This is a genomic window from Streptomyces sp. NPDC079167 (genome assembly GCF_040686735.1).
Classification (GTDB): Bacteria; Actinomycetota; Actinomycetes; order Streptomycetales; family Streptomycetaceae; genus Streptomyces.
Genome location: NZ_JBFBLO010000016.1, coordinates 113,633 through 168,330, shown reverse-complemented (window position 1 = coordinate 168,330; position 54,698 = coordinate 113,633). Strand labels below are relative to the sequence as shown.

The following is a 54,698-nucleotide window of genomic DNA, read 5'->3' as shown; positions in this document are numbered from 1 at the left end:
TGCAGGGGGGACCCTGTGGGAGAGTAGGACGCCGCCGAACAATTATTCCGGGAAAGCCCCGTGCCCTTGTGGCACGGGGCTTTTCTGCGTTCACGGTAGGCCGCCCTGCCTGACCGCCGTCCCTGGAGGGAACGGGACGGAAGGGGGCAGGGGTGTCCGAGACGGCGGCTACGCTGCCGTGGGAAACCCCGGGCGGAAACTTCGAACCGATGGTTCTGAGCACCCCCGGGTTCGGGGTATGCTTTATCCCGTTGCCGCAAGGCAGCAGGCCCCAATAGCTCAGTCGGTAGAGCGTCTCCATGGTAAGGAGAAGGTCTGCGGTTCGATTCCGCATTGGGGCTCAGCACAGAGAAAGGCCCCCGCCACCGGCGGGGGCCTTTCTCATGTCCCGAGGAATCCCGGGGGAGCTGAGGAACCAGGTCCTTAGAGGCTCTGCGGTTCCGGGACCCGCATGGCCAGGATGGCCATGTCGTCGGATGCCGGCTCCGCTGCGAAACGCTCGACCGCCCGCAGGATGCGCCCCGCCACCGCGCCGGCCGTCAGGCCCGTACACACGGCGAGGACGTCGGCCAGGCCGTCGTCGCCCAGCATGCGGGTCCCCTCGCGGCGTTCGGTGACTCCGTCCGTCACACACAGGAGTACATCGCCCGGCTCCAGAGTGACCTCCTGCTCGTAGAGCTCGAGGTCCTCGATGACTCCCAGGAGGGGCTGGGGCTCCGCCGCCGCCTCCACGGTGCCGTCCTGACGCAGACGCAGAGGGAGAGGATGGCCGGCGCAGACGACCTTCAGCAGCGCACTCCCGTCCTCCTGGGGCCACAACTCCCCGTAGAGAAGCGTGAGGAAACGGCTGCGCGCGCCTTCGTCCAGGATGGCGGCGTTGAGTCGCTCCAGCACCGCGGGGCCCCCGAACCCCTCGCGGGCCAGCAGGCGCAGGGCGTGACGGGCGAGGCCGGTGACGGCCGCCGCCTCCGGGCCCGTACCGCAGACGTCGCCGATGGCGAAGCCGTAAGCACCGTCGCGGATCGGGAACACGTCGTAGAAATCGCCGCCGACCTCGTTGCCCTCGCCCGCCGCACGGTAGATGACCTCGATCTCGACGTTGGGCACGTCGGGCAGGCCGGGCGGGAGGAGGCTGCGCTGGAGGGACTGGCTGATGGCCATGCGCTCGGAGTACAGGCGGGCGTTGTCGAGGGCCAGAGCGGCCCGCCTGGACAGGTCCTCGGCGAGCTCCAGGATCTCCTGGCGGAAATGCTCGTCGGACGGCTTGCCGAGCGTGAGCATGCCGATCACGCGGTTTCTCGCCACCAGGGGCAGCACCACGGTCTCGCCTCCCACCGCCGCCGCGGTGGCCAGCGTCGTACGGGCGGCGGCGCCCATGCTCAGGGGCGCGTCCCTGCCCAGGGTGCGCTTGGAGGTGCGCAGGGCGGCCTGGTGGCCGGCTTCCGCGGGCGCCGGCCAGAGGCGGGCTCCGGGGGCCGGGACGGGGTCCGGCGGATCGATGGAGGAGAGCAGGGCCTTGAGGCCGTCGATGCGCTCCTCGTCCTCGTGGAGGACATAGGAGAGGTACGGCTCCGACGACTGGTCCGCGATGGTGTAGACGGCGCACCAGGTGGCAAGGGTGGGCACGGTCATCTGCGCCATCAGTGCCAGGGTCTGGTCCCTGTCCAGGGTTCCGGCCAGCAGGTCGGACGCCTCGACGAGGAAGGACAGCGAGCCGCGGCGCAGTCGTTCCAGCTCGCCCAGCCTGGCCGACTCGACGGCCAGCGCGATGCGGTCCGCGGCGAACTGCAGCCGCAGTGCCTCCTCGTTGGAGTACCTGCCCGCCGCTTCGGCGGCGACCCCGAGGGAGCCGGTGAGACGGCCCTCGACCTTGAGCGGGACCGTGACGACCGAGCGCATCCCGGTGTCGCTGAGCAGCGGTACGGCGCCCGGGACCACCGTGAGGTCCTCGTGGACGGCGGGCATGCGGGCGGACCCGTAGCGGCCCGTGCCGGCCTCGACAGGGACCCGTGCGAAGCGCTGACGGGCCGAGGGAAGGCCGGTGGTCGCGCGCACCTCCAGCTCCGTCTCGTCGTCGGTGGCCAGCAGCAGGAAGGCGGCGTCGGCGTCCAGCATGTCGCGCGCCCGCTCGACCGTGCGCTGCAGCAGTCCGTCGAGGTCGTCCGGGGCCGGTGAGCCGATGAAGATCTCGAACGGATCCGTGGTGCGGTTCTCGGCCGAGGTGTCGGACACGGGGGCGCGCACCGGCGTCTGGAGCACGGCACGTTCGTAATCGCGCACGAGGAGGCAGACGGTGGAAGGCTCCCCGCCGGCATCGCGGACTCTGAGGTGCGAGGCGTAGACCGGGATGACACGGCCGTCGGCGCCGCGGAGGCCGTAGCTGCCCTCCCACCGGGAGAGCTGCAGTGCGTCTGCGATGCCGGTGTTGGTCCCCGGCGTGTGCGGCCACGCCACGAAGTCGGTGAACTGCTTTCCGTCCACCTGCTCGGCTCCGTAACCGAAGAGGAAGGACGCGTCGTCGTTCCACGAGGCGATGGACCCGGAACCGTCGATCTGTACGACGGCGACCCGGACCCGCTGCTCCGCCACCGGCAGGAGAGCGGTGGGCAGGACAGGACTGGCCGAGCGGATACCCACAGGGCGTTCGGGAAGGTCGAGCTGGAACCAGACGTGTTTGTGCGTCGGTGTGTACTCGACGCCCCACCGGGAAGCGAGAGCCGCACAGAGGAGCAGGCCACGCCCGCCCTCCCGGTCCGGGCTTCCGAAGTCGAGGCCGGAACTCTGGAGCGGTACCTCCCGCTCCGGGTAGTGGTCGGAGACCTCGACGCGTACGCCGTCCTCGGTGCGCAGACAGAGCACGTCGGCGGCCGTACCCGCGTGCACGACCGCATTGGTCACGAGTTCACTGGTAAGAACGACGGCGTCGTCAACGACGTCCGTATAACCCCACCCCTGCAGGGTGTCGCGGACGAACGCGCGGGCGGTCGCGACCGAGCGTCCGACCGGATCGAAGGTGGCAGCCGCGCGCGCGGTGATCACAGCACTCCCCATATGGTGTCTCGTCGCTTCCCCGAGTCCTGTGCCCGTATGTCGCCGCTTCGATTCGTCTGCCAGGCTAGACGTTCGCCCGGTGTCCCGGGTACACGAGGGCGGACTTGGGTACGCGGTGCTCCCGGTGGTCGTGCGCCCGGCGCACAACTATGGGGCCCCCGGTGAGGAAAATGGGACGACCATGGGACTGTCCTCGCCTTCCCGTTCCGGCCTGGTACGTTTCAACGATTTGACGACCGCATAGTCACCCGTCGACGGTGTGCTGTGGCGGTGAGTCAAAGTGGAAGTGGGCAAGCTTCCGACAACGGCCCGAGCGATACGGTCAACCCCTGCGGGAGGGACACGGTGGAGTCTGGCGTGGCGGCGCGGGGTTCAGGAACGCGCACAAAAGGCGGGCAGTCCGTGAAAAAGCAGCGCAATGGGACCATCGAAGTGGACGCGGCAGCTCTGAACAGACTGCTCGCGGCCCTGGTGGCGATGCGTGACGGCAACTTCCGCAGGAGGCTCACCGTCTCCGGGGACGGCGTCCTCACGGAGATCGCCGCCGTCTTCAACGAGGTGGCCGACCGTAATCTGCACCTGACGGGCGAGCTCGCCCGTGTGAGGCGCGTGGTGGGGCGGGAGGGGAAACTCACCGAGCGCCTGGAGACCGGCGCCTGTGAAGGCTCCTGGGCGGCCGCGATCGACGCCTCGAACGAGCTCGTCGACGACTTGGCGCGACCTGTGTCCGAAGTCGGACGGGTACTCTCCGCGGTCGCCGACGGCGACCTCGAACAGCGGATGGAACTGCGTACCCACGCACCGGACGAGACCGTACGCCCGCTCCGCGGGGAGTTCCTGAAGGTCGCCCGCACGGTCAACAACCTGGTCGACCAACTGTCCGCGTTCACCGAACAGGTGACGCGCGTGGCGGTCGAGGTGGGCACCGAGGGCAAGCTGGGCGGTCAGGCCCAGGTGCGCGGCATGTCCGGGTCCTGGAAGGACCTCACGGACTCCGTCAACACCATGGCCTACCGCCTCACGGCCCAGGTGCGCGACATCGCCCTGGTGACGACCGCCGTGGCCAAGGGAGACCTGTCACGGAAGGTCACCGTCCATGTGGCCGGTGAGATGCTCCAGCTCAAGAACACCGTCAACACGATGGTGGACCAGCTGTCGTCGTTCTCCTCCGAGGTGACCCGGGTCGCCCGCGAGGTGGGCACCGAAGGGGAACTGGGCGGGCAGGCGACCGTGCCGGGGGTGGCCGGAGTCTGGAAGGACCTCACCGACTCCGTCAACACGATGGCCGGCAACCTCACGTCCCAGGTACGCGGTATCGCAGAGGTGACGACGGCGGTCGCCAACGGCGATCTGTCCCAGAAGGTCACGGTGAGCGCCCGCGGCGAGGTCGCGCAACTCGCCGAGACGATCAACCAGATGACCGAGACGCTGCGCACCTTCGCCGACGAGGTGACGCGCGTGGCGAGTGAGGTCGGGGGCGAGGGTCTGCTCGGCGGCCAGGCACAGGTGCCGGGCGCGGCGGGCACCTGGAAGGACCTCACCGACTCGGTGAACACGGTCTTCCGGAACCTGACGACACAGGTGCGTGACATCGCGCAGGTGACCACCGCGGTGGCCAGCGGTGACATGACGCAGAAGGTCACCGTCGATGTGGCCGGCGAGATGCTGGAGCTGAAGAACACCGTCAACACGATGGTGGACCAGCTCCAGGCCTTCGGCTCGGAGGTCACACGGGTCGCCCGGGAGGTCGGGGTCGAGGGCCGTCTCGGCGGCCAGGCGGAGGTGCCGGGGGCGGCAGGGACGTGGAAGGACCTCACCGACTCGGTGAACACCGCCTTCCGTAACCTCACCGGTCAGGTACGTGACATCGCGCAGGTGACCACGGCCGTCGCCAACGGTGACCTGTCGCAGAAGGTCACCGTCGACGTGGCCGGCGAGATGCTGGAGCTGAAGAACACCGTCAACACGATGGTGGCGCAGCTGTCCAACTTCGCCGACCAGGTGACGCGGATGGCACGGGACGTGGGCACGGAGGGCCGCCTGGGCGGTCAGGCGCGTGTCGACGGCGTCTCCGGCACGTGGAAGGAGCTCACCGACTCCGTCAACTTCATGGCGGGGAACCTGACCTCCCAGGTGCGCCAGATCGCCCAGGTGACCACGGCGGTCGCCCGGGGTGACCTGTCGCAGAAGATCGATGTGGACGCCCGGGGCGAGATCCTCGAGCTGAAGAACACCATCAACACCATGGTCGACCAGCTCTCCGCCTTCGCCGACCAGGTGACGCGGGTGGCCCGTGAGGTGGGCACGGACGGCCGCCTCGGCGGCCAGGCCCAGGTGCCCGGTGTGGCAGGCGTGTGGCGCGACCTGACCGACTCGGTGAACGGCATGGCGGGTAACCTCACCGCCCAGGTCCGTAACATCGCGCAGGTCGCCACGGCGGTCGCCCGGGGTGACCTGTCGCAGAAGATCGATGTGGACGCACGGGGCGAGATCCTGGAGCTGAAGAACACCCTCAACACCATGGTCGACCAGCTCTCCAACTTCGCGGAGCAGGTGACCCGGGTCGCCCGCGAGGTGGGCACGGAGGGCATCCTCGGCGGGCAGGCGGAGGTGCAGGGCGTCTCCGGGACGTGGAAGGACCTCACCCAGTCCGTCAACGGCATGGCGAACAACCTGACGCTCCAGGTGCGCAACATCGCAGAGGTGACCACTGCGGTCGCGAAGGGCGATCTCTCCAAGAAGATCACCGTCGACGCCAAGGGCGAGATCCTCGAACTGGTGACGACCGTCAACACGATGGTCGACCAGCTGATGAACTTCGGTGACGAGGTCACGAGGGTCGCCCGTGAGGTGGGCACGGAGGGCATCCTCGGCGGTCAGGCCCGGGTACGCGGTGCCACCGGCATCTGGAAGGACCTCAGCGAGAACGTCAACCTGATGGCCAACAACCTGACCAGCCAGGTGCGGAACATCTCCCGGGTCTCCTCCGCGGTCGCCAACGGTGACCTGACGAAGAAGGTGACGGTCGAGGCGCGGGGCGAGGTCGCCGAACTCGCCGACACCGTCAACACGATGGTGACGACCCTGTCCTCGTTCGCCGACGAGGTGACCCGGGTGGCGCGCGAGGTGGGCACCGAGGGAGAGCTGGGAGGCCAGGCGCGTGTCCCTGGGGTCTCGGGCACCTGGAAGGACCTCACCGAGTCGGTGAACTCGATGGCGTCGAACCTGACCGGTCAGGTGCGCCAGATCGCCACGGTCACCACCGCCATCGCCAAGGGCGATCTCACCAAGAAGATCGACATCGATGCGCGCGGTGAGATCCAGGAGCTGAAGAACACCATCAACACGATGGTCGACCAGCTCTCCTCCTTCGCCGAGCAGGTGACCCGGGTGGCCCGCGAGGTGGGCACCGAGGGACAGCTGGGAGGCCAGGCCAGGGTCAGGGACGTCGACGGGACCTGGCGCGACCTCACCGAGTCGGTGAACGAGATGGCGGGGAACCTGACCCGTCAGGTGCGCGCCATCGCGGCCGTCGCCACCGCGGTGACCCGCGGCGATCTCAACCTCAAGATCGACGTCGACGCGGCCGGCGAGATTCAGGTGCTGCAGGACAACATCAATACGATGATCGCCAATCTGCGCGACACCACGCTGGCTAACAAGGAGCAGGACTGGCTCAAGGGCAACCTCGCCCGCATCTCCGGTCTGATGCAGGGCCGCCGGGATCTGGACGACGTCGCCTCGCTGATCATGAGCGAGCTGACGCCGGTCGTCTCGGCCCAGCACGGTGCGTTCTTCCTGGCGATGACCACCGGGGACGGCGACGAGGTCGGGTCGGACAGCGGCAGGGAGAGCTCGTACGAGCTGCGGATGCGCGGCAGTTACGGCTATTCCGCCGGCTCCATGCCGACCTCCTTCCGGCCCGGTGAGACGCTCATCGGCACGGCGGCCGAGGAGAAGCGGACGATCCAGGTGGACAACGTGCCGCCGGGGTATCTGAAGATCTCCTCCGGACTCGGGGAGGCGCCGCCCGCGCATGTGATCGTGCTGCCGGTGCTCTTCGAGGGCCAGGTGCTCGGCGTCATCGAGCTGGCGTCGTTCCAGCCGTTCACGCACATTCAGCGGGACTTCCTCAACCAGCTCGCCGAGATGATCGCCACGAGCGTCAACACCATCAGCGTCAACACGAAGACCGAGAAGCTCCTGGAACAGTCCCAGGAGCTCACCGAGCAGCTGCGTGACCGTTCGCAGGAGCTCGAGAACCGGCAGAAGGCGCTGCAGGCATCCAACGCCGAGCTGGAGGAGAAGGCCGAACTGCTCGCCCAGCAGAACCGCGACATCGAGGTGAAGAACACCGAGATCGAGGAGGCGCGGCAGGTCCTGGAGGAGCGCGCGGAGCAGCTCGCCGTCTCGATGCGCTACAAATCCGAGTTCCTGGCCAACATGTCGCACGAGCTGCGTACGCCGCTCAACTCGCTGCTCATCCTGGCCAAGCTGCTCGCCGACAACGCCGAGGGGAACCTCTCGCCCAAGCAGGTGGAGTTCGCGGAGACGATCCACGGGGCGGGCTCCGACCTGCTCCAGCTGATCAACGACATCCTCGACCTGTCCAAGGTCGAGGCGGGCAAGATGGACGTCAGCCCGACCCGGATCGCCCTGGTGCAGCTGGTCGACTACGTGGAGGCGACGTTCCGGCCGCTCACCGCGGAGAAGGGGCTCGACTTCTCCGTACGGGTGTCCCCGGAGCTCCCCGCCACGCTGCACACGGACGAGCAGCGGCTGCTGCAGGTCCTGCGCAACCTTCTGTCCAACGCGGTGAAGTTCACCGACAGCGGCGCCGTGGAGCTGGTCATCCGGCCGGCCGGCGCGGATGTCCCGAACGCCATCAGGGAACACCTGCTGGAGGCCGGCTCGTTGCGTGACGCCGACGGCGACCTGATCGCCTTCTCGGTCACCGACACCGGGATCGGCATCGCGTCGAGCAAGATGCTGGTGATCTTCGAGGCGTTCAAGCAGGCGGACGGGACGACCAGCCGTAAGTACGGGGGCACGGGTCTCGGCCTCTCCATCAGCCGGGAGATCGCCCGGCTGCTGGGCGGTGAGATCCACGCGGCGAGCGAACCGGGCCGTGGCTCGACCTTCACGCTGTATCTGCCCCTGCACCCGAGCGAGCTGCCTCCGCAGGGTTATCCGCAGATGGGGCCCGGCCCCATCGAGGTCCACGCGAGTTCCACCGAGGGCGCACTGCACCTGGAGGCGCCGCAGAGCACCGGGACCGAGCCGCCCCTGGGCGACCCCGCCAACTCCGCAGGGGTCTTCCGGCGCCGCCGCAAGGCGCTGGGAGGCACGGCACAGCGGCCCGCCCTGGCGAACGGCGGCTCCGGGGAGGAGAGCAGCGCCGCGCCGGAGGAATGGGTGCAGAGCACGCAGGAGGAGCAGGCACCCCGCCGGACGTTCCGCTTCCACGGGGAGAAGGTGCTCATCGTCGACGACGACATCCGTAACGTCTTCGCCCTCACCAGCGTGCTGGAGCAGCACGGGCTTTCGGTGCTGTACGCGGAGAACGGGCGCGAGGGCATCGAAGTCCTGGAGCAGCACGATGATGTGACGATCGTTCTGATGGACATCATGATGCCCGAGATGGACGGCTATGCGACGACGACAGCGATCCGCCGGATGCCTCAGTTCACGGGTCTGCCGATCGTCGCGCTGACCGCCAAGGCCATGAAGGGGGACCGCGAGAAGGCGATCGACTGCGGAGCCTCCGACTATGTGACCAAGCCGGTCGACTCCGACCATCTGCTGTCGGTGATGGAGAAGTGGATGCGCGGAGAGTGACCGGGCGGGGAGCGGCTCGCCGGAATTCGTCGTCCTGCTGTGTGCTGCGGGGTGTGAGTGTGCGGATTCCGGGGAACCTTCTGGTCTTCGACAGCGTTTTCGCTATGTGCACAGTGACATCGCGGTGACAGGGTGTGGTGACGGGCGGGGTGCGGCTACCATGACCGGCACAAGGACGGACGGCGTAAGGGAGTCGTCCCCTGGGGCGGCACCCGGTGCGATTCCGGGACGAGGAGGACGGGCCATGGTGCAGAAGGCCAAGATCCTCCTGGTCGATGACCGGCCGGAGAATCTGCTGGCGCTGGAGGCCATCCTCTCTGCGCTCGATCAGACACTGGTACGGGCATCGTCAGGGGAGGAAGCGCTCAAGGCGCTGCTCACGGACGATTTCGCGGTTATTCTGCTGGACGTACAGATGCCCGGCATGGACGGATTCGAGACGGCCGCGCACATCAAGCGGCGGGAGCGGACCCGGGACATCCCGATCATCTTCCTGACCGCGATCAACCACGGCCCGCACCACACGTTCCGTGGTTACGCGGCGGGCGCGGTGGACTACATCTCGAAGCCCTTCGACCCCTGGGTGCTGCGCGCCAAGGTCTCGGTCTTCGTCGAGCTCTACATGAAGAACTGCCAGCTGCGCGAACAGGCGTCACTGCTGCGGCTCCAGCTCGAAGGCGGTGCCCATCAGGGCGCCGACGAGAAGGAGCCGGCGGGTCTGCTCGCGGAGCTCTCGGCCCGGCTCGCCGCGGTCGAGGAGCAGGCGGAGGCACTCTCCAAGCAGTTGGACGACGAATCGGCGGACGCGGCCGCAGTGGCCACGGCCGCCCATCTCGAGCGCAAGCTCACGGGACTGCGCCGCGCGCTCGACGCGCTGGAGCCCGGGGCGGGCGGTTCCGCGGCGCCCCTGCCCTCGCAGAGCTGACCTGCCCCGCTGAGGGGGTGTCAGTTCTACGCCTGTGCAAGGACGACACGGACGGGTGAAGCCGTAGGCACACGTGTCCACCGGCGTCGGCACCGGTAACCTCAGTCACATGGCCTCACGTACGTCCGGCAAGGGTTCCCTGGGCACGGCGGGCACCGCGAAGCGTGCCGGCCGCACCCAGGGACCGGCGAAGAAAGCAGCGCCCGCCAAGAAGGCGGCGGCGAAGAAGACGGTGCCCGTCAAAAAGGCACCGGCCAAGAAGGCTGCCGCGAAGAAGCCCCCGCCCAAGCCCGCACCGTCCCCCACAGGTGGCGTGTACAGGCTCGTCCGCGCCATGTGGCTGGGTACCGCGCACGGCGTCGGGGCTGTGTTCCGCTCCATAGGGCGCGGTGCGAAAGGACTTGACCCGGCACACCGCAAGGACGGGCTCGCGCTGCTGCTCCTGGGGCTCGCGCTGGTCGTGGCGGCCGGCACATGGTCGCACCTGCGGGGCCCCGTGGGTGATCTCGTCGAGATGCTGGTGACCGGGGCGTTCGGCCGGCTCGACCTGCTGGTGCCGATACTGCTGGGCGCCGTCGCCGTACGGCTGATTCTCTATCCGGAGAAGCCCGAGGCCAACGGCCGCATCGTGATCGGGCTCTCCGCCCTCGTCATCGGCGTGCTCGGGCAGGTCCACATCGCCTGCGGATCGCCGGGCCGCGAGGACGGCACCGGGGCCATGCAGGACGCGGGCGGCCTCATCGGCTGGGCCGCTTCCCAGCCCCTCGTCTACACCATGGGTGAGGTCCTCGCCGTCCCGCTGCTCCTGCTGCTGACGGTCTTCGGACTCCTGGTCGTCACCGCCACTCCGGTCAACGCCATTCCCCGGCGGCTGCGGCAGCTCGGGGTCAGGCTCGGCATCGTCGACCCGGTGGACGTACCGGGCGAGGAGGGCGGGAGCGACGACGAGCGGTACGACGAGCAGTGGCGCGAAGGGCTGCCCGAGCGCACCCGTCGTGCCTCGGCACGCCGCCCGGAGCCCGACGACGCGTACGACCCGGACCAGGCCGAGGGCGAGGCGCCGGCCAAGCGGCGCCGGCCCCGCAGGCCGTCCGCGCAGCCCGCGATGAACCGGCCCCTGGACGCCGTCGACGTCGCGGCAGCCGCGGCGGCCGCGCTCGACGGGGCGGTGCTCAACGGAATGCCGCCCTCGCCCGTCGTCGCCGATCTGACCCAGGGCGTCTCCACCGAGCGGGACCGTGAGCGGACCGGTACCCCGGTGCCCGGGGCACGGTCGGCCGAGAAGACCCCGTCCCGTGGCGGGCGCCAGGAGAAGGGTGCCTCGTCCTCCGAGGACAGCGTCCCCGATCTGACCAAGCCGGCCCCCGAGCGGCCCGAGGGGCTGCCCAACCGGGCCGAGCAGCTGCAGCTCTCCGGCGACATCACCTACTCCCTGCCCTCGCTGGACCTTCTGGAGCGCGGTGGCCCCGGCAAGACGCGCAGCGCCGCCAACGACGCGGTCGTCGCCTCTCTGACCACCGTCTTCACGGAGTTCAAGGTGGACGCGGCCGTCACCGGCTTCACCCGCGGCCCGACCGTCACGCGGTACGAGGTGGAACTCGGCCCCGCCGTCAAGGTCGAGCGGATCACCGCCCTCACCAAGAACATCGCCTATGCCGTCGCCAGCCCGGACGTCCGGATCATCTCCCCGATCCCCGGAAAGTCCGCCGTCGGCATCGAAATCCCCAACTCCGACCGGGAGATGGTCAATCTCGGAGACGTCCTGCGTCTCGCGGACGCGGCCGAGGACGACCACCCCATGCTGGTGGCGCTCGGCAAGAACGTCGAGGGCGGCTACGAGATGGCCAACCTGGCGAACATGCCGCACGTCCTGGTCGCCGGTGCGACCGGTTCCGGGAAGTCCTCCTGCATCAACTGTCTGATCACCTCGGTCATGGTGCGGGCGACACCCGAGGACGTGCGGATGGTGCTCGTCGACCCGAAGCGCGTCGAGCTCACGGCCTACGAGGGCATCCCGCACCTCATCACGCCCATCATCACCAACCCGAAGAAGGCCGCCGAGGCACTCCAGTGGGTCGTGCGGGAGATGGACCTGCGCTACGACGACCTCGCGGCCTACGGCTTCCGGCACATCGACGACTTCAACCACGCGGTCCGCACCGGCAAGGCCAAGGCGCCCGAGGGGAGCGAGCGTGAGCTCTCGCCCTACCCGTACCTGCTGGTCATCGTCGACGAGCTGGCGGACCTCATGATGGTGGCTCCGCGTGACGTCGAGGACTCCATCGTCCGGATCACCCAGCTGGCGCGTGCCGCCGGCATCCATCTGGTCCTCGCCACCCAGCGCCCCTCGGTCGACGTCGTGACAGGTCTGATCAAGGCGAACGTGCCCTCCCGGCTCGCCTTCGCGACCTCGTCGCTCGCCGACAGCCGGGTCATCCTCGATCAGCCCGGCGCCGAGAAGCTCATCGGCAAGGGCGACGGCCTCTTCCTGCCGATGGGGGCGAACAAGCCGACCCGTATGCAGGGGGCCTTCGTCACCGAGGGCGAGGTCGCGGCCGTCGTCCAGCACTGCAAGGATCAGATGGCGCCGGTCTTCCGCGAGGACGTCGTGGTCGGCACCAAGCAGAAGAAGGAGATCGACGAGGACATCGGTGACGACCTCGATCTGCTCTGTCAGGCGGCCGAGCTGGTCGTGTCCACACAGTTCGGCTCGACATCGATGCTCCAGCGCAAGCTGCGCGTCGGCTTCGCCAAGGCCGGACGGCTGATGGACCTGATGGAGTCGCGCAACATCGTGGGTCCCAGCGAGGGTTCCAAGGCGCGCGATGTCATGGTGAAACCGGACGAGCTCGACGGTGTGTTGGCCGTCATTCGCGGGGAAACCGCTTCGTAAGAGTTTTGCGGGCAACCGTTTCGCCCGGCCGTACGTCAAGTTGAAGAAGGGAGCAGCGGGATGGTCCGTCCGGTGCTCCGTCCTCCGTCCTGCCCGAGGGGCTCCCCGGCGAACCCGATGGCGTACAAAGTCGTCGCTCCCGGTTGCCCCACCCTTTCGTACCACCCCTAGACTGAACATCCAGCAGGTGGCTCACGCTCGAAAGGCGCCCCCGTGTCCATCGGCAACTCCCCCGAAGACGACCGCCCTTCGATCGGTCGCGCGCTTTTGCAGGCTCGCATCGCCGCAGGTCTGACGGTCGAGGAAGTCAGCAGCTCCACCCGGGTGCGCATCCCCATCGTGCACGCGATCGAGGAGGACGACTTCTCCCGCTGCGGCGGCGACGTGTACGCCCGCGGTCATATCCGCATGCTCGCCCGTGCCGTCCGGATCGACCCCGATCCACTGATCGCGGAGTTCGACGCCGAGCACGGCGGCCGCCCCGCGCCCACGCCCGCTGCCCCGCTGTTCGAGGCGGAGCGGATCCGCTCCGAGCCCCGTCGGCCCAACTGGACCGCGGCCATGGTCGCCGCGATCGTCGCCGTGGTCGGCTTCGTCGGCTTCACACTCTTCAGCGGCGAGGACGAGGGGTCGGGTTCGGCACAGGTGGCCGAGGGCTCGACTCCCGACAAGACCACTCCAAAGCCCACCACTGCCAAGCCGGCCGACCCCAAGCCCGTCCCCTCCGAAAGCGCCATCGCCGCGGCCCCGCGCGACAAGGTGACCGTGAGGCTGAGTGCCACCGAGGGCAAGAGCTGGATCTCCGCCAAGGATCACAACGGGCGGTTGCTCTTCGACGGCCTGCTCGCCCAGGGCGACACCAAGACCTTCCAGGACAAGGAGCGGGTCGACCTCGTCCTCGGAGACGCCGGAGCGATCGATCTCTTCGTGAACGGCAAGAAGGTCGACGACCAGTTCGAATCGGGTCAGGTCGAACGGCTTTCGTACACCAAGGGTGACCCCGAGGTCGGCTGACCTCTCTCCACCCGCGTCTTCCCGACGGTGAGTGCCCGGCAGGAGCCGGCACTCACCGTCGTTTTTTCCCCCGTCTTCACCGGCTGTTCGGTCACTCCCCGTAGCGGTGAACCCTGCACGGCAGGGCGAGTGCCGGGACAAAGTAGTCTTGAGCCCATGCCCGAACGCCGTACCGTCGCCCTTGTCACTCTTGGCTGCGCCCGTAACGAGGTGGACTCGGAGGAGCTCGCAGGCCGCTTGGCAGCGGACGGCTGGGAGCTCGTCGAGAACGCCACGGACGCGGATGTCGCCGTCGTCAACACCTGTGGGTTCGTGGAGGCCGCCAAGAAGGACTCCGTCGATGCCCTGCTCGAAGCCAACGATCTGAAGGATCACGGCAGAACCCAGGCCGTCGTGGCCGTCGGCTGCATGGCCGAGCGCTACGGCAAGGACCTCGCCGAGGCGCTCCCGGAAGCGGACGGAGTCCTCGGATTCGACGACTACGCCGACATCTCCGACCGCCTGCAGACCATCCTCAACGGTGGCATCCACGCCTCCCACACCCCCCGTGACCGGCGCAAGCTGCTGCCGATCAGCCCGGCCGAGCGTCAGGACGCCGCTGTCGCGCTGCCCGGGCACGCCCAGGAGATCGCACCGGCTCCCGCGGACCTCCCGGAAGGTGTCGCGCCGGTCTCCGGACCGCGGGCACCGCTGCGCAGGAGGCTGGGGACCAGCCCGGTCGCCTCGGTGAAGCTCGCCTCCGGCTGTGACCGGCGCTGCTCGTTCTGCGCCATTCCGTCCTTCCGCGGTTCGTTCATCTCCCGGCGCCCCTCCGACGTCCTCGGAGAGACCCGCTGGCTCGCCGAGCAGGGCGTCAAGGAGGTCATGCTCGTCTCCGAGAACAACACCTCGTACGGCAAGGACCTCGGGGACATCAGACTGCTGGAGACCCTGCTGCCCGAGCTCGCCGACGTCGACGGGATCGAGCGCATCCGCGTCAGCTATCTGCAGCCGGCGGAGATGCGGCCGGGGCTGATCGACGTACTCACCTCGACGCCCAAGGTCGCCCCCTACTTCGACCTCTCGTTCCAGCACTCCGCCCCCGGGGTCCTGCGCGCGATGCGGCGCTTCGGTGACACGGACCGCTTCCTCGAACTCCTGGACACCATTCGGTCGAAGGCGCCGCAGGCCGGTGCGCGGTCCAACTTCATCGTGGGGTTCCCCGGTGAGACGGAGGCCGACCTCGCCGAGCTGGAACGCTTCCTCACCGGCGCACGCCTGGACGCCATCGGAGTCTTCGGCTACTCCGACGAGGAGGGCACCGAGGCCGTCGGTTACGAGAACAAGCTGGACGCCGATGTCATCGCGGAGCGTCTCGCGCACATCTCGCAGCTCGCCGAGGAGCTGACCTCGCAGCGGGCCGAGGAGCGGATCGGTGAAACCCTCCAGGTCCTCGTCGAGTCCGTGGACTCCGAGGAGGACGGGCCCGTGGCGGTGGGCCGGGCGGCCCACCAGGCGCCGGAAACGGACGGACAGGTCGTCTTCACCGCACGCGAAGGACTCGTGCCGGGCCGTATGGTCGAAGCGAAGGCAGTGGGCACCGAGGGAGTGGACCTCGTGGCCGAACACCACGAGCTTGCGGAGGCGGCCAGATGACGGGAGCCCCGGCATCCGCGGCAGGCGGCTCCGGCGCGACGCCGGCGGCCCGCGGCGGCAAGCTGGGCGGGGCGGCCGTCAACCAGGCGGGCCTGTGGAACATCGCGAACATCCTCACGATGGTGCGGCTGCTGCTCGTCCCGGGCTTCGTGATGCTGCTCCTGCACGACGGTGGCTACGACCCCGTCTGGCGGTCGTTCGCCTGGGCGGCCTTCGCGATCGCCATGATCACCGACGTCTTCGACGGCCATCTGGCACGCGCGTACAACCTGGTCACCGACTTCGGCAAGATCGCCGATCCGATCGCGGACAAGGCGATCATGGGCGCGGCACTGATCGGTCTGTCCTCGCTCGGTGATCTGCCCTGGTGGATCACGGGCGTGATCCTCTTCCGTGAGCTCGGCATCACCCTCATGCGTTTCTGGGTCATCCGGCACTCGGTGATCCCCGCCAGTCGCGGCGGGAAGGTGAAGACCCTTGCCCAGGGCATTGCTGTGGGGATGTATGTCCTGGCGCTGACCGGCCCTCTGGCGACTCTGCGCTTCTGGGTGATGATGGTCGCCGTCGTCCTGACAGTCGTCACCGGCCTCGATTACGTACGCCAGGCCGTCGTGCTGCGCCGCCGCGGGCTCGCCGCCGAGCGGGCCGCCGTCGTGGAGGCGGTCGCGGCGGCAGCGGACACGGGAGCTCCCGCCGGGGCGCGGATCGCGACCGACGGCGTCGGCGGAACGGCCGGCGCCCCGGTGCAGCCCGGCCCGGAGCCGGCGGCGGAGTCCGCTGGGGAACCGGTCGGGGAGCGCGTGGCAGGCAGCCGGGGCGCCGCGGAGGCGGAGCGGTGACCTCCGGGGCGGCCAAGGTGCTGCGGCAGCTTCAGGAGCGGGGTGAGACGCTCGGGGCCGCCGAGTCCCTCACGGGCGGTCTGGTGGCAGCCGAGCTCACCTCCGTACCGGGAGCCTCGCGGAGCTTCCGCGGGTCCGTCACGGCGTACGCCACGCCCCTGAAGCGTGACCTGCTGGGCGTCGACGGCCGGCTCCTGGAGGAGCGCGGCGCCGTGGACCCCGAGGTCGCCCGGGCGATGGCCGTCGGCGTGCGCCGGGTTCTCGGCGCGGACTGGGGCATCTCGACGACGGGCGTCGCCGGCCCCGAGCCGCAGGACGGCAAACCTGTCGGAACGGTCTACATAGCCGTCTCCGGGCCGGGTGGCGTACGGAAAGTCGCCGAGCTGAGGTTGAACGGCGGGAGGGCGGACATCCGTAAGGAGAGTGTACGGAGCCTGCTCGAACTGCTATCCGGCGAACTCGGCGAATATGCGAGGGCACAGGATACGGAACAGAACGGGGGGAATTGATGTTTGCAGCCCTGAGTGAACACGACATCGCTCCCCGCACGGCCGCGGCGCAAGGCGGTACGGTGGGGCGTGAAGGATGCGGCTACGCGGTCCGAGGAGGGAGCCACCGATGATTCTGCTCCGTCGCCTGCTTGGTGACGTGCTGCGTCGGCAGCGCCAGCGCCAAGGCCGTACTCTGCGCGAAGTCTCCTCGTCCGCCCGAGTCTCGCTCGGCTATCTCTCCGAGGTGGAGCGGGGGCAGAAGGAGGCATCCTCCGAGCTGCTCTCCGCCATTTGCGACGCGCTGGACGTACGGATGTCCGAGCTCATGCGTGAAGTGAGCGATGAACTGTCCCTGGCTGAGCTGGCCGCGTCGGCAGCAGCCAGTGATGCGGTGCCTGTGCCAGTACGCCCGATGCTCAATTCCGTCTCTGTCGCCGGCGTACCGACGGGACGGGTGACCATCAAGGCGCCCGCGGAAGCGGTGGATGTCGTCGCCGCCTGACCGCACGGTTCATGGTGAACGAAAGCCCCGGCTGCCCTTCGAAGGGCAGCCGGGGCTTTCGCGTGCCCGGTGTGTGCGGGGCCGTTCGCGGGGCAGGCGCGCAGTGAGGCCGAAGGGTAATTCTCCGGGTCTCCGGCTTCGGACCGTCGGCGCCGGATCCTCGGGACAACCACCCGGATGCCCGTTTCGACCCATATGTGACATCGTGGACCAATGGTAGGTCGAACAGCTATCTGAACGGAGAAGTGCATGTCCGTCGTGAAGAGCGCCCTGTCCGAAGGCGACCTCAAGGTCGTGGGTGACGCGCTGCAAGGCGCGCTGGTCGACCTTGTCGACCTCTCCCTGGTGGCCAAGCAGGTCCACTGGAACGTTGTCGGCCCGCGCTTCCGCTCCGTGCACCTGCAGCTCGACGAGGTCGTCGACACCGCGCGGCAGCACTCGGACACGGTTGCGGAGCGAGCCTCCGCGATCGGCGTCAACCCGGACGGGCGGTCCCGGACGCTCGCGAAGACCACTGCGATCGATGTCGTGCCCGACGGCTGGATCAAGGACGTCGACGCGGTGCGCGTGCTCGTCGACGCTCTGCGCGTGGTCATCGACCGCATGCGTGAGCGGATCGAGGCGACCGACGAACCGGATCCCATCAGCCAGGACATCCTGATCACGCTCACCGCGGATCTCGAGAAGCACGCATGGATGTTCCAGGCGGAAAGTGCCTGAACCCGAACTCGAGGAAGGAATCGCCGTGACGGACAAGAAGGCCATGGACAAGCTCAAGGGCAAGGCCAAGGAAGCGACCGGCAAGGCCACCGGAGACCGTCGCAAGGAAGCCGAAGGCAAGTCCGACCAGACCAAGGCCAAGGCGGAGGGCGCCCTGGGCGCCACGGGCGACCGGGCCAAGGGCGTCAAGGATTCCCTCACCGACGACGACAGGTAGGAGCAGCGGCCCCGGTGTGCCCCCGTGGATTCCGGTCCCCGGGGGCACCGGCATGCCCGGCCGCGCCGGTGTGCCCGCAGGAGCGGCATGCCCAGGGCCGTGGGATGCAGCCGGCGCCGACCCGGGGGAAACTGCGGGGGAGGGCCGGGACACACCTCTGCCGTCATCGGCCCGTGGAGAGAGCGCACGCTGTCGTCCCGCTCGCGCCGTGCACGCCGGTAGTGCACCGATGCGCCCTCCCGCCAGGAGATCGTGCCGTACTAGCGTCGGCCGGAGGAGGCAGCCATGGTGCGGCGATGGGTGCCGGTGCTCGTCCTCGGTGGTGTGTGGTGGTGGGCGGTGCTGCGGCTGCTCATCGAGCCGCAGCACACCGGAGTGGTGGAGGGCGCGGTGGCGGCCGGCGGGTGGGGGCTGAGTCTGCTGCCGGTTCATGTGGCGTCCTCGGGACGGCCGGAGAAGGCTGCCGATGAGCCTGCGGTGGACCGGACGGACATACCCTCCTAGTTCCTTCCTCGGCAGCGAGCGGTCGTCCCGTCGGACATTGCCTGGTCTGACTCCCGGTGCGTGCGGGGGCCGCCGCCAGGGCAGGGTTCTCAGCCGGTGGGCCCGGACTGACAGTGCGGACACCAGTAGGTGGGGCGGTTGTCGCGGTCCGCGACGCGGATGGGCGTACGACAGCGGAGACAGGGCCGGCCGGCCCGCCCGTAGACGAAAAGACGCTCCCGTGTACGGCTGCGGGACATGGCCGCCGTCGCCCCGGTCGTGGTCCGCACGGGCCGGTCGCGATTGGCTTCCAGCAGCTGTCCGGCCGTGCTGACCAGGCGGGTGACGACGGGCAGGGGAAGCTCGCCCACCGGGAGCCACGGCGTCGCGCGGGCCATGAAGCAGAGCTCGCACATGTAGACATTGCCGATACCGGCCAGGTTGCGCTGGTCCAGAAGCGCGTCCCCGATCCGGCGTCCGGGGTCGGCGAGCAGATTGCGCAGTGCGGTGGCCGGGTCCCAGTCAGGCCCCAGCAGATCGGGTCCCAGATGGCCCACCACCTGAGCTTCGTCCTCGGTGCGGATGAGTTCGAGGACGGGCAGGCGGTAACCGACGGCGGTGTGCTCCGCGGTGGCGAGCACGGCACGGATCTGGTGGGCGGGACCCCCTCGCCAGCGCTCGCCGGGGTCGTACACGCGCCAGGAGCCCTCCATGCGCAGATGGCTGTGAAGGGTGAGGCCGCCCTGGAACCGGGTGAGCAGGTGCTTGCCGCGCGCCGTGACGTCCAGGACGGTCCGGCCCGTCAGATCCGCTGTGGCGAACCGGGGGACGCGCAGGTCGGAGACCGTCAGGATCTGGCCGGCGAGGGCGTCGTCGAGCCGCCGGGCGGTCTGCAGGACGGTGTCACCTTCAGGCATGGGTCCATGATGCGCGGACGGGGCCGCGCACCGTTCCTCGGCCGCGCCGAAGCCGTCCTCAGGCGCGCAGCCGCAGACCCCGTGGAGTGGCGAGGAAGCCGGCGGCCTCCAGGGTGCGGCCCAGCGGGGAGGTGAGGGAGGAGGCGCCGTTCGTCCGCTCCACCGTGACCGTGCCGAGCGTCCCCGCGCGGGCGGCCGACGCGAGCGCCTCCGCGGCGGCCCGGAGCGCCGGGTCGTCCGGATCGGTGGGCCATGCGAGGACGGACTTGCCACCTCGCTCCATGTAGAGCGTCAGCTCGCCGTCCACGAGCACCACCAGCGACCCCGCCTTGCGGCCGGGCTTGTGCCCCGCCCCGTCCGGTGACTCGGGCCAGGGCAGGGCGGCACCGTACGCGTTGGCGGGATCGGCCGCCGCGAGGACCAGGGCACGGGGGGCCGACCCGGGGTCCGCGCGGTCGCGTGCGGTGGAGGCTGCCCTGAGCCGGTCCACGGCACCGTCCATGGCGAACTGAGCCGCCCCCAGCCCCTCGACGACGTAACCGCGGCGGGCCTGCCCGCTGTCCTCGAAGGCGGCAAGGATGCGGTAGACCGCCGAGAACCCGCCTTCGACGCCCTCGGCCTGCACCGCGCCGCGTGTCACCACGCCGTGGCGGTCGAGGAGCGTCCGGGCGAGGGCGTGTGCGCGATGGGTCGGTTCGGGCTCGGCCGGGGGCAGCAGCGACCAGCGTCCCGACACGGTCGGCGGTCCGGTGCGGGACGCGGGACGGGCTGCCGCGGTCAGCGATCCGTATCGGCCGCGCGGCACATTGCGCCGCGCGCGGTGCGCGGTGGAGCCCGCCGTGCGCCCCGAGCCGAGGAGCGAACGCAGGGGCGCGAGGGTGTCGTTGGTGAGACGACCGGACCAGACCAGGTCCCAGAGCGTGTCGGCCAGCTGTGGATCGGTGCAGTCCGGGTGCGTGGTGGCCCGCACCTCATCGGCGATCTGCCGGAAGAACAGCCCGAACCCACCGGAGAGCACGGTGAGAACCGACTCGTGCAACGCGGTCTCCTCCAGCGGAAGAGGCGGCGGGAGGAGCAGCGGAGCACTGTCGGCCAGGTAGACCGAGAGCCAGCCGTCCTTCCCGGGGAGAGCGCCCGCGCCCGCCCAGACGACCTCGCCCGTGGTCGTGAGCTCGTCGAGCATGGCGGGGGCGTAGCCCGCCACACGGCTCGGCAGGATCAGCTTCTCCAGGGCGGACGCCGGGACCGGGGCGCCCTGCAACTGCTCGATGGCACGGGCCAGTCCGTCGATCCCCCGCAGGCTGTTGTCGCCGAGGTGCTGCCACTGGGGGAGGAAACCGGCCAGCGCGGCGGGTGGCACAGGCTCCAGTTCCTGACGGAGCGCGGCGAGCGAACGGCGGCGCAGCCGCCGCAGGACCGTGGCATCGCACCACTCCTGGCCGATGCCCGCGGGGTGGAACTCGCCCTGGACGACACGGCCCGACGCGGCGAGCCGCTGCAGTGCCCCGTCCGTGACGGCGCTGCCGAGCCCGAAACGGCTCGCCGCCTGCGTGGTGGTGAACGGGCCGTGCGTACGGGCGAAGCGCGCGAGGAGATCGCCGAGCGGGTCCTTGACCGGCTCGGTGAACGCCTCGGGGACCCCCACCGGGAGTGCGGTGCCGAGAGCGTCGCGCAGCCGTCCCGCGTCCTCGACAGCCGCCCAGTGGGAGGCACCACCGATGCGGACCTGGATGGCCCGCCGGGACGTCGCCAGCTCCGGGGCCCATGCGGACTCCGCACCGCGCTCAGCCAGCTCGGCGTCGGTGAGAGGGCCGAGCACCCGCAGCAGATCGGCGACCCCCTCGACGTCCTTGATCTTCCTGTCGTCGGTCAGCCACTGGAGCTCCCGCTCCAGCTCGCCGAGGACATCGGCGTCGAGCAGCTCCCGCAGCTCCGCCTGGCCGAGCAGCTCGGCCAGGAGATGGGAGTCGAGCGAGAGCGCCGCCGCCCGTCGCTCGGCGAGGGGTGAGTCGCCCTCGTACAGGAACTGCGCGACATAGCCGAAGAGGAGGGAGCGGGCGAACGGCGACGGCTCGGGCGTGGTCACCTCGACCAGACGGATGCGGCGCGCCTCCAGGTCGCCCATCAGCTCGGTGAGACCGGGGACGTCGAAGACGTCCTGAAGGCATTCGCGGACGGCTTCGAGGACGATCGGGAACGAACCGAACTCGGAGGCCACCTGGAGCAGCTGGGACGCGCGCTGACGCTGCTGCCACAGAGGCGTGCGCTTCCCCGGGCTTCGCCGCGGCAACAGCAGGGCACGCGCGGCGCATTCGCGGAACCGCGAGGCGAACAGGGCGGATCCGCCGACCTGTTCGGTGACGACCTGGCTGACCTCGCCCTTGTCGAAGACCACGTCGGTGGCCCCGACGGGCGGCTGCTCGCTGTCGAATCCCTGGGCGGGGAAACCTTGGCCCGCACCGCCCGCTGCCTCACCGCCCGCACCGGTTCGGACCGGATCGAAGTCGAGGAGGTCGAGGCCCATCAGGTCGGCGTCGGGCAGCCGCAGCACGATGCCGTCGTCCGCGTGCATGACCTGTGCGTCCATGCCGTACCGCTCACCGAGCCGGGCGGACAGGGCGAGCGCCCATGGAGCGTGGACCTGGGCGCCGAACGGCGAATGCACCACGATCCGCCAGTCGCCCAGCTCGTCCCGGAACCTCTCGACCAGCACCGTCCGGTCGTCGGGGACGTGCCCACAGGCCCGGCGCTGCTCGTCGAGGTACGACAGGAGGTTCTCCGCCGCCCAGGCATCGAGCCCGGCGGCGACCAGCCGGAGCCTGGCGTCCTCGGCGGACAGCCCGCCGATCTCCCGGAGGAACGCGCCCAGGGCACGGCCCAGCTCCAGCGGGCGGCCGAGCTGGTCGCCCTTCCAGAACGGCAGCCGGCCAGGGACTCCGGGGGCGGGCGATACGAGAACCCTGTCCCTGGTGATGTCCTCGATCCGCCAGGACGTGGTGCCCAGGGTGAAGACGTCGCCGACCCGGGACTCGTAGACCATCTCCTCGTCCAGCTCGCCGACGCGTCCGCCGCCCTTCTTCGGGTCGGCGCCCGCGAGGAAGACGCCGAAGAGCCCGCGGTCGGGAATGGTGCCGCCCGAGGTGACGGCAAGCCGCTGGGCCCCGGGGCGGCCCGTGACCGTACCCGTGACGCGGTCCCACACCACACGTGGCCGCAGCTCCGCGAAGGCGTCGGACGGATAGCGCCCGGCGAGCATGTCGAGCACGGCGGTGAACGCTGATTCTGGGAGGGACGCGAAGGGAGCCGCGCGGCGTGCGAGGGCGAGCAGGTCGTCGGCCTGCCAGCTGTCGAGCGCGACCGTGGCGACGATCTGCTGGGCCAGCACGTCCAGGGGGTTGGACGGGATCCGCAGAGCCTCGATGGCACCCTGGCGCATCCGCTCGGTGACGACGGCCGCCTGCACCAGGTCGCCGCGGTACTTGGGGAAGACCACCCCCGTGGACACCGCTCCGACCTGGTGCCCGGCGCGGCCCACCCGCTGCAGCCCGGATGCCACGGAGGGAGGCGACTCGACCTGGATCACCAGGTCGACCGCGCCCATGTCGATCCCCAGCTCCAGGCTGGAGGTGGCGACCACGGCCGGCAGCCGGCCCGCCTTCAGGTCCTCCTCGACCTGGGAGCGCTGCTCCTTGGACACCGAGCCGTGGTGCGCCCGGGCGAGGACGGCCGGTGCCCCTTTCGCCGCCCCGGACTGGGCCATGATCTCGGCGGGGGAGTGGGCTTCGGGCAGCGGACCGCCCACCCCCGGCCGCTCCTCCGCCGCGGTGGCGGCCGCCCGCTCGTGAGCGATTTCGTTCAACCGGTTGCAGAGGCGCTCCGCCAGCCGCCGGGAGTTGGCGAAGACGATCGTGGAGCGGTGCGACTGCACGAGGTCGGCGATGCGCTCCTCGACATGGGGCCAGATCGACGGCTTCTCCGCCTGACCGCCCTCGTCGCCCGTGGCGGGGGAGCCGCCCAGCTCGCCGAGATCCTCCACCGGCACCACGACGGAGAGGTCGAACTCCTTGGTGGACGGGGGCTGGACGATCTCCACCTTCCGCTGCGGCGAGAGGAACCGCGCGACCTCGTCGACCGGGCGGACCGTCGCCGAAAGCCCGATACGCCGCGCCGGCCGCGGCAGCAGCTCGTCCAGACGCTCCAGGGACACGGCGAGATGGGCACCGCGCTTGGTGCCCGCGACGGCATGCACCTCGTCCACGATCACCGTCTCGACCCCGGCGAGCGCGTCCCTGGCCGAGGACGTGAGCATCAGGAACAGGGACTCGGGAGTGGTGATCAGGATGTCCGGGGGTCTCGTCGCCATCGAACGCCGCTCGGCCGGCGGGGTGTCGCCCGAACGGATCCCCACCCGCACCTCGGGCTCGGGCAGGCCCAGACGGACCGACTCCTGACGGATCCCGGTCAGGGGGGAACGCAGATTCCGCTCCACGTCGACGGCGAGGGCCTTCATCGGTGACACGTACAGCACCCGGCAGCGCTTCTTCGTCTCGGCGGGCGGCGGCAGGGCCGCCAGCCGGTCCAGGGAGGCGAGGAAGGCGGCGAGCGTCTTACCCGATCCGGTCGGTGCGACGACCAGCACGTCCGAACCCTCGCCGATGGCCCGCCAGGCGCCTTCCTGCGCGGCGGTGGGCGCGTCGAAGGCGGCGGCGAACCAACTGCGGGTCGCGGGTGAGAACGAATCGAGTGCGGAACCGGCCATGCCCCCCATCGTGCACCCCGCCACCGACAACGGCCGGTGGACGTGCGCGCCGCTCACCTTCCGGGCCTTCGGCCACCACCCCGGACCTGCGAGAATGCGAGCATGGCGGCGGTGGACACGACACGGGAATGGGCGAGGTTCTGGCAGTACGCGGAGCTGCCCCATCTCGATCTGCTGCGTGCCCGCTACGTCCGCCACACCTTTCCGCGCCACAGCCACGAGGGCTACGTCTTCGGCACGGTCACCAGCGGTGTCGAGGACGTAGGCCTCCCCGGCGGCACCGTGCATGCCGGCCCCGGCACCGTGGTCATGATCAACCCCGAGGTGCCGCACACCGCCCGCGCCGGAGTGCCCGAAGGGTGGGTGTACGCCACGCTCTACCCCTCCGCCCAGGTGATCAACGGCATCGCGGCCGACCTGACGAACCTGCGCGGCACCGTCGGCTTCGCGGAGACCGGCGTGCGGGACCCGCACGCCGCCCGTCTGATCACGGAGGTCCACCGGGCCGCCGAGGAGGGCAACGCCCTGGCCGCCGACAGCGTCCTGCGCGTCCTGGTCGCACGGCTGCTCGACCGCCACGGCAGCGTGCTGCCGGCCAGGGCTCCGCACTTCGCCGGGGCCCGGGACGCCGTCCGCGCGCGGACCGCACTGGAGGAACGGATGGAGCGGCCGCCCACCCTGGGAGTTCTCGCGGCCGAGCTGGGCACCAGCCCGTTCGCGCTGCTGCGGGCCTTCAAGAAGCAGTACGGGATGCCCCCGCACACCTGGCTCACCGACGCCCGGGTGCGCCGTGCGCGACGCATGCTCGACGCGGGGACCTCGCCCGCCGAAGCCGCCGCCGCCGTCGGCTTCACCGACCAGCCCCATCTCAACCGTCACTTCACCCGGATCGTCGGGGTGCCCCCGGGCGCCTACCAGCGCGAACGTGCAAGAACGTACAAGACCGGCGGGGATCCCGCCGCGTAGCGTTCGGGACGTGGCAGAACAGACCCCAACCCCTGAGAGCTCCGGCGCTTTCGGCGCACAGGGCGCGGACACGGAGAAGCCGGACGGCGCCGTCGTCCGGGACGCACTCGGCGTGGGCATAGCCGTGGGGCTTTCCGGGTTCGCCTTCGGAGTGACCTCGGCGGGCTCCGGACTGACCCTCCTCCAGACCTGCGCGCTGAGTCTCCTCGTCTTCACCGGGGCGTCCCAGTTCGCTCTCGTGGGCGCCCTCGCCGCCGGCGGCAATCCCTACACCGCCGCGGCCGGAGCGTTCTTCCTGGGCACCCGCAACGCCTTCTACGGGCTACGTCTGTCGCAGCTCCTCGCTCTGCCGGGCTTCCTGCGCCCCCTCGCCGCCCACTGGGTCATCGACGAGACGACCGCGGTCACACTGCCCCAGCCCACCCGGCGTGCCGCGCGCATCGGCTTCACCGTCACCGGGCTCACCCTCTACGTCCTGTGGAACCTGACCACGCTGGTGGGCGCGCTCGGGGCGCAGGCGCTCGGCGACACCGCAGCCTGGGGGCTGGACGCGGCGGGCCCCGCCGTGTTCCTGGCGCTCCTCGCGCCGATGCTGAAGAGCACCACGGAGCGCGTCACGGCGGGGCTGGCGGTCCTGCTGGTGCTGGGCCTCCTCCCGGTGCTGCCTGCGGGTGCGCCCGTACTGGTGTCCGCGCTGGCCGCTCCCGTCGTCCTGTTCCTGAACGGCCGGGGCACCAAGGGCTCGGACGAGCCCGCCGCCGAAGGCACGGCGCCCGGGGAGGGCCGATGAACATCTGGATCGCCATCGGACTCACCGCCGCCGGCTGCTATCTCGCGAAGCTCCTGGGGCTCCTGGTCCCCGCGGGAGTCCTGGAACGCCCCCTCGTGCAACGGCTGGCAGCGCTCATGCCGGTGGCACTGCTCGCGGCTCTCACCGCTCAGCAGACCTTCGCCGACGGGCAGCAGCTGGTGCTGGACGCCAGAGCGGCAGGGCTCGCCGCGGCGGCGCTCGCCCTCGTCCTGCGGGCGCCCTTCCTCGTCGTCGTGGGCACCGCCGTCGTCGTCACCGCCGCCGCGCGCGCCCTGTTCTGAGGCGGGACGGATCAGCGCGGGCCGCGGCCGTAGGCCCGGAGGGTCTGCAGGGCCCTGATCGTCACGATCGGGCGGCCCTCCAGGGCCGTCCCAGGGGCCCACTGCCGCCAGTTGACCGGCCAGCCTCCGTCCTCCTCCTGCTCGGCCGCGAGATGGTCCAGAGCGCTCTCCAGCTCTACCTCGCTGAACCAGCGACGGGCGAGCGACCCGGGTGTGCGTGCGTAGTCGTAAGGGAAGTGATGTTCCCCCGGGGCGTAACCAGGAGCCACCGGGTACTCCGCGCGGCGCCGGGGATCGAGCACCACCAGCCGCTGCTCACGCACCAGTTGCCCCAGCCGGTCGGCGGCCGATTCGGCACGCGCACGGTCGGGGACACCGTCCAGGAAGGCCACGGCGGCCTCGATCTCGTACGGATGGGACTCCTCCAGGGCGTCGACGGCGGCCCAGCAGAAGTCGGTGGCCCGGAACAGCCAGGCGTGCCACACCTGGTTGCGGTGCAGAAGTCCGACCACCGGGCCCGTCGCCAGCAGTTCGGCGGGCGGGTCGTCGACGACGGGGACGAAGGGTGCCGCGGGGTAGCCACGCTGAGAGGGGTGCAGCGCCGGCAGAGCGCCTTCCTTGGTCGACACGTCCGTCAGATAGCGGCAGATGCGTTCCACGCGCATCCCGCCGCAGCGGCCGATGGAGTCGAGGACGCTCAGTGCGTGAGCGGTGTGGAGCGGCTGGCTCACCGGTCCGCGGAGATCGGGTTCGAGCGCGTGACCGTAGCCGCCGTCCTCGTTGAGATAGGCGGCGAGCGCGGTTTCGACGGTGTCCGCGCTCCCTCCCAGAAAGAGATGGGCGAACCGCCGCTGTTCGAGGACGCGTGCGGTGAGCCAGATGAACTGCTCGGCGCGGGCGAGGGGATTTGCTCCGGTTCCAGCCATGGAACCGACCGTAGAGGGGAAAACGTCACCGGCAGAGCCCTCCGGCCCGGCTGCACTCTCAGGAGCGGGATACTGAGGGCATGCGGTTGACGATTTTCTGGGAACGGATGGCGGATCACTTCGGCGAGGCCTACGCCGACTCCTTCGCGCGCGATCACGTCATGGCGGAGCTCGGCGGCCGTACGGTGCACGAGGCCCTGGCCGCGGGGTGGGAGGCCAAGGACGTCTGGCGCGGGGTCTGCTCCGCGGTCGGTGTGCCTCCGGACAAGCGCTGAGCGGCGCGGCCCCGCACACCGGCACGCCCTCGGCGCCCGCACCGGTCCCCTCCGGGCCGGGGCGCCGGACGTCACCGCGGTGAGCGAGACTTGTCCCGTGGCACCGACAGACGAGACCGCCCAGAGCCAGCCGCCCGCACCACCGAATCCGCCGCCAGGCACCGGCCCCGTCCGCATGCCCGGCTGGCTGCCGCGCGCGATGGTCATGGCTCTGGCGCTCTACGGGTGCTTCCAGCTGAGCAGCTGGGCTTTCTACCAGCTCATCGGACTGCTGACCAACATCCTCATCTCCTTCTTCCTGGCGCTGGCCATCGAACCGGCCGTGAGCCGCATGGCCGGGCGCGGGATGCGCCGGGGACTCGCCACCTTCCTGGTCTTCCTCGCCGTGCTGATCGCCGGGGTCGGCTTCGTCGTCCTGCTCGGCTCGATGCTCGCCGGCCAGATCGTCGACATGGTCGATGAGTTCCCCAAGTACCTCGACTCGGTGATCAACTGGGTCAACCAGACCTTCCACACGGAGCTCTCCCGGGTCGAGGTGCAGGACAGCCTGCTGCACTCCGACTGGCTCCAGAAGTACGTGCAGAACAGTGCTACCGGCGTGCTCGACGTCTCGACCACCGTCCTCGGCGGGCTGTTCCGGCTGCTGATGATCTTCCTTTTCTCCTTCTACTTCGCGGCCGACGGCCCCCGGCTGCGGCGCGCGCTGTGCTCCGTACTGCCGCCCTCCCGGCAGACGGAGGTGCTGCGGGCCTGGGAGATCGCGGTCGACAAGACCGGCGGCTACATCTATTCGCGCGGACTGATGGCCCTGATCTCCGGCGTGGCGCACTACGTCCTGCTGGTGGTCCTCGGAGTGCCCTACGCGCCGGCGCTCGCGGTCTGGGTCGGACTCGTCTCGCAGTTCATCCCCACGATCGGTACGTATCTGGCCGGCGCCCTGCCCATGCTGATCGCCTTCACGGTCAATCCCTGGTACGCGCTGTGGGTGCTCGGTTTCGTCGTGGTCTACCAGCAGTTCGAGAACTACGTGCTGCAGCCGAAGCTCACGTCCAAGACGGTCGACATCCATCCCGCGGTCGCCTTCGGCTCGGTGGTCGCGGGCACCGCGCTGATGGGAGCCGTCGGAGCGTTGATCGCCATTCCGGCCGTCGCCACGCTCCAGGCGTTCCTGGGCGCGTATGTGAAGCGCTACGACGTGATGGACGACCCGCGGGTGCAGGGCGGACACCGCTGGCGGCGTGGCGAGCCGGTGCTGACGAGGATCCGCCGTGCCTTGGGGGGCTTGGGGGGCGGCGGACACGACGGGGGCCGGGCAGACGGCAGCCCATGACACCGGTCGGAGGGCCCGGCCTCCGGGCCTTCCGAGAGAGCGGTCGCCGGAACCCGATGTGAGGCCCGTCGCAATTCATTGACCTACTCGATGTCGACTGCTATAAGCGGCTACCCTCGGCCATGTCCGCCCGGCGTGGTGCGCTTGACACTGAAATCGAACATCCATTCTCATGGGATTCCGGCCGGGTTTTGCCGGACCCGACCGTGGAGTTGTCCACAGGCCGGGAGGACGTCGAGGCCCATTGTCAGTGGCAGGGGTTAGCGTCTGAGACGTGAAGCGATCGACTCAAGCAAATCGGGTGGAACCCATGGCAGGAACCGACCGCGAGAAGGCGCTGGACGCCGCACTCGCACAGATTGAACGGCAATTCGGCAAGGGCGCGGTGATGCGCCTCGGTGAGCGGCCGAACGAGCCGATCGAGGTGATCCCCACCGGGTCCACCGCGCTCGACGTCGCGCTCGGCGTCGGCGGGCTGCCGCGCGGCCGCGTGGTGGAGGTGTACGGACCGGAGTCCTCCGGCAAGACGACGCTGACGCTGCACGCCGTGGCGAACGCGCAGAAGCTCGGCGGCTCGGTGGCGTTCATCGACGCGGAGCACGCTCTGGACCCGGAGTACGCGAAGAAGCTCGGCGTCGACATCGACAATCTCATCCTCTCGCAGCCGGACAACGGCGAGCAGGCGCTGGAGATCGTGGACATGCTCGTCCGCTCGGGTGCGCTCGACCTGATCGTCATCGACTCCGTCGCCGCCCTGGTGCCGCGAGCGGAGATCGAGGGCGAGATGGGCGACTCGCACGTGGGTCTGCAGGCCCGTCTGATGAGCCAGGCGCTCCGGAAGATCACCAGCGCGCTCAACCAGTCCAAGACCACCGCGATCTTCATCAACCAGCTGCGCGAGAAGATCGGCGTGATGTTCGGCTCGCCGGAGACCACGACCGGTGGCCGGGCGCTGAAGTTCTACGCCTCGGTGCGTCTGGACATCCGCAGGATCGAGACGCTTAAGGACGGAACCGACGCCGTCGGTAACCGCACTCGCGTCAAGGTCGTCAAGAACAAGGTGGCGCCGCCGTTCAAGCAGGCCGAGTTCGACATCCTCTACGGCCAGGGCATCAGCCGTGAGGGCGGCCTGATCGACATGGGCGTGGAGCACGGCTTCGTCCGCAAGGCCGGCGCCTGGTACACGTACGAGGGCGACCAGCTCGGCCAGGGCAAGGAGAACTCCCGCAACTTCCTCAAGGACAACCCCGACCTGGCCAACGAGATCGAGAAGAAGATCCTCGACAAGCTGGGCGTCGGTGTCCGTCCGGAGGACGCCGCGGCGGAGCCCGCAGCCGATGCGGCGGTCACCACGGGTGCCCCGGCCGACGGTGCGGCAAAGTCGGTGCCGGCTCCCGCGACCAAGGCCAAGCCCGCCAAGGCCGCGGCGGCCAAGAGCTAGGCCGTGACGCGTCGCACGGAGTGGCCGGGCACCGACGCGGGTGCGGCCCCCGGCCCCGAGTACGCCGCAGAACCGTCCGGGGGTCCCCCGGAGCCCGGCCGGGGGGCCGGGTTCGGTGAGGGGGCGGGCCGTCGTTCCCGCTCCCGCTCCAGAGGCAGCGGTTCCCCTTCCTCGTCGAGGGCCGAGAAGGGGGAACCGCGAGACCCGGTCGAGCAGGCGCGCAACATCTGTCTCAGGCTGCTGACCGGGACCCCGCGCACCCGCAAGCAGCTGGCCGACGCGCTGCGTAAGCGGGAGATTCCCGACGAGGCTGCGGAGGAGGTCCTCTCTCGGTTCGAGGACGTGGGACTGATCGACGACGCCGCGTTCGCGGACGCGTGGGTCGAGTCCCGGCATCACGGGCGAGGGCTGGCCCGGCGTGCCCTCGTGAGGGAGCTGCGCACCAAGGGGGTGGACCCGACAGTGATCGACGAGGCGGTCGGGCAGCTCGACCCCGAGCAGGAGGAGGAGACCGCCAGGGAGCTCGTGGCACGCAAGCTCCGCTCCACCCGGGGGCTGGACCGCGACAAGCGTCTGCGCCGGCTCGCGGGCATGCTCGCGCGCAAGGGGTACGGCGAGGGGATGGCCCTGCGCGTGGTGCGTCAGGCGATCGAGGCGGAGGGGGAGGACATGGAAGGACTGGACGAGCCCTTCTGACCGGTGAGAGGGGAGCGGGGGAGCAGCAGCCAGGCCGGCGTGGGGGTCGGGCGCCCGGCCGCGGGGGCGATGGGGGCGTAATCGGCAGGCCAGGAGGATGGTCTGCTGCGGTGGCGGAGGGGGGCACCGCAGCGGACCGCACCTGGTGCCGGGAGCGGGGCGGGCGGAAGTCCGGGCGCTCAGTGTCCTGCGAGGGCCGCGCGGCGGATCGTGGCGTCGATCAGGGCCAGTGCGTGGGCGGCGGTGCGGCCGGGGTGCCGGTTCCAGGGGCCGATCAGACCGGCCCAGCCCTGCGAGCGCAGCTCGGTGATCATCCACGCACCGGCTCGGTCGACGGTTTCGAGCGACCCGTAGCCGAGCCGGTGGGCCGTCAGCATGGCCCCGCAGAGACAGCGGGCGCCACGGGCGTTGCGCAGGCGACAGGGGGTGTTCTGCCAGCCCCACTCCGTGAGGATCTGCCGGGCGTAGCCCAGATGGATGGACGGGCGCACATCGGACTGCCCGATGCGGCGCCACGCGTGCAGACGCTCGGGAAGTGCGGCGCCGAGGCGCCCGGGAAGCGGGCGCTCGCGCGGCCCTCGCGGAGGCAGGGCCCGCAGGGAGTCCTCGACGAGCCGGTCGACGGGCACGGACAACAGGTCCCGCCAGTCCGCCGGGGACGAGGGCCGCGCCTCGTCGTCCGGTACGGACATCGGGGGTGCGGGCTCCCGGGCGGCTGTCTGCTCCCAGCCTGTGACGATGCGCTGCCACGCGTCGGTGTCATGGAGCCGGGAGGCCTGGGCGTCGAGCTGGTCCGGGGTGAGCTGAGCGGTTTCCATCGGCGCGACATCTCCGTACATTCCGGTCCTCGGTGATGAGGCGAATGTCCGTCGCGCGCGGTGATTGCTCCACCGGGGAGCAGCGTTCGGGTGGGTCGGAGTGCCGTTCGGTCCAGTGAGGGCCCGATGACGGATAACGGATGACTGTGCCACCGGCCACCGGCCACCGATCACCGGCCACCGGCCACCGGCCACCGATCACCGGCCACCGATCACCGGCCACCGGCCACCGGCCATCGATCACCGGCCATTCAACAGGCGCCATGGGGAGTGACCGGGCCACCGGTACGGGTCGGCGGCGGCCGCCAGGCCTGGAGGCCAGGTGCGCCGGGTGCGCTTCCGGTCAGCGCCGGTGCGCCTCCGGTCAGCGAGTGACCGGGAGCCCGGCCGCGCGCCACGCCTGGAAGCCGCCGGTCAGATCCGTGGCCCGGTGCAGCCCCAGCTGTCGCAGGGAGGCGACCGCGAGACTCGAGGCGTAACCCTCGTTGCAGATCACCACGACCCTCAGATCGTGGCTCACCGCCTGCGGGACACGGTGGCTTCCCTGCGGATCGAGCCGCCACTCCAGCTCGTTGCGCTCGACGACCAGAGCCCCGGGGATCAGGCCGTCCTTCTCGCGCAGCGCCGCGTAACGGATGTCGACCAGCAGCGCGCCTCCGGCAGCCTCGGCTGCGGCCTCCTCGGGCCCGATCCGCTCGTAGCCCGCCCTTATCCGGTCGAGCAGTTCATCGATGCCCACCGGGTTTCCATGGCCCTGGCCCGCCTCGCTCACTGCCAGTCCTCCGGTCGTTCGGTCTGCTCAAGGCGCAGCACCGCTCCCGTGCGGCTGTAGCGGCGGATCTGTGGCAGGGGCGGGTAGTACGCGTGGACCGATACGGCGTGCTCGTCACCGGACTCGTTGAGCACCTCGTGGACGTGGTGCCGGCCGAAAGCCCTGCCCTGCCCGGTCGCCAGGAGCCGGTCACGGTCGATGCCCTCGCTCAGTTCGAGCGTCTTCCAGCCGTCCGTGGGCAGTCGCGCGGCCAGCGAGTGTTCCCTGAGGGCGCCGGCCGCGACGGTGAAGGCCCCCGTCGACCCGGCGTGGTCGTGCCAGCCCGTGCCCGTACCGGGCGGCCAGCCGATCAGCCACGCCTCGCTGCCGCCGGGGCTCTCGACCCGGAGCCAGGTGCGGCCCGCGGGGTCGAGCGGGAGCGAGGCGATGAGCGCGGCGTCCTGCGCGGTCCGGCGGACGAAGTCGAGCAGTTCCGGGGTGGTCGGGGCCGGGGCCGTACCGGCGACGGCGGGCACCCTCGCGTCGTCGGCAGCGGGGGTCGCAGGACCCGCTCCCACGGCGGACTCGGGCGCGGGCGTGGGCAGGGTGGGAAACGATGCAGACACAGGGACCGTCCTGAGGAGTTCGCGTGGACGCACAGCCGCGCGCGAAACAGCACGGCGTGCGGGGAAGGGCGATTCAGCAGGACGGGCGACACACGCAGCCCGCATAGCGGACGAGGTCCATATGGACCCTCCGCCACAGGCGCACATCGGTGTCGGTCATGATCTGGAGTACACCATGTGCGCCTGCGACGGTCAATTGACGTCCGCGGTCCGGTCGGAGCTCTTGGTGGTGCGTGCTCGGTCGCCGTGCGCCGTGTCCGGGCCACCCCCGCGCGCCGCGTCCGCCGCCGCGAACAGTTCGGCGGGCCGCACACCGTTGAAGGCCGCGACGAGATGCCCGTCCGGCCTGACCAGCAGCACCGTATGGGCTGTCGCCCCCGGATAGCTCTCGGTCACCAGCAGCTCGGCGTTCACGGGGAGGGAGTCCACGGCCTCGACGAGCCGGGGCATGACACCCGCGGTCATCCAGTGCCGCCTGTCCCACACCCCCGTGCCCGGTGCGACCAGGATCACCAGCAGATGCCCCAGACCCAGCCGGTCGCGCAGCCGCACCGTCCTCCCGTCGGGCGCGGTCACCCGCACATCGGCGACCGGAGCACCGGGGTCGGTCCCCACCGGTGCGTGCGCCTCGGCGTGTTGAGGCGAGAGAGGGGAGTGCGTGTACGAGGGGGGCGCGCCCAGGGGCCCGCACCCCAGATGGCCATCGGCCAGCAAGGTGTCGTGCCCGCGCGCGGCACCGGGTACGAGCGTCCGGAGACCCGCGCCGCCCCGCAGTATCGGCAGTGACTGGTCGGCGGCGCGCAGCCGGGAGGCGACGGCGGCCCGGCGCTCGGCCTGGTAGCTGTCGAGCAGGAGCTCCGAGGCACTCTGGTGCCAGGCCTGCGCGAGCTTCCAGGCCAGGTTCTCGGCGTCCCGCAGCCCCTCGTCCAGGCCCTGGGTGCCGAGCGCGCCCAGCAGATGGGCGGCGTCCCCGGCGAGGAAGGCGCGCTCGGACCGCCAGCGCCTGGCCAGCCGGTGATGGAGGGTGTACACGCCCGTGTCCAGCAGCTCGTAGGCCGGAGTCTCCCCGCACCAGCCCTCGAGGGTGTCGCGGATCCTGGTGATCAGGGCTTCGGGGGTGACCAGTTCACCGCGCGGCGGAAGGAGCCAGTCAAGCCGCCAGACACTGTCGGGCAGCGGTCGCGCGGTGACCTCGGCCCCACCGGTGCGCCAGGGAGGGGACCGGTGCAGCACCGCTTCGCCCGGCCAGGGCAGTTCGGCGCGGAGTGCGGCGACAGCGTGCCGCTCGACCGCCGTACGACCGGGGAACCTGATGTCGAGGAGCTTGCGTACGGTGGACCGCGCGCCGTCGCAGCCCACCAGGTAACTCCCGCGCCACCAGGTCGATCCGGGGTCCCGGGTGTGCACCGTGACCCCGTGCGCGTCCTGCTCCAGGGTGTCGATCCTGCTGAACGGCACCATGGTGACCAGGTCCTGCGCCGCGACCGCGGCCCGCAGACCGCCTGCGAGCGCGTGCTGGGGCAGATGGACTGGCGAGGGCAGCGGTACGGTGCCCTCCTCCTCGCCCAGCGGTACGGCCCGCACCAGTTGCTTGCGCCGCACCGAACGCCAGCCGGCCCACCGCAGCCCTACGTCGTGGAGCGCCGGGCAGCCGAGCCGTTCCACCAGGTCCGAGGTGTCCTCGCGCAGCACGACAGTGCGGGCAGGGCGCGGTTCGTCCTTCCCGGGGCCCTCGTCGAGCAGCACGGACGGAACGCCCTGTGCCGCGAGGGCGAGCGACAGCGCGAGCCCGACCGGGCCCGCGCCGACGACGATCACCGGGTCCACGGGGTGAACCCTCCGGCGCCGGTGGGAGCGGACGTGGAGGTCCTGGAGGCCGAGGGGGAGAAAGGGGGGCCGGCGGCGGTGGTTCGGGGCGCGATCACAGAACGAATGCAACCCACTGCCGGTGCCTGCGTCAAGCGACAGCGGGACCGGGCGCCCGCGTTGCCGCCCCACGCAACCCATGCAGCTCCCGCGCCTCAGCACTCGGGAAACCGTGACAGCCCGCCGGTGGACCGGCGGGCTGTCACGAAGGTGGGAGAGGCGGACGGCACGTCCCGTCATGGGAGGCCCGGACGCCGGTTCCGTCAGTCGGTCTTGCCGGTCCCCTCGGCAGACCCCGGCCCGCCTGCCGGGCCGTCCTCGGAGCGGGGCGCCGTGAGGCTGCCCACCGGGAGGATGCCCGGAGTCTCGGCGGCAGCCGCCATCGCGATACCGGTCCTGGCCCGTCGGCCACGCTTCTCGATCCAGGTGGCCAGCGCCGACAGGAGCAGACACATCGCCACGTAGATCGTGCCGATGACCGCGATCGTCGAGACGTACGGGTACTGGCTGTTGACCTGGGTGTTGGAAGCGATCAGACGCGCGGTCTGCAGCAGCTCCGGGTACAGGATGATGAAGCCGAGCGAGGTGTCCTTGAGGGTCACCACCAGCTGGCTGATGATCGTCGGCAGCATCGCGCGCACCGCCTGCGGGATCAGCACGCTGACCATGACCTGGGTCTTGCTCATCCCCAGGGCGTACGCCGCCTCGCTCTGCCCCTTGGGCACCGAGTTGATGCCCGCGCGCAGCACCTCGGCCTGGACACAGCCGTTGTAGACCGACAGTCCGAGCGCCAGGGCCCACATCGAGTAGTCGGTGAGGAAGCCGACCCAGATGGCGTAGATGGTGATCAGCAGCGGGATCGAACGGAAGAGTTCGATGAAGGTGGTCGCGACCCAGCGGACCGGCTTGTGGTCGGAGAGCCGGCCGATGGCGAGCAGGACGCCGAGAATCAGTGAACCGACGGCCGCCAGACCGAAGGCCTTGAGCGTGGCGAGCACCGCGTCGGCGATGTTCTGCCGGATGCCCGCGTAGTTGAAGATGTCCCACATCTCCGGGGCGAGATGCCCCTTGTCGGACAGCCGCACCAGGCTGACCGCGATCAGGCCCAGGATGGCGAGGCTTCCGGCCACGGCATAGATCCGGTTACGGACGGCAGCCTTGGGACCCGGGGCGTCGTAGAGAACGCTGGCACTCATCGGGCGACCTCCATACGACGCTCCAGCAGCCGGAAGAGACCGCTGATGGCAAAGGTGACGACCAGGTAGCCGAGGGCCACCCAGACGAAGACGGGCATGATCTCGTAGCCCCGGTCACTCATCAGCTTCTGCCACCCGAAGAGTTCGGTGACGCTGAAGGCCCCGGCGATCGCCGAGTTCTTCGTGAGGGCGATGAAGATGCTGCTCAGCGGTGGGATGACGGACCTGGTGGCCTGCGGGAGCACCACGATCCGCAGGGTCTGGGCGAACGTCATACCGATGGAGCGGGCGGCCTCGGCCTGCCCCAGGGGGACGGTGTTGATGCCCGAGCGGACCGCCTCGCACACGAAGGAGGAGGTGTAGAAGCCGAGTGCCAGCGAGCCGAGCAGGAAGGGGCTCATGCCCGGGAAGAGGATCTCCGGCACCACGAAGAAGAAGATCAGGAAGAGCAGCGTCAGCGGGGTGTTGCGCAGCAGGGTCACCCAGGCGGTGCCGAAGAAGCGCAGCGGCGGCACGGGCGACACACGGAAGCCGGCGATGGCGACGCCCAGGACCAGAGCGATGACCGAGCTGATGGCGGTGATCGACACGGTGCCTATGAAGCCGTCGCGGTATTCCGGGAAGTTGTCGAGCAATACGTTCATGGGGTCTCCGCGTCGGCGGTCAGCGGCATCTGGGCAGGGGAAGGGGCGCCCCGCACGCCGCCGTCATCGAGGACGGCGGCGTACGGGACGCCTCACTCACGCGTGTGGCGTCAGTGACAGGACGTCAGCGACGGAGCTGCGTCAGTAGCTCTCGACGGCCGGCGGCTCGGTGTAATCCGAACCGGACAGGCCCAGGGTCGCCTCGTAGATCTTCTTGTACGTGCCGTCCTCGACACGGGTCTCCAGCGTCTTGTTGATCGCCTCGCGGAGCACCTTGTCGTCCTTGTTCAGGCCGACGCCGTAGGGCTCGTCGGTGAACGGCTTGCCGACGACCTTGAGCTTGCCGGAGTTGGCGGCGGCGTAACCCTTGAGGATCGAGTCGTCGGTGGTGACGGCGTCGACCTGCTTGGTCAGGAGCTGCTGCACACAGTCCGAGTACTTGGCCAGCTCGACGACGTTCGCGCCGTACTCGGGCTTCTTGATCTCCTGGAGCGGGGTCGAACCCACGATCGAGCAGACCTTCTTGTCCTTCACCGACTCCTTGCCGGTGATGGAGGTCTCGTCCTTGCGTACCAGGAGGTCCGCGCCGGCCTTGTAGTACGGGCCCGCGAAACCGACCTGCTTCTTGCGCTCGTCGTTGATCGTGTAGGTGCCGACGAAGTAGTCGACCTGGCCCTTGGAGATGGCCGTCTCACGGATGCCGGAGTCGACGGTCTTCCACTCGATCTGCTTCTCCGAGAAACCGAGGTCGGCCGCGATCATCCGGGCGATCTCGACGTCGAAGCCGGAGCGCTCCTTCGTCGACTGGTCCTCGAAGCCGAGGTACGGCTGGTCGGCCTTGGCGCCGATGACCAGCTTTCCGCGCTTCTTCGCCTCCTTGAAGGTCGGCGAGTCGAGGTCGACACCGGTGGCGACGGTGTACTTCGGCAGCTCGGGAGCCTCGGACGAACCGGGCTTGACGCCCGACGGCTTGTCGCCGGCGGAGCCCTCCTTGCCGCCACAGGCGGTCGCGGTCAGGGCGAGCACAGCGATGGCCGCAACGGCGGCCGACTTGCGGAGCTTCATGTGAACAATCCTCGTGTCGTAGGTCGTCGGTATCAGTGGTGAAGAATCTTCGACAGGAAGTCCTTGGCCCGGTCGCTGCGCGGATTGCTGAAGAACTGGTCGGGAGTCGCCTCTTCGACGATCTTCCCGTCCGCCATGAACACCACACGGTTGGCGGCCGAACGGGCAAAGCCCATCTCGTGGGTGACGACGACCATGGTCATCCCCTCCCGCGCCAGCTGCTGCATGACCTCGAGCACCTCGTTGATCATCTCCGGGTCGAGAGCCGACGTGGGCTCGTCGAAGAGCATGACCTTGGGGTCCATCGCCAGCGCGCGTGCGATCGCGACGCGCTGCTGCTGACCGCCCGAGAGCTGCGCCGGGTACTTCTCCGCCTGCACGCCGACGCCCACCCGGTCGAGCAGCGTCCGGGCCTTCTCCTCGGCGGCCTTCTTGTCGGTCCCGCGGACCTTGACCTGGCCCAGCATCACGTTCTCGAGCACCGTCTTGTGCGCGAAGAGATTGAACGACTGGAAGACCATGCCGACATCGGCACGCAGCCTCGCCAGCTCCTTGCCCTCCTGGGGCAGGGGCTTGCCGTCGATCGCGATCGCGCCCGAGTCGATCGTCTCCAAGCGGTTGATCGTGCGGCACAGCGTGGACTTCCCGGACCCGGAGGGCCCGATGACTACGACGACCTCGCCACGGGCGATGGTCAGATCGATGTCCTGGAGCACATGCAGCGCGCCGAAGTGCTTGTTGACGTTGCTCAGTACGACAAGGTCGTCTCCCGCAGGTGCGGCATCCTCGGCGGCCTTGGTCACTGAAACTCCGCTCATCGGCTTCTTGCTCCGTCCTCCTCGGTTAGGCAAGGACCCTAGTGACGCAGTGCTACCAGCGTCATTACATCTGAGCGGAAATTGAGCATAACGATCCGGCCGCAACCGGACACACCGCGTGAACGGGACGCCACGGGGCGCTCGACGGCATACCGGGTGGGTAACGGAAACCTGGTGGTAACCGGCAGGGACTTGACTGACCCACCCGTCATCGGCGTGGATGCCCTGGTACGCGGATGACGTGAACCGACGCCGTACGGAAAGGTTCACCGGGCGGAACACCTGCGGACCGTCACGCACGGTTCGCGGTCGTCGCGAAGAGCATCGGGAAGACATGAGGCGGAGAGGGGGGGCCATGAGACTGCTGCTCGTCGAGGACGACGACCACGTCGCGGCCGCCCTGTCCGCCGTGCTGTCGCGTCACGGCTTCAAGGTCGTGCACGCCCGCAGCGGCGAAGAGGCACTCCAGGCGCTGCTGCCGGCCGAGAAGGAGCCCTTCGGGGTCGTGCTCCTGGACCTCGGGCTGCCCGACCAGGACGGCTACGAGGTGTGCGGCAAGATCCGTAAGCGCTCCACGATCCCGGTGATCATGGTGACCGCGCGGTCCGACGTCCGGTCGAGGATCCACGGCCTCAACCTCGGCGCCGACGACTACGTCGTGAAGCCGTACGACACCGGGGAGCTGCTGGCCCGCATCCACGCCGTGGCCCGGCGCAGGACGGCCGGTGAGGACACCGGACCGACACCGCTCGCGGCGCTGCGGATCGGGCCGGTCCACATCGAGCTGCCGACCCGCAGGGTCAGCGTCGACGGCCAGGAGGTCCAGCTCACCCGCAAGGAGTTCGACCTGCTCGCTCTGCTCGCCCAGCGTCCCGGCGTGGTCTTCCGCCGGGAGCAGATCATCAGCGAGGTGTGGCGGACGAGCTGGGAGGGAACGGGGCGCACCCTGGAGGTGCACGTCGCCTCGCTGCGCTCCAAGCTGAGGCTTCCCGCACTGGTCGAGACCGTGCGTGGCGTCGGCTACCGGCTCGTCCCGCCGTCGGCCTGAGGACGTACGTCCCTGTGCGCACCCGTCTGCTCCCCCTGCTCATCGTCCTGATGGCCGCCGTGCTGCTCGCCCTCGGCTTCCCGCTGGCCGTACGCGTGGCCGCCGCCGAACAGCAGCGGGTCGTCATCGACCGGATCGACGACACGGCACGCTTCGGCGCGCTCGCCCAGTTCGTCGACGAACCCGTGCGGGGCACCGAGGAACGGCAGCGAACCCTGCAGACCGAACTGGAGGCGTACGACTCCGTCTACGGGATCCGGGCCGGCGTCTTCTACCGCGACGACAGAGCCCTCGCCAGGGCGCCGGCCTCCTGGACCCTCCCCGCCGAGGGAGAGGGGCGTGAGGCCTTCGCGGAGGCCCTCCTCGGGCGTCGCTCCCACGACCCGCCCCAGGTCTGGCCCTGGCAGAACGGCCGGATCGTCGTCGCCTCCCCCGTCGTGCGCGACGGGGACGTGGTCGCCGTCGTCGTGACCGACTCGCCCACCGGGGACATGCGGTCCCGGACACTGCGTGGCTGGCTGCTCATCGCCCTCGGCGAGGCCGTGGCCATGCTCGTGGCGGTCGGTGCCGCGTTCCGCCTCACCGGATGGGTGCTCCTGCCCGTACGGACCCTGGACGCCGCCACGCACGACATCGCGAGCGGCCGGATGAGGTCCCGCGTCGTCGCGTCCGGCGGTCCTCCGGAGCTCCGGCGCCTGGCACGCTCGTTCAACGAGATGGCCGACAACGTCGAGGACGTGCTGGAGCAGCAGCGTGCCTTCGTCGCCGACGCCTCGCACCAGCTGCGCAACCCGCTGGCGGCGCTGCTGCTCCGCATCGAGCTGCTCGCACTGGAACTCCCTGAGGGCAACGAGGAGATCGCCTCGGTCCGTACGGAGGGCAAGCGCCTCGCCCAGGTCCTCGACGACCTGCTGGACCTGGCGCTGGCCGAGCACACCGCGGCGGACCTCCAGCTCACGGACATCGCCGCACTCGCCGGTGAACGGGTCGCCTCATGGCGTCCGACGGCCGAGGAGAAGGGCGTACGGCTGACCCTGGACGGGGTGCCCGCGGTGACGGGCTGGGCGGACCCGATCGCCCTCTCCAGCGCGCTGGACGCCGTCATCGACAACGCGCTCAAATTCACCCCGGGGGGCCAGGAGGTCCGGGTCACGGCCGGGCTCGAGGGCGAGGGCGCGACGGTCGTCGTCGCCGACCGGGGGCCCGGCCTCACCGAACAGGAGCTGGAGCGCGTAGGCGACCGCTTCTGGCGCAGCGGACGGCACCAGAACGTCAAGGGGTCCGGCCTCGGACTGTCCATCTCACGCGCCCTGCTCGCGGCGGGCGGCGGATCGATCAGCTACGGGCCGCACGAACCGCACGGGCTGCGCGTGACGGTCACCGTGCCGCGCGATTCCCCGCACGCGTGAGCCCGGGCGGACCGTTCCCCGCACGTCACGCCCGGGCGGACCGTTCTCCGCACGCGTGAGCCCGGGCGGGCCGTTCTCCGCACGCGTGAGCCCGGGCGGACCGTTCCTCGCACGCGTGAGCCGGGCCCCGGACCGTCAGGGCTTGGCCGAACGGTAGTAGCGCTTGGCGCCCTCGTGCAGCGGCAGCGGATCGGTGTAGATGGCCGTCCGCAGGTCCACCAGTTGCGCCGAGTGCACTTCGCGGCCGATCCGGTCCCGGCTGTCGATCACGGTCCGCGTGAACGCCTCGGTCGTCAGCGGATCCGTACGGTCCGTGGTGACCAGCAGGTTGGAGACGGCGACGGTCCGCACGGCCTGACCCTGCTGTGCGTGCAGGTAGGCGTCGGCCGGCATCACGGCCGAGCGGTAGTGGCGCGTGGACCCGCCGGCCGCCTGGAGCTGGGTGATCAGCGCGTCCTGGAGGGGCACCAGCCGGATCGCGAACTTCTCCGACAGCTCCTGCACCGCCCCGGTCGGCAGCCCGCCCGACCAGAAGAAGGCGTCCAGGCCGCCGTCCGCCAGCCGCGCCGGCATCGTGTCGATCCCGGCCTGGACGGGAGTGATGTCCTCCACCGGATCGACGCCTGCCGCCTTCATCAGCCGGTCCGCGACGAGCAGCACCCCCGACCCCTTCTGCCCCACACCCACCCGCTTGCCCCGCAGGTCGGCGACCTCACGGATCCCGGAGTCGCGGGGCACGATCAGCTGGATGTAGTCGTCGTACAGCCGGACGCAGCCGCGCAGCCGGCCCGCGCCCGGTTTCCCGCTCGCGAGGTAGGTGGCGACGGCGTCGGCCGTCGCGATGGTGAAGTCGGCCTTCCCCGTCGCGACCCGTTCGATGTTCTGCTGCGAGCCCTCGCTGGTCTGCAGCCGTATCGACACCTTGGGCATGTCCTTGGCCAGCGCGCCCTCCAGCCGCTGTCCGTAGCGCTGGTAGACCCCGCTCCGTACACCCGTGGAGAACGTGAGCGAACCGCTCGGCTCCTCCTCCCCGATCGGGAGCGCCCACCAGAGGAGCAGTCCGAGTACGACCACGGCGGCGGCGCCCCCCTGAAGGGTGCGTCGTCGGCCGAACCGGGACAGTGCGTGCAGCATGGCGCGATCCTGCCATTTCCCTGGCCTTGACGGCCAGGGCGGGGGGAGGGTCACACGCTTCGGCCGGAAGGTGGCCGCCCCCGCCCCGCGGGCAGGACGGTCTCCGTCGAGGGCAGGGCGGCCCCGTCGGCCGTCACTCCGGAGGCGTCGGAGTGTCGGGGCCCTGGAACATCGTCTGGATGTCCAGCTCCAACTGAATCGTCGGCCCGACGATGGCGATGCCGCGGGCGAGCATGTTGCGCCAGTTCAGCGTGTAGTCCTCGCGGTGCAGTTCGGCGGTCGCGCGTGCCGCACAGCGCAGTTCCTCGCCGTAACCGCCGTTGACGGCGCCCAGGTACTGCGTGTCCAGGGAGACGGAGCGGCTGACCCCGTGCATCGTCAGCCCGCCTTGGACGGTCCAGTTGTTGCCGCCCCGATAGGTGAAGCGCCTGCTGACGAAATGGAGGTGGGGGTAGTTCTCCACGTCGAGGAAGTCGGCCGACCGCAGATGGTTGTCCCTGGTCTTGTTGCCCGTCGTGATGCTCGCAGCATCGATGCGTATCTCGACCTGGGAGTCCTCGACGGAGGGTGCGATCCGGATACCGCCTTCGAAGGCGGTGAAGCGGCCGTGCACATTGGCCATGCCGACGTGCTTGGCGATGAAGCGGATCGCGGTGTGCGGAGGATCGAAGAGCCAGGTTCCGGGCACCGGGGGCTCCAGCTGCCGGGCGACGTCCAGCTGCACGCGGCCCATCGACAGGGTCTCGCCCGCGGCGATGTCGAAGGCCCAGCTGGCCGGCTGCATGCCTTCGGCCGTCATGAGCAGGCGGTAGTCACCCGGGGGCAGAGCCGCGACGAACATGCCGAACAGGTCGGTGGTCCCCTTCGCCACCGTCCGGGCCGACTTCTGGGACGTGACCGTGATCTCGGCGCCGCCGAGCGGTTGCCCCATGGGGTCGACGACCTCGCAGGTGACGGTTCCGGCCCCGGGCGGAACGGGAAGAGCGAATCTCGCACCGTCGGAGGCCGTCTTGGATCGCCTGCCGCGGAGGAGAGAGAGGACCATGACATGAACCTTTCGATAAGCGCGAGTACCTCAGCATAGAAACCAACCGGAACGATTCGTTCAACGGCCCTGGCCTCTGCTCTCCCCGGGCGGTGTGCCCCCGCCCTCAGCCGTGGCTCCGGCGGGCGGCAAGGCCCCGGCGCGCCACCGCCTACCCTTGTCCCATGACCAGCGGCAACCGGAGCGAAGCAGTGGACGTCCAGAAGAGCTACGAGGTACGCACCTACGGGTGCCAGATGAACGTCCACGACTCCGAGCGCTTGTCGGGGCTCCTGGAGGGCGCCGGATACGTACGCGCCCCCGAGGGCTCCGACGGCGACGCCGACGTCGTCGTCTTCAACACCTGCGCGGTGCGCGAGAACGCCGACAACAAGCTGTACGGCAACCTCGGCCGCCTCGCCCCCATGAAGACGAAGCGCCCCGGGATGCAGATCGCCGTCGGCGGCTGTCTGGCGCAGAAGGACCGCGACACCATCGTGAAGCGCGCCCCCTGGGTGGACGTCGTCTTCGGTACGCACAACATCGGCAAGCTGCCGGTCCTCCTGGAGCGAGCCCGGGTCCAGGAGGAGGCGCAGGTCGAGATCGCCGAGTCGCTGGAGGCGTTCCCCTCGACGCTGCCCACCCGCCGGGAGTCCGCGTACGCCGCGTGGGTGTCGATCTCGGTCGGCTGCAACAACACCTGCACCTTCTGCATCGTCCCCGCACTGCGGGGCAAGGAGAAGGACCGCCGCACCGGCGACATCCTGGCCGAGATCGAGGCCCTGGTCGCCGAGGGGGTCAGCGAGATCACGCTGCTCGGCCAGAACGTCAACGCCTACGGCTCCGACATCGGTGACCGGGAGGCATTCTCCAAGCTGCTGCGGGCCTGCGGCACGATCGAGGGCCTGGAGCGCGTCCGCTTCACCTCGCCCCACCCGCGGGACTTCACCGACGACGTGATCGCGGCGATGGCCGAGACACCGAACGTGATGCCCCAGCTGCACATGCCGATGCAGTCCGGCTCGGACACGATCCTCAAGGCCATGCGCCGCTCGTACCGCCAGGAACGCTTCCTCGGGATCATCGAGAAGGTGCGCGCCGCCATGCCGGACGCGGCGATCTCCACCGACATCATCGTCGGCTTCCCCGGGGAGACCGAGGAGGACTTCGAGCAGACCATGCACGCCGTGCGCGAGGCCCGCTTCGCCAACGCCTTCACCTTCCAGTACTCCAAGCGCCCCGGGACGCCCGCCGCCGACATGGAGGGACAGATCCCGAAGGAGGTCGTGCAGGAGCGCTACATGCGCCTCTCCGCCCTCCAGGAGGCGATCTCCTGGGAGGAGAACAAGAAGCAGGTCGGCCGCACCCTGGACGTCATGGTCGCGGAGGGCGAAGGCCGAAAGGACGGCGCCACGCACCGGCTCTCCGGCCGCGCTCCCGACAACCGTCTGGTGCACTTCACCAAGCCGTCCGAGGACGTACGCCCCGGGGACGTGGTGACGGTCGCGATCAGTTACGCCGCCCCGCACCACCTGCTCGCCGAGGGAACGCCCCTGGGCGTCAGGCGCACCCGGTCGGGCGACGCCTGGGAGAAGCGCAACGCGGCTCCTGCCGAGCGTCCCGCCGGAGTCATGCTCGGACTGCCCGGGATCGGCGCCCCCGCCCCGCTCCCCGCGGCCGCCACCCCGGGGTGCGGCTGCGACTGAGACCGGCCGGCCTGAGTACGCTGACCGGCATGCTTGCCGCCGCCGCCGTCTGCCCCTGCCCGCCGATCCTGGTCCCCGAGGTGGCCGCGGGAGCCGCGCCCGAGCTCGACGCCGCGAGGAGCGCCTGCCTCGACGCCTTGGGCGTGCTCGCCGCCGCGGAACCGGATCTGCTGATCGTGGCCGGGCCCGCCGAGCCGGGCGGCGGGGGGCCGTACCCTCCGGGCTCGGCAGGTTCGTTCGCCGCATTCGGCGTCGGCCTGACCGTACGGCTTGGTGAGGCGCCGGGCGGTTCACCCGCCCCCGGACGCCCGCTTCCCGCGTCACTCGCCGTCGGCGCCTGGCTGCTGGGCAGCGCCGGCTGGGACGGTGCCCCGCTCGAAGGGCTCGGCGTGGAGGAGTCACTCGCCGCCGACCGCTGCCTGCGGGCGGGAGCGGACCTGGTGGCCGGGGCGGAGCGGGTCGCCCTGCTGGTCATGGGCGACGGCAGCGCCTGCCGTACGGTCAAGGCGCCCGGTTACCTGGACGAGCGGGCGGCGGACTTCGACGCGGCGGCGGCCCGTGCGCTGGGGAGCGCCGACGTGGCAGCGCTGAGCGCTCTGGACGAGTCGCTGGCGTACGAACTGAAGGCGGCGGGCCGGGCGCCCTGGCAGGTGCTCGCGGGCGCGGCCCGGGGGGCGGGTCTCGGCGGGCAGCTGCTGTACGAGGACGCCCCGTACGGCGTGGGATACGTAGTAGCCGCGTGGTCGTGACCCGCCGTCCCTGACTCCTCCCCGGCAACGACGAGGGCCGTGGAGCGACATCGCTCCACGGCCCTCGGTTCCGACGGCGCCCGGATCAGTGCGCGGGCGGCGGCGGAGGCGGTGTACCGCCCTCGTTCTTCTGGCCCAGACGGTCGACCGCGTCCTTGGCCTTCTGCGTGCCGGACACGATCTTGTCGCTGTACTTGCCCTTGGTCCTTTGGTCGACCGTGCGGGCGGCCTTGTCGAGGCCCTGGTCGATCTTGCCCCCGTGCTGCTGCGCGAGGTCGCCGACCTTCTCCTTGGCCGGGGCCAGCTTGGCCTTCAGGTTGTCCAGGAAACCCATGGGTCACCTTCCGTGCTGGGGGACTGTCGTCACATTTTACTCGTCTGTGAGAAATCGCGCGTTACTCGCCGTGTCCGTCCGTCCCGGTCCCCTCCGGTCGGAAGCCATCCCGAAGTGCGGGAGACTGTCTCGGTGAGAAACCCAGCTCCCACCCCCCGCGTCATCACCGTCGTCGGCCCCACCGCCGCCGGAAAGTCCGATCTGGGAGTGTTCCTCGCCCAGCAGCTCGGTGGTGAGGTGGTCAACGCCGACTCCATGCAGCTCTACCGGGGCATGGACATCGGCACGGCGAAGCTGTCCCTCCCCGAGCGGGACGGCGTTCCGCACCGGCTCCTGGACATCTGGGACGTCACCGAGGCCGCGAGCGTCGCCGAGTACCAGCGGCTCGCGCGCATCGAGATCGACCGGCTGCTGGCCGAAGGCCGTACCCCCGTCCTGGTGGGCGGCTCGGGTCTCTACGTCAAGGGCGCGATCGACGCCCTCGAATTCCCCGGCACCGACCCCGTCGTACGCGCCCGGCTCGAACAGGAGCTCACGGAACTCGGCTCCGGCGCCCTGCACGCACGGCTCGCCGCCGCGGACCCCGAGGCGGCCCGCGCCATCCTGGCCGGAAACGGCCGCCGTATCGTCCGCGCCCTGGAGGTCATCGAGATCACGGGCAAGCCCTTCACGGCCAATCTCCCGAGCGGTGAAGCGGTGTACGACGCCCTTCAGATCGGTGTGGACGTCGAACGCCCCGAACTCGACGAACGCATCCGTACCCGTGTGGACCGGATGTGGGAGGCCGGGCTGGTGGACGAGGTGCGTGACCTGGAGGCCCGGGGGCTGCGCGAGGGACGCACCGCCTCGCGCGCGCTGGGCTACCAGCAGGTGCTCGCCGCACTCGCGGGGGAGTGCACCGAGGACGAGGCCCGCGCGGAGACCGTGCGCGCCACCAAGCGCTTCGCGCGCCGGCAGGACTCCTGGTTCCGGCGCGACCCGCGCGTCCGGTGGCTGAGTGGTGCCGAGGAACAGCGCGGAGAACTCCCGCGCCGGGCGCTGGCGTTGGTCGAACGAGCGGTTACAGCCTGATCACGTGATGGCATCGGGAAGCTCCGCCCGTCATTTCGGCGGCCGGGGCCGTGCCATCATCGAGCATCGATCGACCAGTGGAGTCCGAGTTGGGAGGGCGCGTGGCGATGGAGGCCGGCCCTCGCGACACAGACAGAGACGCACCGGACACGCAGCACGAGGCAGGACGCCTGAGCCCCGACGGCCCGGACGAGCTCGAGGTGGCCCCCGAGGTCGAGGTCGAGCTCCGGCCCGCCCGCCGGCTGCGGATCTGGCAGCTCGCGCCCATCGTCGGGCTGGCGGCGGTCGGCTCCCTGATGTTCGCCTTCCCGCTCGCCTTCGAGTTCGGCGGCGGCGGTGCGGTCGTGGCGATGCTGGGCCTGCTGATCAGCGGCTGTGCCGCCGGCTGGGGCATGATGGCCGCCCGCCGTGTCGGCCACACCTGGCCCGGTCTGCCGGCCAGGGGCTCGGACGAACGCCCCGACTGGCGCGTGGTCACGCTGTACGTGGCCGTCTGCGCCGTGCTGGTGGCCCTCGCCGTCTGGCGTGTGGCCCGGCTGCGCTGACCGGCCCGGACTCCGGGGCCCCTCCCGGGGGTACGCGACGTGGCCCGGCGCCGCGGACTGTCGGCGGAGCCTCGTACAGTTGCTTCGTGAGCACTTCGCAGATCACCTTTCTCAAGGGACACGGCACCGAGAACGACTTCGTGATCGTTCCCGACCCGGACAACGCCCTGGACCTGCCTGCCCCCGTCGTCACCCGGCTCTGCGACCGCCGGGCGGGCATCGGCGGCGACGGGCTGCTGCACGTCGTGCGGTCCGCGGCCCACCCCGAGGCGCAGGGCATGGCCGAGCAGGCCGAGTGGTTCATGGACTACCGCAACGCGGACGGCTCGGTCGCCGAGATGTGCGGCAACGGGGCGCGGGTCTTCGCCCGCTACCTCCAGCGTGCCGGGTACGTCGCCGAAGGCGATCTGTCCATCGCCACGCGGGGCGGGGTCAAGCGGGTGCACATCGCGAAGGACGGCGACGTCACGATCTCCATGGGGCGTGCCCTGCTGCCCGACGACGGCGTCACGGTGACCGTGGACGGCCGCAGCTGGGAAGCGCGCAACGTGAACCTGGGCAATCCGCACGCCGTCGCGTTCGTCGAGGACCTGGGCCACGCCGGAGAGCTCTCCTCCGTACCGCCGTTCAGCCCGCGGTCCGTCTACCCCGACGGGGTCAACATCGAGTTCGTCGTGGACCGCGGTCCACGGCACGTCGCGATGCGCGTCCACGAGCGCGGTGCCGGCGAGACCCGGTCCTGCGGCACCGGCGCCTGTGCGGTGGCCGTCGCCGCCGCACGCAGGGACGGCGTGGACCCCGCGGAGACCGGTACCCCCGTGGCGTACACCGTCGACGTCCTCGGCGGCACGCTGGTGATCACCGAGTACCCGGACGGCGGGATCGACATGACGGGGCCCGCCGTGATCCTCGCGGAGGGCGTTCTCGACCCCGCCTGGCTCGAAACGGTGATCGGTTAGAGCTTCGCTCGAATGGGTGATCCGTTTCACGCTGAGCGAGAGCTGGACTGAGCCACGTGGTGGGGTCGATAGCATCAAGCACCGGCTCGGGGGTGTAACCGCATCCACCGCCGGTCGACGTTGCCGGAGGTGCCCCATGAGCGCAGAGGCCACCAATCCAGGTGCTCCCCTTCGCAAGCGCGGTCGTCCACGGATCGACCTGCGCAGGCTGGGCCGTGTCGCCCTGCTCGGGCCGGTCTCCCGTGACCGGCTTCCCGACGCCATCGGGCACGTCGCGGAGGCTCATCGCGCGCACTATCCGGACGCCGACCTCGCCATCCTGCGCGAGGCGTACGTCCTCGCCGAGACCTCCCACCGCGGCCAGATGCGCAAGAGCGGTGAGCCCTACATCACCCATCCGCTGGCGGTGACCCTGATCCTCGCCGAACTCGGCGCGGAGACGACGACCCTGACGGCCTCGCTGCTGCACGACACGGTCGAGGACACCGAGGTGACCCTCGATCAGGTGCGCGAGCAGTTCGGCGACGAGGTCTGCTATCTGGTCGACGGCGTCACCAAGCTGGAGAAGGTCGACTACGGGGCCGCCGCCGAGCCCGAGACCTTCCGCAAGATGCTCGTCGCCACCGGGAACGACGTCCGTGTCATGTCGATCAAACTCGCCGACCGGCTGCACAACATGCGGACACTCGGCGTCATGCGCCCCGAGAAACAGGCCAGGATCGCCAAGGTCACCCGGGACGTGCTCATCCCGCTCGCCGAACGGCTCGGCGTGCAGGCGCTCAAGACGGAGCTCGAGGACCTCGTCTTCGCGATCCTGCACCCGGACGAGTACGCGCGCACCCAGGCCCTGATCTCCGCGTGGAGCGGCGCGGAGGACCCGCTCGGCGAGATCGCCGGCAGCGTCAGATCGACCCTGCGGGAAGCGGGTATCAGCGCCGAAGTACTCATCAGACCGCGCCACTTCGTCTCCGTGCACCGGGTGAGGATCAAACGCGGCGAGATGCGGGGCACCGATTTCGGGCGGCTGCTGGTGCTGGTCGGCGAGGACGCCGACTGCTACGCGGTCCTGGGCGAACTGCACACCTGTTTCACCCCGGTCATCTCCGAGTTCAAGGACTTCATCGCGGCGCCCAAGTTCAACCTCTACCAGTCGCTGCACACGGCGGTGGTCGGACCCGAGGGAGCGGTCGCCGAAGTCCTGATCCGCACACACCGGATGCACAAGGTCGCCGAGGCGGGTGTCGTCGCGCTCGGCAACCCGTACACCCAGGACGGCACCACCACCACTCACCAGGCGGAACCCGCCGACGGGGAGCGCGCCGACCCGACCAGGCCCGGCTGGCTCTCCCGCCTCCTGGAATGGCAGGAATCGGCGACCGACTCCGACACGTTCTGGGCCACGCTCCGCGCCGACCTGGCACAGGACCGCGAGATCACGGTCTTCCGCACCGACGGCGGGACCCTGGGGCTGCCCGCCGGCGCCAGCTGCGTCGACGCCGCCTACGCGCAGTACGGTGACGAGGCGCACGGCTGCATCGGAGCCCGCGTCAACGGCCGGCTGGCCACGCTGAGCACCGCCCTGAACGACGGTGACACCGTGCAGCTGCTGCTCGCCCAGGACGCCTCTTCCGGGCCGTCCCCGGAGTGGCTGGACCACGCACGTACGCCTGCCGCCCGCATCGCGATCACGGCATGGCTCGACGCCCATCCGGACGGCGTGCAGGGCCCCCACAAGAACAGGCCCGACGCACCGAGGCCGCAGGCCCAGCCCACCGACGACGCTGCGGACAGCCGCGCAAGGGCAGCCGGCCGGGCTCCGATCGTGGCGGTCGGCGCACCGGGCGCACCGGTCCGGCTCGCAGGGTGCTGCACCCCGGTCCCGCCCGACGGCATCATCGGATTCACGGTGCGCGGCGGCGCCGTCACCGTGCACCGCGAGGAATGCCCGGCGGTGGCACGGATGCGGGCGATCGGCCGGCCGGCCGTGGAGGCACGCTGGAACGACCCGGACGACCGGAGCGGCACCCCCGACTACCGGGTCACCCTCGTCGCCGAGTCCTTCGGACGCCCCAGGCTCCTCGCCGACCTCACCGAGGCCATCGCGACCGCGGACGCAGCCATCGTCTCGGCGACCGTCGAACCGCCCACCGAACAGCGCGTCCGGCACACCTACACGCTGCAACTTCCCGACGCGGCGGGACTGCCCGGCCTCATGCGGGCGATGCGCGACGTACCCGGCGTGTACGACGTGAGCCGCGCCCAGCAGCCCGCCGCCGCGGGCTGACCACCGCCGCTCCTTGCCGCTCCCCGGCGACCCGTTCGGGTGGTGCGGCGCGCGCCACCCCCGCGCGGACGGCGCGCGCTGGTAGCCGTAGTCCATGCCGCTCACCTCCCGCCGACTGCGTGCCGCTCTGCTGGCCACCGCGTCGGTCACCCTCGTCGCCGCCACGCTGCCCGCACCCGAACCGCTCGGCATCGGCGACCGACTCTTCCCCCACCTCGGCAACCCGGGCTACGACGTCCTCTCGTACGACATCGCGCTCACCTACAAGGGCCGCAACACCGAGCCCCTGGACGCCGTCACCACGATCGACGCGCGCACCACCGCACCGCTCGAGCGGATCAACCTCGACTTCGCGCGGGGCGCCGTCCGCTCCGTCGAGGTCGACGGGCGCAACTCGGATTTCGCCACCGCCGGTGAGGACCTGATCGTCGACACGCCCTCCCGGATCCCGGCCGGAGTGCCCGTGCGGATCACCGTCAGGCATACGAGCGACCCCTCGGGGGACCGTGCCAACGGGGGATGGGTGCCGACCGCGGACGGCCTCGCCATGGCGAACCAGGCCGACGCCGCCCACCGGGTCTTCCCCGCCAACGACCACCCCGCCGACAAGGCCTTCTTCACCTTCCGGGTGACCGCGCCGAAGGACCTCACGGTCGTGGCGGGCGGCGTTCCCGCCGGGAGGCGGGACCACGCCGGGGCGACCACCTGGACGTACCGCACGGAGCATCCGATGGCGACGGAACTCGCCCAGGTGTCCATCGGCCGCTCCGCAGTCCTCCACCGCACCGGGCCCCGCGGACTGCCCGTACGCGACGTGGTGCCCACGGCCGACCGCGCCGAGCTGGAGCCCTGGCTGGAGAAGACCCCGGCGCAGCTGGCCTGGATGGAGAAGCAGGTCGGCCCGTACCCGTTCGAGACGTACGGACTCCTCGTCGCGGACACCGAGACGGGCTTCGAGCTGGAGACGCAGACCCTCTCGCTCTTCGAACGCTCCCTGTTCACCGGAGACGGATATCCGGAGTGGTACGTCGATTCGGTCATGGTGCACGAGCTCGCCCACCAGTGGTTCGGCAACAGCGTCTCCCCGCGGTCCTGGTCCGATCTGTGGCTCAACGAGGGACACGCCACCTGGTACGAGGCCCGCTACGCCGAGGAACACGCGCGGAAGCCCATGGAACGCCGGATGCGCGAGGCCTACGCCCGCTCCGACACCTGGCGCGCGGCGGGCGGACCGCCCGCACGCCCCGACGTGCCCACCCCGGACCACAAGATCAGCCTCTTCAGGCCGGTCGTGTACGACGGAAGCGCGCTGATCCTGTACGCGCTGCGCGAGGAGATCGGCGAGGCCGCGTTCGACCGCCTCGAACGGACCTGGGTGCGCGTCCACAGAGACGAGTCGGCGACCACCCGGCAGTTCACGGACCTCGCGTCGAGGATCGCGGGACGGGACCTGACCGCGTTCTTCGACGGGTGGCTGTACGGGGAGAAGACCCCGCCCATGCCGGGGCACCCGGACTGGCGCAGCGGAACGCCCCGCAACGCCGCGGGTGGGCAGAGCCCCGCGCGGGCGCCGAAACCCGAGTGACGGCCCGGGCGGGGACATGCCACTATCGACGCGTCGGCACGGCGTCCGGCCGGTGGATCCCCTCCATGGGAATCTTCCGGCGGGGTCACGCGTTGTGACTGACGTATCGGACTTCTATCGACGTAAGGATCCAATGACCTCCTCTTCTTCCCTTCCCCAGGACGCGCAGGACGCGCAGAGCGCCACGGAAGCCAACTCCGAGAGCCTCACCGAGAGCCTTCGGGCCGACGCCCTGATGGAAGAGGACGTCGCCTGGAGCCACGAGATCGACGGAGAGCGGGACGGCGAGCAGCTCGACCGTTCCGAGCGTGCGGCGCTGCGCCGCGTGGCAGGCCTCTCCACCGAGCTCGAGGACGTCACCGAGGTCGAGTACCGGCAGCTGCGCCTTGAGCGCGTGGTTCTCGTCGGTGTCTGGACCTCCGGGACCGTTCGTGACGCGGAGATCTCCCTCGCGGAGCTCGCGGCCCTCGCCGAGACCGCGGGGGCGCAGGTGCTCGACGCCGTGTTCCAGCGGCGGGACAAGCCCGACCCCGCCACCTACATCGGCTCGGGCAAGGCACTGGAGCTGCGCGACATCGTTCTCGAATCCGGGGCCGACACCGTGGTCTGTGACGGTGAGCTGAGCCCCGGCCAGCTGATCCACCTGGAAGACGTCGTCAAGGTCAAGGTGGTCGACAGGACCGCACTGATCCTCGACATCTTCGCCCAGCACGCCAAGTCCCGGGAGGGCAAGGCGCAGGTGTCGCTGGCACAGATGCAGTACATGCTCCCGCGCCTGCGCGGCTGGGGTCAGTCGCTGTCCCGGCAGATGGGCGGCGGCGGTTCCAGCGGTGGTGGCGGCATGGCCACCCGTGGTCCCGGTGAGACCAAGATCGAGACGGACCGGCGACGGATCCGCGAGAAGATGGCGAAGATGCGCCGGGAGATCGCGGAGATGAAGACCGGCCGGGAGATCAAGCGCCAGGAGCGCAAGCGCAACAAGGTGCCCTCCGTGGCGATCGCCGGGTACACCAACGCCGGGAAGTCATCGCTGCTCAACCGGCTCACCGGCGCGGGTGTCCTCGTGGAGAACGCCCTGTTCGCGACCCTCGACCCGACCGTGCGCCGGGCCGAGACGCCGAGCGGCCGTGTCTACACCCTGGCCGACACCGTCGGGTTCGTGCGGCACCTGCCGCACCACCTGGTCGAGGCGTTCCGCTCCACCATGGAGGAGGTCGGCGAGTCCGACCTGATCCTGCATGTGGTGGACGGTTCACACCCGGTGCCCGAGGAGCAGCTCGCCGCCGTGCGTCAGGTGATCCGGGAAGTCGGCGCGGTCGACGTACCCGAGGTCGTCGTGATCAACAAGGCGGACGCGGCGGACCCGCTCGTGCTGCAGCGTCTGATGCGCGCCGAGAAGCACGCGATCGCGGTGTCGGCGCGGACCGGAGCCGGTATCGACGAGCTGCTCGCGCTCATCGACGCCGAACTGCCGCGGCCGGCCGTGGAGATCGAGGCGCTCGTGCCCTACATCCAGGGGGCGCTGGTCTCCCGGGTGCACGCGGAGGGCGAGGTGATCTCCGAGGACCACACCGCGGAGGGCACCCTGCTCAAGGCGCGGGTCCACGAGGAGCTCGCGGCGGAGCTCGCGGTCTTCGTGCCGGCGGCTCACTGACGCGCGGTGGACGCGTAGAAGGCCGGGCTCCCCCCGCGAAGGGGAGCCCGGCCTTCTCGTGTGCTCCGTGCCGGCGACCGCCGGTCCGGAGCACACGCCGTCCTACTGTCCCGCGTACTTCTTGCTGACGGCCTCGTAGACGCCCTTGGCCTCCTCGCCCAGGCGAGGACCTGCCAGCCAGCCCGCCGTCACCGGGCCGATGGAGGTGTTGGAGACCAGGGCCGGCTTACCGTCCTGGCCCTTCGCGACCCAGCCGCCACCGGACGAACCACCGGTCATCGTGCACCCGATGCGGTACATCGTCGGCTGCTCCTCGAAGACCGCCAGGCGGCCCGGCTCGTCGGCGCACCGGAACGCCTTCTGGCCGTCGAACGGAGGAGCCGCCGGATAGCCGGTCGCCGT

General features: G+C 70.4%; 45 protein-coding genes and 1 tRNA gene (1 of these 46 cut by a window edge). 29 read left to right on the top strand and 17 right to left on the bottom strand.

What is annotated here, in order from left to right; all coding sequences use genetic code 11:
• The first annotated feature begins 268 nt into the window (after positions 1 to 268).
• Positions 269 to 341 (top strand) — tRNA-Thr (locus tag AB0P41_RS28865).
• A gap of 82 nt (positions 342 to 423) precedes the next feature.
• Here the strand turns inward: AB0P41_RS28865 and AB0P41_RS28860 are convergent.
• The gene (locus tag AB0P41_RS28860) at positions 424 to 3,051 is read right to left on the bottom strand and encodes a SpoIIE family protein phosphatase (RefSeq protein WP_365934954.1); all 2,628 of its coding nucleotides are present in this window, start codon (positions 3,049 to 3,051) and stop codon (positions 424 to 426) included.
• Positions 3,052 to 3,453: 402 nt separating this feature from the next.
• Between AB0P41_RS28860 and AB0P41_RS28855 the strand changes: the two genes are divergently transcribed.
• The 11 genes from AB0P41_RS28855 (at position 3,454) to AB0P41_RS28805 (ending at position 18,629) form a co-directional block, all read left to right on the top strand.
• Positions 3,454 to 8,889 (top strand): HAMP domain-containing protein, encoded by a 5,436-nt coding sequence (locus AB0P41_RS28855; protein ID WP_356710110.1) that lies wholly within the window; start codon positions 3,454 to 3,456, stop codon positions 8,887 to 8,889.
• Positions 8,890 to 9,133: 244 nt separating this feature from the next.
• On the top strand, positions 9,134 to 9,814 hold the full coding sequence (locus AB0P41_RS28850; RefSeq protein WP_356710112.1) for a response regulator: 681 nt from the start codon (positions 9,134 to 9,136) through the stop codon (positions 9,812 to 9,814).
• 109 nt (positions 9,815 to 9,923) lie between these two features.
• The gene (locus tag AB0P41_RS28845) at positions 9,924 to 12,707 is read left to right on the top strand and encodes a DNA translocase FtsK (RefSeq protein WP_356710114.1); all 2,784 of its coding nucleotides are present in this window, start codon (positions 9,924 to 9,926) and stop codon (positions 12,705 to 12,707) included.
• Between the two features lie 213 nt (positions 12,708 to 12,920).
• Positions 12,921 to 13,721, top strand: a complete 801-nt coding sequence (locus AB0P41_RS28840; protein ID WP_365934951.1) for a RodZ domain-containing protein — start codon at positions 12,921 to 12,923, stop codon at positions 13,719 to 13,721.
• Between the two features lie 156 nt (positions 13,722 to 13,877).
• Positions 13,878 to 15,356, top strand: coding sequence for a 30S ribosomal protein S12 methylthiotransferase RimO (rimO, locus tag AB0P41_RS28835; protein ID WP_356710118.1), 1,479 nt, complete (start codon positions 13,878 to 13,880; stop codon positions 15,354 to 15,356).
• Complete coding sequence (gene pgsA, locus AB0P41_RS28830; protein WP_356710120.1) at positions 15,353 to 16,195, top strand: CDP-diacylglycerol--glycerol-3-phosphate 3-phosphatidyltransferase; 843 nt, start codon at positions 15,353 to 15,355, stop codon at positions 16,193 to 16,195. The genes rimO and pgsA overlap by 4 nt, the downstream gene beginning before the upstream one ends.
• Positions 16,192 to 16,704, top strand: coding sequence for a CinA family protein (locus tag AB0P41_RS28825; protein ID WP_356710122.1), 513 nt, complete (start codon positions 16,192 to 16,194; stop codon positions 16,702 to 16,704). Before pgsA ends, AB0P41_RS28825 begins: the two co-directional genes overlap by 4 nt.
• A gap of 109 nt (positions 16,705 to 16,813) precedes the next feature.
• Positions 16,814 to 17,188 (top strand): helix-turn-helix transcriptional regulator, encoded by a 375-nt coding sequence (locus AB0P41_RS28820; RefSeq protein WP_356710124.1) that lies wholly within the window; start codon positions 16,814 to 16,816, stop codon positions 17,186 to 17,188.
• A 249-nt stretch (positions 17,189 to 17,437) separates the two neighbouring features.
• The gene (locus AB0P41_RS28815) at positions 17,438 to 17,908 is read left to right on the top strand and encodes a DNA starvation/stationary phase protection protein (protein ID WP_356710126.1); all 471 of its coding nucleotides are present in this window, start codon (positions 17,438 to 17,440) and stop codon (positions 17,906 to 17,908) included.
• A 25-nt stretch (positions 17,909 to 17,933) separates the two neighbouring features.
• Positions 17,934 to 18,125: a CsbD family protein gene (locus tag AB0P41_RS28810; RefSeq protein ID WP_356710129.1), complete on the top strand. Its 192-nt coding sequence runs from the start codon at positions 17,934 to 17,936 to the stop codon at positions 18,123 to 18,125.
• Between the two features lie 285 nt (positions 18,126 to 18,410).
• On the top strand, positions 18,411 to 18,629 hold the full coding sequence (locus AB0P41_RS28805) for a hypothetical protein (protein ID WP_356710131.1): 219 nt from the start codon (positions 18,411 to 18,413) through the stop codon (positions 18,627 to 18,629).
• 89 nt (positions 18,630 to 18,718) lie between these two features.
• Here the strand turns inward: AB0P41_RS28805 and AB0P41_RS28800 are convergent, their stop codons facing one another.
• Together AB0P41_RS28800 and AB0P41_RS28795 are read right to left on the bottom strand one after the other, a co-directional pair.
• Positions 18,719 to 19,525, bottom strand: a complete 807-nt coding sequence (locus AB0P41_RS28800; protein ID WP_365934947.1) for a DNA-formamidopyrimidine glycosylase family protein — start codon at positions 19,523 to 19,525, stop codon at positions 18,719 to 18,721.
• Between the two features lie 58 nt (positions 19,526 to 19,583).
• Positions 19,584 to 24,284 (bottom strand): DEAD/DEAH box helicase, encoded by a 4,701-nt coding sequence (locus AB0P41_RS28795; protein ID WP_356710135.1) that lies wholly within the window; start codon positions 24,282 to 24,284, stop codon positions 19,584 to 19,586.
• 102 nt (positions 24,285 to 24,386) lie between these two features.
• Between AB0P41_RS28795 and AB0P41_RS28790 the strand changes: the two genes are divergently transcribed.
• Genes AB0P41_RS28790 through AB0P41_RS28780 form a run of 3 tightly spaced genes read left to right on the top strand, consistent with a single transcriptional unit; the run spans position 24,387 to position 26,342 of the window.
• Positions 24,387 to 25,250: an AraC family transcriptional regulator gene (locus AB0P41_RS28790; protein WP_356710137.1), complete on the top strand. Its 864-nt coding sequence runs from the start codon at positions 24,387 to 24,389 to the stop codon at positions 25,248 to 25,250.
• Between the two features lie 10 nt (positions 25,251 to 25,260).
• On the top strand, positions 25,261 to 26,040 hold the full coding sequence (locus AB0P41_RS28785) for an AzlC family ABC transporter permease (protein WP_365934944.1): 780 nt from the start codon (positions 25,261 to 25,263) through the stop codon (positions 26,038 to 26,040).
• Complete coding sequence (locus AB0P41_RS28780) at positions 26,037 to 26,342, top strand: AzlD domain-containing protein (protein ID WP_356710142.1); 306 nt, start codon at positions 26,037 to 26,039, stop codon at positions 26,340 to 26,342. Before AB0P41_RS28785 ends, AB0P41_RS28780 begins: the two co-directional genes overlap by 4 nt.
• A gap of 11 nt (positions 26,343 to 26,353) precedes the next feature.
• On the opposite strand, the gene AB0P41_RS28775 is transcribed toward AB0P41_RS28780, so the two are convergent.
• On the bottom strand, positions 26,354 to 27,268 hold the full coding sequence (locus AB0P41_RS28775) for a hypothetical protein (RefSeq protein ID WP_365934942.1): 915 nt from the start codon (positions 27,266 to 27,268) through the stop codon (positions 26,354 to 26,356).
• An 80-nt stretch (positions 27,269 to 27,348) separates the two neighbouring features.
• Between AB0P41_RS28775 and AB0P41_RS28770 the strand changes: the two genes are divergently transcribed.
• The 4 genes from AB0P41_RS28770 (at position 27,349) to recX (ending at position 31,010) form a co-directional block, all read left to right on the top strand.
• A complete protein-coding gene (locus tag AB0P41_RS28770) occupies positions 27,349 to 27,543 on the top strand; it encodes a DUF3046 domain-containing protein (protein WP_104789542.1) in 195 nt (64 codons plus the stop codon).
• 175 nt (positions 27,544 to 27,718) lie between these two features.
• A complete protein-coding gene (locus tag AB0P41_RS28765; protein ID WP_356710634.1) occupies positions 27,719 to 28,873 on the top strand; it encodes an AI-2E family transporter in 1,155 nt (384 codons plus the stop codon).
• 310 nt (positions 28,874 to 29,183) lie between these two features.
• A complete protein-coding gene (gene recA / locus AB0P41_RS28760) occupies positions 29,184 to 30,314 on the top strand; it encodes a recombinase RecA (RefSeq protein WP_356710146.1) in 1,131 nt (376 codons plus the stop codon).
• Positions 30,315 to 30,317: 3 nt separating this feature from the next.
• Positions 30,318 to 31,010: a recombination regulator RecX gene (gene recX, locus AB0P41_RS28755; protein WP_365934940.1), complete on the top strand. Its 693-nt coding sequence runs from the start codon at positions 30,318 to 30,320 to the stop codon at positions 31,008 to 31,010.
• Between the two features lie 179 nt (positions 31,011 to 31,189).
• On the opposite strand, the gene AB0P41_RS28750 is transcribed toward recX, so the two are convergent.
• The 9 genes from AB0P41_RS28750 to AB0P41_RS28710 all read right to left on the bottom strand — a co-directional run bounded on the left by AB0P41_RS28750 (position 31,190) and on the right by AB0P41_RS28710 (position 38,794).
• Complete coding sequence (locus AB0P41_RS28750) at positions 31,190 to 31,828, bottom strand: hypothetical protein (protein WP_365934939.1); 639 nt, start codon at positions 31,826 to 31,828, stop codon at positions 31,190 to 31,192.
• Positions 31,829 to 32,192: 364 nt separating this feature from the next.
• Positions 32,193 to 32,600 (bottom strand): rhodanese-like domain-containing protein, encoded by a 408-nt coding sequence (locus AB0P41_RS28745; RefSeq protein WP_365934937.1) that lies wholly within the window; start codon positions 32,598 to 32,600, stop codon positions 32,193 to 32,195.
• The gene (locus tag AB0P41_RS28740) at positions 32,597 to 33,115 is read right to left on the bottom strand and encodes a cysteine dioxygenase (RefSeq protein ID WP_365934960.1); all 519 of its coding nucleotides are present in this window, start codon (positions 33,113 to 33,115) and stop codon (positions 32,597 to 32,599) included. The genes AB0P41_RS28745 and AB0P41_RS28740 overlap by 4 nt, the downstream gene beginning before the upstream one ends.
• Positions 33,116 to 33,278: 163 nt before the next feature.
• Complete coding sequence (locus AB0P41_RS28735) at positions 33,279 to 33,365, bottom strand: putative leader peptide (RefSeq protein ID WP_311605579.1); 87 nt, start codon at positions 33,363 to 33,365, stop codon at positions 33,279 to 33,281.
• A gap of 32 nt (positions 33,366 to 33,397) precedes the next feature.
• Positions 33,398 to 35,032, bottom strand: coding sequence for an FAD-dependent monooxygenase (locus AB0P41_RS28730; protein WP_365934935.1), 1,635 nt, complete (start codon positions 35,030 to 35,032; stop codon positions 33,398 to 33,400).
• A gap of 302 nt (positions 35,033 to 35,334) precedes the next feature.
• Positions 35,335 to 36,267, bottom strand: a complete 933-nt coding sequence (locus tag AB0P41_RS28725; RefSeq protein WP_356710156.1) for an amino acid ABC transporter permease — start codon at positions 36,265 to 36,267, stop codon at positions 35,335 to 35,337.
• Positions 36,264 to 36,911, bottom strand: coding sequence for an amino acid ABC transporter permease (locus AB0P41_RS28720; protein WP_104789549.1), 648 nt, complete (start codon positions 36,909 to 36,911; stop codon positions 36,264 to 36,266). The genes AB0P41_RS28725 and AB0P41_RS28720 overlap by 4 nt, the downstream gene beginning before the upstream one ends.
• 141 nt (positions 36,912 to 37,052) lie before the next feature.
• Complete coding sequence (locus AB0P41_RS28715) at positions 37,053 to 37,976, bottom strand: glutamate ABC transporter substrate-binding protein (RefSeq protein WP_356710158.1); 924 nt, start codon at positions 37,974 to 37,976, stop codon at positions 37,053 to 37,055.
• Positions 37,977 to 38,008: 32 nt separating this feature from the next.
• Positions 38,009 to 38,794, bottom strand: coding sequence for an amino acid ABC transporter ATP-binding protein (locus AB0P41_RS28710; protein WP_356710160.1), 786 nt, complete (start codon positions 38,792 to 38,794; stop codon positions 38,009 to 38,011).
• A 355-nt stretch (positions 38,795 to 39,149) separates the two neighbouring features.
• Between AB0P41_RS28710 and AB0P41_RS28705 the strand changes: the two genes are divergently transcribed.
• Together AB0P41_RS28705 and AB0P41_RS28700 are read left to right on the top strand one after the other, a co-directional pair.
• Positions 39,150 to 39,842 (top strand): response regulator transcription factor, encoded by a 693-nt coding sequence (locus tag AB0P41_RS28705; RefSeq protein ID WP_356710161.1) that lies wholly within the window; start codon positions 39,150 to 39,152, stop codon positions 39,840 to 39,842.
• A gap of 14 nt (positions 39,843 to 39,856) precedes the next feature.
• Positions 39,857 to 41,251, top strand: a complete 1,395-nt coding sequence (locus tag AB0P41_RS28700; protein WP_356710163.1) for a HAMP domain-containing sensor histidine kinase — start codon at positions 39,857 to 39,859, stop codon at positions 41,249 to 41,251.
• A gap of 135 nt (positions 41,252 to 41,386) precedes the next feature.
• Here the strand turns inward: AB0P41_RS28700 and AB0P41_RS28695 are convergent, their stop codons facing one another.
• The gene (locus AB0P41_RS28695; protein WP_365934932.1) at positions 41,387 to 42,385 is read right to left on the bottom strand and encodes a TAXI family TRAP transporter solute-binding subunit; all 999 of its coding nucleotides are present in this window, start codon (positions 42,383 to 42,385) and stop codon (positions 41,387 to 41,389) included.
• A 133-nt stretch (positions 42,386 to 42,518) separates the two neighbouring features.
• Positions 42,519 to 43,430 carry a YceI family protein gene (locus tag AB0P41_RS28690; protein WP_365934930.1) on the bottom strand — a complete coding sequence of 304 codons (912 nt, stop codon included), beginning with the start codon at positions 43,428 to 43,430 and terminating at the stop codon, positions 42,519 to 42,521.
• Positions 43,431 to 43,594: 164 nt separating this feature from the next.
• Between AB0P41_RS28690 and miaB the strand changes: the two genes are divergently transcribed.
• Both miaB and AB0P41_RS28680 read left to right on the top strand, forming a co-directional pair.
• Positions 43,595 to 45,115 (top strand): tRNA (N6-isopentenyl adenosine(37)-C2)-methylthiotransferase MiaB, encoded by a 1,521-nt coding sequence (gene miaB, locus AB0P41_RS28685; protein WP_365934928.1) that lies wholly within the window; start codon positions 43,595 to 43,597, stop codon positions 45,113 to 45,115.
• A gap of 29 nt (positions 45,116 to 45,144) precedes the next feature.
• On the top strand, positions 45,145 to 45,864 hold the full coding sequence (locus AB0P41_RS28680) for a hypothetical protein (RefSeq protein ID WP_365934926.1): 720 nt from the start codon (positions 45,145 to 45,147) through the stop codon (positions 45,862 to 45,864).
• Positions 45,865 to 45,949: 85 nt separating this feature from the next.
• Here the strand turns inward: AB0P41_RS28680 and AB0P41_RS28675 are convergent, their stop codons facing one another.
• Entirely contained in the window at positions 45,950 to 46,198 is a 249-nt protein-coding gene (locus tag AB0P41_RS28675) for an antitoxin (protein ID WP_356710173.1), read from the bottom strand.
• A 132-nt stretch (positions 46,199 to 46,330) separates the two neighbouring features.
• On the opposite strand from AB0P41_RS28675, the gene miaA reads away from it, so the two are divergent.
• The 6 genes from miaA (at position 46,331) to hflX (ending at position 54,296) form a co-directional block, all read left to right on the top strand.
• Entirely contained in the window at positions 46,331 to 47,269 is a 939-nt protein-coding gene (miaA, locus tag AB0P41_RS28670; protein WP_365934924.1) for a tRNA (adenosine(37)-N6)-dimethylallyltransferase MiaA, read from the top strand.
• A 107-nt stretch (positions 47,270 to 47,376) separates the two neighbouring features.
• Complete coding sequence (locus tag AB0P41_RS28665) at positions 47,377 to 47,814, top strand: hypothetical protein (protein ID WP_365934958.1); 438 nt, start codon at positions 47,377 to 47,379, stop codon at positions 47,812 to 47,814.
• 86 nt (positions 47,815 to 47,900) lie between these two features.
• Positions 47,901 to 48,773 carry a diaminopimelate epimerase gene (dapF, locus tag AB0P41_RS28660; protein ID WP_365934922.1) on the top strand — a complete coding sequence of 291 codons (873 nt, stop codon included), beginning with the start codon at positions 47,901 to 47,903 and terminating at the stop codon, positions 48,771 to 48,773.
• Positions 48,774 to 48,909: 136 nt separating this feature from the next.
• Complete coding sequence (locus AB0P41_RS28655) at positions 48,910 to 51,057, top strand: HD domain-containing protein (protein WP_356710179.1); 2,148 nt, start codon at positions 48,910 to 48,912, stop codon at positions 51,055 to 51,057.
• A 94-nt stretch (positions 51,058 to 51,151) separates the two neighbouring features.
• Positions 51,152 to 52,642: a M1 family metallopeptidase gene (locus AB0P41_RS28650; RefSeq protein WP_365934919.1), complete on the top strand. Its 1,491-nt coding sequence runs from the start codon at positions 51,152 to 51,154 to the stop codon at positions 52,640 to 52,642.
• Positions 52,643 to 52,775: 133 nt separating this feature from the next.
• On the top strand, positions 52,776 to 54,296 hold the full coding sequence (gene hflX / locus AB0P41_RS28645; RefSeq protein ID WP_356710182.1) for a GTPase HflX: 1,521 nt from the start codon (positions 52,776 to 52,778) through the stop codon (positions 54,294 to 54,296).
• Between the two features lie 102 nt (positions 54,297 to 54,398).
• Here the strand turns inward: hflX and AB0P41_RS28640 are convergent, their stop codons facing one another.
• A protein-coding gene (locus AB0P41_RS28640) for a hypothetical protein (RefSeq protein WP_365934917.1) crosses the window boundary here: on the bottom strand, positions 54,399 to 54,698 show its 3' end. It continues 912 nt past the right edge of the window; 300 of the gene's 1,212 nt are visible here — the last part of the coding sequence; its start codon lies beyond the right edge, outside the window — the gene reads right to left on this strand; its stop codon occupies positions 54,399 to 54,401.

Excerpts from the sequence above, each read along its gene's own strand:
- AB0P41_RS28860 (WP_365934954.1), bottom strand. The coding sequence starts at position 3,051 with ATGGGGAGTGCTGTGATCACCGCGCGCGCGGCTGCCACCTTCGATCCG.
- AB0P41_RS28850 (WP_356710112.1), top strand. The coding sequence starts at position 9,134 with ATGGTGCAGAAGGCCAAGATCCTCCTGGTCGATGACCGGCCGGAGAAT.
- AB0P41_RS28845 (WP_356710114.1), top strand. The coding sequence starts at position 9,924 with ATGGCCTCACGTACGTCCGGCAAGGGTTCCCTGGGCACGGCGGGCACC.
- rimO (WP_356710118.1), top strand. The coding sequence starts at position 13,878 with ATGCCCGAACGCCGTACCGTCGCCCTTGTCACTCTTGGCTGCGCCCGT.
- pgsA (WP_356710120.1), top strand. The coding sequence starts at position 15,353 with ATGACGGGAGCCCCGGCATCCGCGGCAGGCGGCTCCGGCGCGACGCCG.
- AB0P41_RS28820 (WP_356710124.1), top strand. The coding sequence starts at position 16,814 with ATGATTCTGCTCCGTCGCCTGCTTGGTGACGTGCTGCGTCGGCAGCGC.
- AB0P41_RS28815 (WP_356710126.1), top strand. The coding sequence starts at position 17,438 with ATGTCCGTCGTGAAGAGCGCCCTGTCCGAAGGCGACCTCAAGGTCGTG.
- AB0P41_RS28805 (WP_356710131.1), top strand. The coding sequence starts at position 18,411 with ATGGTGCGGCGATGGGTGCCGGTGCTCGTCCTCGGTGGTGTGTGGTGG.
- AB0P41_RS28800 (WP_365934947.1), bottom strand. The coding sequence starts at position 19,525 with ATGCCTGAAGGTGACACCGTCCTGCAGACCGCCCGGCGGCTCGACGAC.
- AB0P41_RS28795 (WP_356710135.1), bottom strand. The coding sequence starts at position 24,284 with ATGGCCGGTTCCGCACTCGATTCGTTCTCACCCGCGACCCGCAGTTGG.
- AB0P41_RS28790 (WP_356710137.1), top strand. The coding sequence starts at position 24,387 with ATGGCGGCGGTGGACACGACACGGGAATGGGCGAGGTTCTGGCAGTAC.
- AB0P41_RS28780 (WP_356710142.1), top strand. The coding sequence starts at position 26,037 with ATGAACATCTGGATCGCCATCGGACTCACCGCCGCCGGCTGCTATCTC.
- AB0P41_RS28775 (WP_365934942.1), bottom strand. The coding sequence starts at position 27,268 with ATGGCTGGAACCGGAGCAAATCCCCTCGCCCGCGCCGAGCAGTTCATC.
- AB0P41_RS28770 (WP_104789542.1), top strand. The coding sequence starts at position 27,349 with ATGCGGTTGACGATTTTCTGGGAACGGATGGCGGATCACTTCGGCGAG.
- AB0P41_RS28765 (WP_356710634.1), top strand. The coding sequence starts at position 27,719 with ATGCCCGGCTGGCTGCCGCGCGCGATGGTCATGGCTCTGGCGCTCTAC.
- recA (WP_356710146.1), top strand. The coding sequence starts at position 29,184 with ATGGCAGGAACCGACCGCGAGAAGGCGCTGGACGCCGCACTCGCACAG.
- AB0P41_RS28750 (WP_365934939.1), bottom strand. The coding sequence starts at position 31,828 with ATGGAAACCGCTCAGCTCACCCCGGACCAGCTCGACGCCCAGGCCTCC.
- AB0P41_RS28735 (WP_311605579.1), bottom strand. The coding sequence starts at position 33,365 with ATGACCGACACCGATGTGCGCCTGTGGCGGAGGGTCCATATGGACCTC.
- AB0P41_RS28725 (WP_356710156.1), bottom strand. The coding sequence starts at position 36,267 with ATGAGTGCCAGCGTTCTCTACGACGCCCCGGGTCCCAAGGCTGCCGTC.
- AB0P41_RS28720 (WP_104789549.1), bottom strand. The coding sequence starts at position 36,911 with ATGAACGTATTGCTCGACAACTTCCCGGAATACCGCGACGGCTTCATA.
- AB0P41_RS28715 (WP_356710158.1), bottom strand. The coding sequence starts at position 37,976 with ATGAAGCTCCGCAAGTCGGCCGCCGTTGCGGCCATCGCTGTGCTCGCC.
- AB0P41_RS28710 (WP_356710160.1), bottom strand. The coding sequence starts at position 38,794 with ATGAGCGGAGTTTCAGTGACCAAGGCCGCCGAGGATGCCGCACCTGCG.
- AB0P41_RS28705 (WP_356710161.1), top strand. The coding sequence starts at position 39,150 with ATGAGACTGCTGCTCGTCGAGGACGACGACCACGTCGCGGCCGCCCTG.
- AB0P41_RS28695 (WP_365934932.1), bottom strand. The coding sequence starts at position 42,385 with ATGCTGCACGCACTGTCCCGGTTCGGCCGACGACGCACCCTTCAGGGG.
- AB0P41_RS28690 (WP_365934930.1), bottom strand. The coding sequence starts at position 43,430 with ATGGTCCTCTCTCTCCTCCGCGGCAGGCGATCCAAGACGGCCTCCGAC.
- miaB (WP_365934928.1), top strand. The coding sequence starts at position 43,595 with ATGACCAGCGGCAACCGGAGCGAAGCAGTGGACGTCCAGAAGAGCTAC.
- AB0P41_RS28680 (WP_365934926.1), top strand. The coding sequence starts at position 45,145 with ATGCTTGCCGCCGCCGCCGTCTGCCCCTGCCCGCCGATCCTGGTCCCC.
- AB0P41_RS28675 (WP_356710173.1), bottom strand. The coding sequence starts at position 46,198 with ATGGGTTTCCTGGACAACCTGAAGGCCAAGCTGGCCCCGGCCAAGGAG.
- AB0P41_RS28665 (WP_365934958.1), top strand. The coding sequence starts at position 47,377 with ATGGAGGCCGGCCCTCGCGACACAGACAGAGACGCACCGGACACGCAG.
- AB0P41_RS28655 (WP_356710179.1), top strand. The coding sequence starts at position 48,910 with ATGAGCGCAGAGGCCACCAATCCAGGTGCTCCCCTTCGCAAGCGCGGT.
- AB0P41_RS28650 (WP_365934919.1), top strand. The coding sequence starts at position 51,152 with ATGCCGCTCACCTCCCGCCGACTGCGTGCCGCTCTGCTGGCCACCGCG.
- hflX (WP_356710182.1), top strand. The coding sequence starts at position 52,776 with ATGACCTCCTCTTCTTCCCTTCCCCAGGACGCGCAGGACGCGCAGAGC.